This window comes from Oceanobacillus locisalsi, assembly GCF_042675985.1.
Taxonomy (GTDB): domain Bacteria; phylum Bacillota; class Bacilli; order Bacillales; family Amphibacillaceae; genus Oceanobacillus; species Oceanobacillus locisalsi.
This window is the reverse complement of the sequence record NZ_JBHTKK010000004.1, coordinates 57,672-115,342: the sequence shown is the minus strand read 5'-3', so window position 1 is coordinate 115,342 and position 57,671 is coordinate 57,672. Positions and strand designations below refer to the sequence as shown.

Genomic DNA, 57,671 nt, shown 5'->3' with positions numbered 1-57,671 from the left:
TTTTTTAATGGATAAAGACGCAGGAAAGGAGAAGGAACATGATGTCTTTGAAAGAGGAAGAAATATACGAAGATAAGGTCATGGAATGGATTGATGACCATTTTGTGCTGAATGAGGTTGAGATTGAAGAGTATCCGTTTTTTCTTCATGGAAAATTAGTGCGTGATAAAAAAGGGGAATCCATGATTGTTTTTTGGTGTGTAATATACGGACGTGTTGATTATCGTTTTTAATTATAAAAGGAGAATGATTATGAATATCACAACTTTTATTTGTGTACTTGATGATAATGTAAAGGCAGAAATAGAAAAGGATTTAAGAGCAGCAGGTCATTCAGAAGAAGATGTACAAAGAGGATTGGATAGCCGTCTTTGCGATTTAGAAGACACAATAGATATTCAAAAATATAAAGAAATGCTTCAAGATAGTTAATTTATGTAGCTTAAAGATTCTTTTATAGAATTCTTTCTGTATAAAAAGAATACAGAGAACAAGTATTTGGTTAAGAAAATGAAGTGACAGGAGGTCATTTGATATGATTATTTATTATTCACGTTCTCCTCCGCTTTTATCGTTTTTGTTATGTATTTAAGAAATAAAATAATAAAGAAAAGAGGTCATTATTATGGAACTAAAATATGTCATCCCAAATATGGAGAAAACATTTGGAAACTTAGAATATGCAGGAGAAGGAAAAGTAGAACAACGACGGATTAATGGACGTATGACAACATTATCCCGCAGTTATAATCTGTATTCCGATATTCAACGGGCAGATGATATTGAGGTTGTTCTCCCGAATGAAGCTGGGGAAAAATTCTTTGAACATGAGGACAAAGTAAAACTGGTGAATGCACGTATTACCGCAGAAGGCTATAAAATCGGTGATCGTGGTTTTACAAATTATATACTACATGCTGACAACATCGTCAAAGCATAACATAGTCAACATATAAGGAGGAATATCACATGAGATTAGCACAAGGAATTGTGATTGATAAGGAAAAAACATTTGGGGTATTGAAATTTTCTGCTTTACGACGCGAAGTGTTCCTTCAAAATGAAGATGGTACTGTTTCTACAGAGGTAAAGGAACGCACGTATGATTTAAAGTCCAGGGAACAAGGACGCATGATACAAGTAAGTCTTCCTGCTTCTGTTCCATTAAAAGAGTTTGATTATAATGCAGAAGTAGAAATTATGAACCCTATTGCGGATACGGTCGCCAATGCTACCTTTCGTGGTGCGGATGTCGATTGGTATATAAAAGCCGATGACATCGTGTTAAAAGGAAAAGCAACTTCAACTATTGGAGAAAAACCATCAAAAACACCACCTAATAAGGATAAATAAGAATGAAACCTTTCAAAAAACGAGGGAAACGTATTAGAGAAAAAGACGCTTCTCTCGTTTTTCAATTTGTGTTTATATCGCTGGTTGGTATATGGCTTCTATTCTTCCTCCCTTTTCACTTATCTTTTTTATTGTCTACAACATGGGAACTTGAAGAACTACAAGCACATTTTATTAGCAAGTATGGATTAGTGGCGTTGTGTATTAGTCTCGTTTTAACGGCAGCTTGTGCTTTTGTTTATTATCGTTATTGCTATAACCACTTCAAACAGCTTATTCATCGTCAAAAACTTGCTAAAATGGTTTTAGAAAACAGCTGGTACGAAACAAAACAAGTCACGCAAGAGAGCTTCTTTAAGGATATCCCATCTAATAAATCAAAGGAGAAAATCAGTCATTTTCCGAAAATCTATTATCGGTTTGAAAAGGGTTTGTTTTACATTCAAGTAGAGATTACACTTGGCAAGTTTCAAGAACCATTATTAAATTTAGAAACCAAACTGGAAAGCGGTTTGTATTGTGAATTGGTATCGAAGGAATTACGTGATTCCTACGTGGAGTACACGCTTTTCTATGATATGATTGCGAACCGCATTTCCATTGATGAGGTTATCGCACAGGATGGAAGTTTAAAATTAATGGAGTCTTTTTATTGGGAGTATGATAAGTTACCGCATATGTTGATCGCTGGCGGTACAGGTGGCGGAAAAAGCTATTTTATTCTGACACTGATTGAAGCTCTACTCAAAACAGACGCAAAACTATATATCCTAGATCCTAAAAATGCTGATTTGGCAGACTTAGCTACCGTTATGCCTGACGTGTACTACAAAAAGGAAGATATGACAGCTTGTATTGATCAGTTCTATGAAGACATGATGAAACGGAACGAAGAAATGAAGCAAATGCCAAATTATAAGACTGGTGAAAACTATGCCTATTTAGGCTTGCCAGCCCGTTTTTTAATCTTTGACGAGTACACCTCATTTATGGAAATGGTCGGGAAAGAAAGCGTCAAAGTCATGAGTAAACTGAAACAGATTGTTATGTTGGGTAGGCAGTCAGGCTTCTTCTTAATTCTTGCTTGTCAAAGACCAGACGCAAAATACCTTGGGGATGGGATTCGTGACCAATTTAATTTCAGGGTAGGTTTAGGGCGTATATCAGAACTGGGGTACGGAATGCTTTTTGGGTCAGATGTGCAAAAGCAATTTTTTCTTAAACAAATCAAAGGACGCGGCTATGTAGATAAAGGAGATAATGTGATCTCTGAATTTTACACACCATTTGTCCCTAAAGGACATGACTTCCTAAAAGAAATAGGTAAACTCACAAACTAAAGGCTGCCCAGTGCGGCGCCGTGCGAAGCGAAAGGCGCTGTGCTGGGTTAAGCCTGCGTGGCGACAGCCACGCTTTAACCCCCCTTATCTAACAGGGGGGTAGAAAAACAATTGAAAACTGTTCCAAAAGCCAATAAAGCCTGATGGCACAACGGTTAGGGATATATCACAAAGATGTCAGCTTTTAAGTCAAAGTTGACATCTTTTTTTTAGTTAGGAGGAATGCAAGTGTATCAAATGCCTTGGTATCACGTATTAAGAGAAAAGAGATTGGAATATGGCGTATCCCAAAATAAATTGGCGATACACGTTGGGATTTCAAGACAATATCTAAGTGAAATTGAGACAGGAAAAGTGACACCTTCAGAAGCTATTCAAACTACTTTGTTTGATATTTTAGAACAGTTTAACCCAGAAGCACCTTTGGAGATATTATTTGACTATGTGCGAATTCGATTTTTAACAACGAATCCTACACCAGTGATTGAAGATATTTTGCAGTTAAAAAAGAGTTATATGCTTCATGAAGATTTTGCTTTTTACTCGTACTTTGAGCAATATGTCTATGGAGATATTGTGGTAATGGTATCTCCTGACGAGGACAAAGGATGTCTGCTTGAACTAAAAGGGAAAGGTTGTCGTCAATTTGAAAATTTCCTTTTAGCCCAACAACGCACATGGTTTGATTTTTTTATGGAAGTGTTTCGTGTGGGTGGTGTCTTTAAGCGAATTGACCTTGCCATTAATGATAAGACAGGAATTTTGGATATCCCCTTTCTCACTCAAAAATGCAGAAATGAAGAATGTGTCACGGTATTTCGCAATTTTAAAAGCTATCGTTCGGGTGAACTAGTTCATGCAGAAGATAAACCTGACATGGGTCATACCTTATATATCGGTTCGTTAAAAAGCGACGTATATTTTAGTATCTATGAAAAAGATTATGAGCAGTATGTGAAATTTGGTACGTCTATCGAGGACACCGAGGTGAAAAATCGTTTTGAAATTCGACTTAAAAATGATCGAGCCTACCATGCGATTGTTGACTTAATGACTTATGAGGACGCAGGAAAAACCGCCTTCTCCATCATTAACCGTTACATTCGTTTTGTAGATAAGGATGAGAAAAAACGGCGGAGCAGTTGGAAAATGAATGCAGATTGGCAACGCTTTTTGGATTTAGGTGTGAATCGAAAAATTTCTTTAACGACAAAACCAGAACCGTACACATTTGATAAAACGTTGAGATGGTTAGCTCATCAGGTTGCTCCTACTTGGAAGTTAGCAACAGAAGTGGATGAAATCAATCAAACCACTGTCATCAAAGATATGTTAGCACAAGCAGAGTTATCGGACCGTCATCAAAAGATACTTTTGCAACAAACTGTTCCTGTAGAGAAAGCGATTCGCCTTCCGTCCACTAAAAATGATGAAAAATAGAAAGGAGACAGTCAAATGAATTTCGGGCAGAATATTTATAACTGGTTTTTGGACAACGCACAATCCTTAGTGTTAATGGCTATTGTTGTGATTGGCATTTATTTAGGATTTAAGCGTGAGTTTTCCAAATTGATAGGTTTTCTGATTATTGCTCTCGTTGCTGTTGGACTAGTCTTTAACGCTTCAGGTGTAAAAGATGTGTTATTAAACCTATTTAACAGGATAATAGGGGCTTAAATTGTACCGTTTGTCTGTGGAAGATAAGTGCTTTCCTTATGTTCTGCAGACAAATGGTGATCCAAGCGGTAGCGCGGAAGGGATAAATAAGTTTATGTGATGTACCAGTAAACACCTTGCTGGTGCTTTTTTTATGATTCTTTTTTAGAAAAGAGGTGAATTTCCATGAGAATGCAAGTTTTTATTGTGAATCTTGATAGATATAAGGAGGATCAAATCAGAGGATCTTGGTTTGAACCACCTATTGATTTGGAGGAAATGAAAGAACGTATAGGTTTGGACGGGGAATACAAAGAATATGCCATTTTTGATTATGATTTACCCTTTGAAATAGACGAATCCACACCTGTTTCTGAAATCAATCGTTTATGCGGAATGGTGCAAGAAATGGAAGGTTCCCCCTTATACGACGCTCTTCCCGAAGTACAAAAACATTGGTTTAATAGCTTAGAAGAATTACTTGAAAATCAGTATAAAATCCTTTATTACCCTGATTGTACCGATTTAATAGATATAGCGAAATTTTGGATGGAAGAATCAGGTATAACCCGTCTATTTGCAGAAGTCCCTTTTAATCTTGAAGACTATATTGATTATCAAGCTATTGGGCGAGATTTTGAGATTCATGGCAATTTTCTTGTGACTGCCAATGGTATATTTGAATATCTAAAATAAATGGAAAAGCAGCTTGTACTAACAGGCTGTTTTTCTTTTGTTAGGAGGCTTTAAAACATGGAAATGCAAGTGTATATAGCAAACCTCGGAAAATATAATGAAGGAGAAACGGTTGGTGCTTGGTTTACGCCACCTATTGATGTAGAGGAAGTAAAAGAACGAATTGGGTTAAACGGTGAATATGAAGAATACGCCATACACGACTTTGAATTGCCGTTTGAAATCCATGAGTACACGCCGATTTCCGAAATCAATCGTTTATGTGAAATGGTACAGGAAATTGAAGGCACTCCCTTGTATGACGCTCTCTCCGAAATACAGAGTTATTGGTTTAATAGCGTCGAAGAATTATTGGAACATCAAGATGCTATTGAATGTTACTCTGATTGTGAAAGTATGGAAGATGTAGCTCGGTATTATATAGAGGAAACTGGAATGCTTAGTGGTGTAGATCCCAGTTTACAATACTATTTTGATTACAGTTCATACGGACGTGATCTTGAAATCAATGGTGATTTTCTTGTTACCTCCCATGGAATCTTTGAATATAAGCAATAAATAGAAAGGCAGCTTGTTTAGACACAGGCTGCTTTTTTCTTTGGAAAGGATGTTAAGACGTGAAAAAATTAAAGAGCTACACACGAATTTGGTCGGTGGAAAAAGTCATTTATGCGATCAACGATTTTCGTTTGCCCTTTCCTGTCACTTTTTCGCAGATGACTTGGTTTGTGCTTTCTCTTTTGGCCGTTATGTTACTTGGAAACCTTCCTCCCCTCTCTTTGATTGATGGAGTACTATTAAAATATGTTGGTGTTCCAGTAGCGTTGACATGGTTTATGAGTAAAAAGAGCTTTGACGGCAAAAAACCTTATGGTTTCCTAAAGTCTGTTATCACGTATTGGTTTCGCCCTAAAGTGACCTATGCAAACAAGCCAGTCAAATTTAAAAAACAATCGGTCAATGAAACCATTACAGCGGTAAGGGGGAAAATCGTATGAGTTATCCAATTAAATATATCGAAAATAACCTTGTTTTTAATCATGATGGAGAAGCATTTGCTTATTACGAATTATTGCCATACAACTATTCCTTCTTATCTGAAGATGAAAAAATGCAAGTACACGAACACTTTCGTCAACTCATTGCCCAAAATCAAGATGGAAAAATCCATGCCTTACAGATAAGCACCGAGAGCAGTATTCGTTCGGTACAAGAACGAAGTAAAGAACTTGTAACAGGAAGGCTGCAAGAAGCAGCTTACAATCGAATTGACGATCAAACAGAAGCCCTTGTTTCCATGATTGGAGAACATCAAGTCGATTATCGTTTCTTTATTGGATTTAAGCTTTTGTTGAATGAAGAAGAAGTCAGTATGAAATCGATGGGAGAATCAGTAACGGCGTCTCTCTCAACCTTTGTTCGAGACGTGAATCATCATTTAATGGGTGATTTTGTTTCTATGCCACATAGTGAAGTTGCTCGTTTTCTAAAAATGGAACAATTATTACAAAATAAAATCACTAAGCGTTTTAAGGTTCGGCCTTTAACGAAAAATGACATGGGGTATTTAATCGAACACTTACACGGACAAACGGGTATTGCCTTTGAAGATTACAGTTATAACCTCTCTTATGAGAAAGGTGAAAAAGAAACTTACGTCAAACGTTATGACCTCATTAAACCCACACGCTGTCTGATTACAGAAAAACAGCGTTACATCAAGTTGGAACAGGAAGATACAACAACTTATGTTGCTTACTTTACCATTAATTCCATTGTTGGTGATTTGGAATTTCCCAGTGATGAAATCTTTTACTATCAGCAACAACAATTCACGTTTCCAATCGACACCTCTATGCATGTCGAGATAGTCACCAATAAAAAAGCATTATCAACCGTACGCAATAAGAAAAAGGAATTAAAGGATTTAGATAACCATGCGATGGATTCAGATAATGAAACGGGAAATAACGTGTTGGAAGCTTTGGAACAAGTCAATGAATTAGAGGATGTCCTCGATCAGACGAAAGAATCCATGTATAAGTTAAGCTATGTCATTCGGGTATCTGCTTCTAGTTTGGATGAACTCAAACAACGCTGTAATGAAGTCAAAGATTTTTATGATGACTTAAATGTAAAACTTGTTCGCCCATTTGGCGATATGTTGGGTTTACATGGTGAATTTATTCCTGCCAGTAAACGCTATATCTCCGACTATGTACAGTATGTCACTTCGGATTTTTTAGCTGGCCTTGGATTTGGTGCAACGCAAATGTTAGGAGAAAATGAAGGCATTTATTTTGGGTACAACTTAGATACGGGAAGAAATGTCTATCTCAATCCTAGTCTCGCTAGTCAAGGTGTAAAAGGCTCTGTCACGAACGCTTTGGCCTCTGCTTTTTTAGGTTCACTTGGTGGTGGAAAATCGTTCTCCAATAACTTACTGGTATACTATGCCGTTCTTTTTGGTGGTCAAGCATTGGTTGTCGACCCTAAGGGCGAACGTGGCGGCTGGAAAGAAGCTTTACCTGATATTGCTGATGAAATTAATATCGTTAATTTAACCAGTGAAGAAAGCAATCAAGGGCTGCTTGACCCGTTTGTCATTATGAAAAATAAGAAGGATTCGGAAAGTTTAGCGATTGATATTCTTACCTTCTTAACGGGTATTTCCAGTCGGGATGGTGATAAGTTTCCTGTCTTACGACGAGCTATTCGAGCAATCGGTCAACAAGAGGAACGCGGCTTAATGCTGGTGATTCATGAACTAAGGAGTGATCCAAATCCGCTTGCTTCCACTATTGCAGATCATATCGAAAGTTTTACCGATTATGACTTTGCCCACCTTCTCTTTTCAGACGGAACGGTTCAAAATTCTATCAGCTTAGAAAAACAGCTCAATATTATACAGGTGGCAGATTTAGTATTGCCTGACGCGGAAACCAACTTTGAAGAATACACGACAATGGAATTGTTGAGTGTCGCCATGTTAATTATTATTTCTACATTTGCCTTAGACTTCATTCACTCTGATCGCAGTATTTTTAAAATTGTAGATGTTGATGAGGCCTGGAGCTTTTTACAAGTGGCACAAGGGAAAACACTTTCTAATAAACTGGTACGTGCTGGCCGCTCCATGAATGCAGGTGTGTACTTTGTTACCCAGAACGCTGACGATCTAACAGACGAAAAATTGAAGAATAATATTGGTGTGAAATTTGCGTTTCGTTCCAGGGATAGTACAGAAATTAAAAAAACGCTGCAATTTTTTGGCGTGGACGCGGAAGATGAAGCCAATCAACGTCGATTAAGAGAATTGGAAAATGGACAATGCCTTATGCAAGATTTATATGGACGAGTTGGGATTATTCAGGTTCATCCTGTGTTTGAAGATTTATTTGACGCTTTCGACACTCGACCACCTGTCCTAGAAAGGCAGTGATAAGATGAACAAACCAAAACTGAAAAAGATTGTATGGATGACGGTACTCATTGGTGCGGTCATTTTTTTATTGTTTCTTTCCCTGTTTACTGTAACACAGGCTGCTGGATTAGTTGATGATACGGTATCAGAGGACAATCTTTATTCCTTGTATCCACTCGACCATTATCAGTTAGATTTTTTTGTGGATTCGGGGTGGGATTGGCTGCCGTGGAATTGGGATGATGGAATCGGAAAACAAGTCATGTACGGACTGTACACGATCACCAATTTTATTTGGATTATCAATTTATATCTTTCCAATGCCACTGGTTATTTAGTACAACAAGCGTATTCTCTTGATTTTATTTCTGAAACAGCAACCGCCATCGGACAGAATATGCAAACATTGGCTGGAGTTACTGCACAAGGTTTTGGAACAGAAGGTTTTTATGTTGGTTTCCTTCTTCTCTTTGTATTGATTGTTGGAATTTATGTTACCTATACAGGTCTCATGAAACGAGAAACAACAAAGGCTTTTCGTGCTATTTTGAATTTCCTAGTGGTGTTTATCGTATCAGCGGCTTTTATTGCGTTTGCCCCAACCTATATTACAAAAATTAATGATTTTTCCGCAGATGTAAGTGAAGCAGCACTTGACTTAGGTACAAACATTCTTATGCCTAACTCCAACAGTCAAGGAAGTGATAGTGTCGATATGATTCGAAATAACCTTTTTTCCATTCAAGTGGAGCAACCATGGTTATTATTGCAGTTTGATAACTCGGACAAAGAAGCGATTGGAGAAGAACGAGTGGACGCTTTAGTTTCCATCAGTCCTGATACAAACAATGGAGAAGATCGAGAAGCAGCCGTGCAAGCAGAAATTGAGGATCACGATAATAAAAATTTGACCATTACCAAAACGACTACTCGCTTAGGGATGGTTTTTTTCTTGTTTATATTTAATATCGGGATTTCCATATTTGTATTTCTTTTATCGGGGATGATGATTTTCTCCCAACTTCTATTTATTGTGTTTGCGACATTTCTACCTATTAGTTTTCTGCTTTCCATGATACCGACTTTTGAAAACATGGGTAAACAGGCCATTTTAAAACTGTTTAACGTGATTATGCTGCGTGCTGGAATCACACTCGTGATAACGATAGCTTTTAGTATTTCGTCCATGCTGTATAGCTTAACCAGCTCCTATCCGTTTTTCTTAATTGCTTTTCTGCAAATTGTGACTTTTGCAGGGATTTATATGAAGCTTGGCGACATCATGAGTATGTTTCGTTTACAAAGCAGCGACACCCAACAAGTTGGACGGAGCGTTATGCGTCGCCCGAAACAGATGGCCTATCGCAGTGGTCGAAGGTTACAACGTTCCATTAGTCGTACGTTAACAGGTGTAACGGCTGGAGCAACCGTTGGCAAAATGATGAGTAAATCAGGAAAAACACAACATTCTTTCTCTCTCCGTCGACCTATACAAAGTCTGCACTCTATGCGGTCAAACAAAACAGAGAAACCTAATCAGGAGCGAAAATCATTTAGTCAAAAGATCGGACAAACCACTGGAAAAGTGTTAGACACGAAAAATCGTGTACGAGCGAATATCAACCACAGAAAACAGCAAGTCAAAGATTTACCAACCACAACGAAATACGCTTTGGCTCAAGGAAAAGAAAAAATTCAACGGCCAGGCAAGGATTTTAAACAAGGAGTGTCACAAGCCAAAGAGCAGCGACAACGTGAAAACACCGAACGCACAAGTAAACATCGAAAGACGATTGCGGAAAGACGACAAGCTTTGGATAAAAAGAAGAAAAATATCACTGCTTACTCCAATAAGCCTACGGTACAAAAGAATTCTCCTTCCTCATTCACAAAAGAGAAACAGAAAATGAAGCCGAAAGAAAGTCTGAATCCTGAAAGTCATAAAAGAAAACAAGTGCCTGTGCAAAAAGAAAAAATTCAAAGATTACAGAATCAAAATAGAAAAGTGAATCAGCCTTATCAAGTATCCACAAAAAGAAAGAAGCAAAGTCAAAGAACACACCCTACCCGACTGCCGAAACAAACATCGAAAGGAAAAGAACAACAGGTGATTAAGCGACCTGTCCTTCCTAGAAAACGAACACGTCAAAAAGTGAAACCTCCACGCCAGAGACAAACCGTTAGGAGGAAAAAATCATGACATTCTTAAAGCTTAAAATCATGCTGATTATCGGTGGGATAGGTTTCTTGGCATTCTTAGGATTACTTGCCTTTGTTGCTATCTTTATTTCCGATGAAGCAGGAGATTTTGATTCTTCCATGGATTTAGGTTCACCAAATGATTGGCAAAATGTATCTCTATCCAAAGATGTGCTGGCTCATCAACCAATGGTGGAAAAATACGCAAATGAATATGGAATCAGCGACTATGTGCCGATTTTACTTGCGATTATTGCTGTTGAAAGTGGTGGTAATGCCGAGGATGTTATGCAATCAAGTGAATCATTAGGATTACCACCGAACACGTTAGATACGGAAGCTTCTATTAAACAGGGAACGAAATACCTTGCGAACTTATTGCAGTCAGCAGATACAAAAGGTGTCGATGATTCGACCGTACTTCAAGCTTATAACTATGGCGGGGCTTTTATTGATTATGTGGCAGGACGAGGAAACTCTTACACTTTTGATCTAGCTGAAAGCTTTGCGAAAGAGCGATCAGGAGGAAAGAAAGTCAGCTACTCTAACCCCATTGCGATAGAGAAAAACGGTGGTTGGAGGTACGGCTATGGCAATATGTTTTATTTAGATTTACTTCAACCTTATCTTCGTGAAACGCCGTCCTTTGATGATGATACCTTTCGACTGGTGATGGAAGAAGCCTTAAAATATGAGGGTTTCCCATATGTTTTTGGTGGGGCTCATCCTGATACTTCATTTGATTGTAGTGGACTTATACAATGGATTTTCCGTGAAGCAGGAATTAATTTACCTCGTACCGCTCAAGAACAGTATGAAGCTACAGAACACATCCCTCTATCAGAAGCAAAGCCAGGAGATTTAGTATTTTTCCATTCGACTTACAACACCGCCAACTACATTACGCATAATGGAATTTATGTTGGAAACAATCAAATGTTCCATGCGGGGAATCCGATCGGTTATGCGGATTTAACATCTTCTTACTGGCAAGAACATCTAGTAGGTGCTGGACGTATCAAAAACTAAGGAAAGGTTGGGATAACATGAAGCTGCCTTTTAGTATAAAAGAAAAGCAAAAAAACCCGAAGAAAACGAAAAAGATAAAAGTAAGAACGATTGGGAAACGAAAAAAATCCGTGTTGTTTTTATGGATATTGCTTCTTAGTAGTCTTGCGTTTGGGATCTACAAAAACTTTACAGCGATTGACCAGCATACGATCCATGAAAGAGAAATTATAGAAAGCCGTATTCAAGATACAACTGCCATTGAAAGTTTTACAAGAAACTTTGTAACAGACTACTATTCTTGGGAAAATGAAACTGAAGCATTGGAAGAACGAACCGAAAAATTGAAAGATTATTTAACCGAAGAATTGCAAGCTTTAAATAGTGATATGATTCGAGAGGATATTCCTACTAGTTCTACTGTAAAAGATATAAATATTTGGTCAATAACGGAAGAAACAGAAAATACGTTTTCCGTCATTTATTCCGTACAGCAAGAAATCATGGAAGATAAAGACAGCTCATTAACAAGTTCAACTTATCGTATTGTACTCTATCAAGATGAACAAAAGAATCTGGTCATTACGCAAAACCCTACTCTGTGGAATAAGCCCGAAAAATCTAATTTTACACCAGAACAAGTGGAAAGTGATGGAACGGTAGAATCAGAAACGGCAGAAGAAGTCATGGAGTTTTTAGTGACGTTCTTTTCCTCTTACCCAACAGCAACGAATCAAGAACTTGCTTATTATGTGAAGAACAATGCCTTACCAGCCATTGAAAAAGATTATACGTTTTCTGAGCTTGTAAATCCAGTATTTCAAGAACAAGATAATCAAATTAAAGTATGGGTTACTGTAAAGTATTTGGATAATACCACAAAAGCAACACAACTTTCACAATATGACCTCACATTAGAGAAAGATTCTAACTGGATGGTTGTTGAATAAGAAGATTTTTAGCCGGAAAGTATAAAGAATCACTACCTGTTCAATCTACAATAAATAGGTGATGATTGCCATTTGTTATTATCAGATTTAAATGCTCACCATGAAGTTTAGTGAATGGATAGTTTTTTAACACTAAATTGTTGTCTATAGATTATAGAGTGTGGTTATATCAAAATCTCCTTAAGTGCTGACTTTATACTAGAGGGCACAGTATAATTGATTAAACATTTTTTCACAATGTATGATTAAAAAATAGTAAGGATTTGATGTTATTTAAAAAAACAGAAAGGAATCTACTTGCTCATCAGTTAAATCGAAAGTTATATTTTGCAGAAATAGAAGAAAAATTAATTAAAGTCACCTATTGCCTAATGGCAGATGATCTATATACGGTAGATCATGCTATTCCTGAATTAATTAAGATAATTGACCAATTAGAACTAGAAAAACGGGCAATAATGAATGAAATTGGACGATTAGAGGATTCTGATGGTCGAGCATAGTAATATAGAAATAAAAGAAATTTTGTATAAAGAGTATGAAAAAATGTATAAGCGATCATCACTTGCTCTGTTTGGTACTAGACAAGTGGTGATCGCTTTATACAACCAAATTTCATATATTTTCTTAACATCTTAATTACTTAAAATCAATGATTTATTCTAATGTAAATAAATATGCCATTTGTGAGGAGTCATAAAGCAAATTATCAATACTTATTTTGGTTGGGTAGGAAACTCATATTCCAAGATTTAATAATTGAAAGAAATTTATCCTTCATGATATTCAAATAAATACTTGAATGATTAGAAGAAAAGGACTATACTATAATCAAATAAACATTTGAATGTAATGGAGTGAAGAAAATGAGTAATAAAGATATGTGTGAAATTTTTTGTTATGACGAAGAAAAAGTCAATCGAATACAAGAAGATTTGCTACAACATGATATTTATAGTATTTCTCGATTATTTAAAATACTTGCAGATGAAAATAGAGCAAAGATTTCCTATGCTCTATGTCAAGAGGACGAGTTATGTGTATGTGACATCGCCAACATTATTGGTTCTTCGATAGCTACAGCTTCTCATCATTTACGAACTCTTCATAAACAAGAAATTGTGACATATCGCAAGGAAGGAAAATTAGCATTTTATTCATTGGAGAATGAACAAATTAAACAATTAATGGCCATTACGCTGGTTCAGAAGAAGGAAGTGGAAGCAAATGTCTGAATCATTACCGAAAGAAACAATGAGCACTTATCGTGTGCAAGGGTTTAGTTGTGCAAGCTGTGCCCAAACCTTTGAAGATAACGTAAAAGCATTAGAAGGTGTACAAGAGGCCAAAGTAAACTTTGGAGCCTCTAAAATTTCCGTTTACGGGGAAGCAACAACAGAGGATCTAGAAAAAGCAGGAGCTTTTGAAAATCTTAAGGTGACTGCTGAATATGGAGGGAAAGACCCAAAAAGTGAAGAGCTTGATAAGGAGGAAAAAATTCCATTTTATAAAAAACATAGTACATTACTGTACTCGACCTTATTTATGGCTTTCGGTTTCCTTTCTATGTTTGTAAACGGAAATGAAAATATCGTTACAGCATTGTTATTTATCACATCTATGTTAGTAGGCGGATTATCGCTGTTTAGAGTGGGTTTGCAAAACTTAATTCGATTCCAGTTTGACATGAGAACCCTCATGACAGTTGCTGTAATCGGTGGTGTCATTATTGGGGAATGGGCGGAGGTTGCCATTGTCGTTATACTCTTTGCTATTAGTGAAGCGCTGGAACGGTTTTCCATGGATAGAGCAAGGCAATCCATCCATTCATTAATGGATATTGCACCAAAGGAAGCTATTGTCAGACGGAATGGACAAGAAATAACTATTCATGTAAATGATATTGCAATTGGGGATATTATGCTTGTTAAACCAGGGCAAAAAATTGCTATGGATGGTGTCATTGTAAATGGATATTCGTCTATTAACCAAGCAGCGATAACAGGCGAATCGGTTCCTGTTGAAAAAGCCGTTGACGATGAAGTATTTGCAGGAACGCTTAATGAAGAAGGGCTGCTTGAGGTCAAAATTACAAAGCTTGTTGAAGACACAACGATATCAAAAATTATCCATTTAGTGGAGGAAGCGCAAGGAGAACGTGCGCCGTCTCAAGCTTTTGTGGATAAATTTGCTAAATATTATACGCCAAGCATTATGGTTATTGCAGCATTAGTAGCTATCGTGCCGCCTTTATTCTTTGATGGAAGTTGGGGGAACTGGGTGTACCTAGGTCTAGCCACGCTGGTTGTTGGATGTCCTTGTGCGTTGGTTATTTCGACTCCCATTTCGATTGTTTCAGCAATCGGCAATGCTGCAAAAAAAGGTGTTCTGGTCAAAGGCGGTGTCTACTTAGAAGAAATAGGCGGATTAAAAGCCATTGCATTTGATAAAACAGGAACACTCACGAAAGGCGTTCCCGTTGTAACAGATTTTAACTTATTAAATAAACAGGTAGAAGAGAAAGAGCTGCTTTCCATCATTACAGCGCTTGAATACCGTTCGCAACACCCTCTTGCTTCAGCAATTATGAAAAAAGCAGAGCAAGAAAATATCCCGTACTCAGATATAAGTGTAACAGACTTTTCTTCTATTACAGGCCGGGGTATAAAAGGAATTGTAAAAGGAACAACCTATTATATAGGAAGCCCAAAACTCTTCAAGGAATTATTTGTTCCTGATTTTAGCCAAGATTTTGAAGATAAGGTTAAAAATCTTCAAAATCAAGGGAAAACGGCCATGATTATTGGAACGGAAGAAAATATACTTGCCGTTATTGCAGTTGCTGATGAAGTACGTGAAACCAGCAAACATGTGATTCAAAAGTTACATCAGTTAGGTCTCAAAAAGACAATTATGTTGACTGGTGATAATAAAGGTACTGCTGATGCAATCGGTACACACGTAGGCGTATCTGATATTCAAGCAGAATTAATGCCGCAGGATAAATTGGACTATATTAAACAATTGAGAGCGGAGTATGGTAATGTAGCCATGGTTGGTGATGGTGTCAATGATGCCCCAGCATTAGCAGCTTCTTCAGTTGGAATAGCAATGGGCGGTGCTGGTACAGATACAGCACTTGAAACGGCAGATGTTGCTCTTATGGGTGATGATTTAAGAAAGCTTCCGTTTACTGTTAAACTCAGTCGTAAAACACTAAATATCATCAAAGCGAACATTACCTTTGCTATTGCTATTAAAATAGTGGCCTTACTGTTGGTTATTCCGGGTTGGTTAACTCTGTGGATTGCCATTCTATCTGATATGGGAGCAACCCTTTTAGTTGCTTTAAATGGATTGAGGCTTATGAGGGTAAAAGAATAAAATGAACAGAGCTCTCTATACATCGGGAGCCCTTCAAGATTATATTTAAAATTAAGCGGGTGCATGCTAATGGGTACAACAGTCTTATCTGCTATTGTAGTTTATATAGCGACAGGAATTGATTATTTAATTATTTTAATGCTTTTGTTTACGCAGTCAGTTAAACAAAAGCAAACAAAGCATATCATTGTAGGGCAATATTTAGGTACAGCAATCATTATATTGATAAGTTTGTTGGCAGCTTTCGGTGCAAACTTTATTCCACAACAGTGGGTTATAGGCTTGCTTGGACTATTACCAATATATTTAGGTATAAAAGTATGGCTTAAGGGTGAGGAAGATTCAGATGAGAGCAACATTTTATCTCTTTTATCATCTGAACGATTTAATCAACTATTTCTAACTGTCACCTTTATTGTATTAGCTTCTAGTGCTGATGACTTTTCCATTTATATTCCGTATTTTACAACATTAAATATAGTTGAAATTGCAGTTGTCAGTCTCGTCTTTTTCATCATGGTGGGGGTCTTATGTTATGTCAGCTATCAAATGGCATCTATGAAATATATCTCAGAGAAAATTGAGAAATATGAACGCTGGATTGTCCCGATTGTTTTCATAGGTTTAGGGATTTATATTATGATGGAGAATGGCACCTTCAGCGCATTATTTTCGATTTTCTCAAATTAGAAGATAAAAATATTTCTTATAGGGAGATATTCAATGGAATATGAAGTTATTGTAATTGGTGGAGGGCAAGCAGGGTTAGCTATGGGATATTCGCTAAAACAGAAAAATGTAAGTTTTATAATTATTGATGAGAATGAGCAAACGGGCATTTCTTGGCGAAAACGTTATGATTCATTACGCTTATTTACTCCTAGGAATTACAGCCAATTACATGGGTTTCATGTTCGAGGAGATCCAAAAGGCTTTCCAGATAAAAATGAAATGGCAGATTACTTAAACGTATTTAGAATAAAGAATGACTTGCCGATAGTTCATAATGAAAAAGTCATAAAACTATCAAAAAATGGGGAGAAAAAGTTCTCAGTAATCACTCAAAGTAAAACGTATAAAGCTAAACAAATAGTTGTTGCCACTGGAGCTTTTTACAATCCTTTTGTTCCAAACATTCATGATGGTACAGCAAGTTTTGATATCCATGCTTCTAAATATCGTAACCCTTCCCAAATACCTAAAGGTAATGTTTTAATCATAGGTGCAGGTAATACAGGCGTTCAAATTGCGGCGGAATTAAATAAAACACATCAGGTTACATTGTCCCAAAGTAAACCAATGAAAAGTGTTCCTCAGGTTATTGCTGGAAGAAGTCTCTTTTGGTGGTTAGAAAAATTCCGAATTGGTCGGGCAAAGCCAAATTCTTTTATAGGAAAAATATTAAGGGAAAGAGAGCCGTTAATAGGAAATGACTATAAAACGGTTAAAAAAAATGTAGAAATCGTAGGCAGGCTAATAGAAATTAAAGAAGGTAAGGCATGCTTTAATAATGGTATATCTAAACAGGTTCAAAATGTGATATGGGCAACTGGTTATCGCAATGATTATTCATGGATACAAATCGAAGGAGCTTTAAGTAGTCACGGGAGACCGTTACACTGTTTTGGTGTTACTAATGTAGTTGGATTGTATTTCATAGGGCTAAGCTGGCAGAGTAAAAGAAGCTCAGCCCTTCTATATGGTGTTAGTGATGATGCAAAATATATAGCTGAAAAAATTCAGCAGCAAGAAATGTAAAAGCAAAAACTATCGAGATATTATTATGAGCAAATTAAGGAAACTTTCATTATAGTTAAATTTGCTATTAATTATAACATGTATATATAGGCAGTAACTTAAGGTCAGTAAAAGCTATAGATTTGAATAGATGTAAAGAAAATTACATATATCTATAATCACACCTAAAACGTCATCTGTCGGTAAATACCGTTCAAATGACGTTTTAAGTGTGATTATCTAATGAGAAATCAAGTGATTTAATGTGAACTTTCTTTGCTATCGGTTCTCTCTTTTTATGCAATTTAATAAATAGAAAGATGAGATAAGAAAATATAGAACCTCGAAAGGAGATTATTCTTACATTAAACTAAAGAACATTTACTTTACTAGTTTTCTAATTCTCAATAAACTTTGAGATACTATCGCCAATACTGGTAATTCTATTAAGGGACCAATTATAAGTGCAAGAGCAATTAGTGGTTGGTCTGGGAAAGCTGTTACTACTATTGCTAAAGCAACAGGTGAATTTCTTGCAATAGTTGTCATATTTAAACTTACTGTATCTTCATAGCTAAACTTAAATACTTTTCCTACCGTTTGAGCAACAAAAAAGTTTATTATGAAAAATAGTAAAAGTGGAATAAGGATTAAAAAGATCACTTCCAAATTATTTATTAAATAATAGCCTTGCGAGGCAAACATTGCTACAATAGCTAAACACAAAAATACAATTTGTGATAAGGAAAAAAATGGAATTAATTTCTTTTCTAAGAATGCCTTCTTCTTATTAAATAAATAACGTGTTATATTGGCTAGTAAAAATGGGACAAATAAGACAAAGATGATACTTTCTATTATAGTGGATAACCCAACTGTCTCCATTGTGCCTGCAAAAATGAATAAATAAGCCGGCAGCAACATAACTTGCAAAATTAAGTTAACTGGTAATACCGATGTGGAAAGAGACATATTCCCTCTCGCAATGGATGTAAAGATTAAATACCAATCTGTACATGGAGTAACAAGAAATAAAATAAAACCGAGCCATAAAGCTGGATGATCAGATAAAAAAATTGCTCCTAATCCCCATGCTAACATTGGTGTCCATACAAAATTAAGTACAGTACTTGTACCTAAGAATTTTACGTTTTTTAAAGCAGCTTTAAGGTTTTGTAATGGAATAGTTAAAAATAACCCATACAGCATGAATAATAAAAATGGAAGAATAAAAGTTTCTGCATTCTTTTCAAAGATACTATACTGTCCTAAAAATAGTCCTACTCCTACAGCTATCAAAATCACTACGGATTGAAATTTTTCAATAAAATTCATATAATAATCTCCTTCACATAATGGAGGTAGATGTGCACAACCGACCTTTTGTTTTAACTGTACATGAACTTTTAAAATATAGCATTATAGATATTGACTCCGAATTTAGAAGGAGAGATTGAATTGAACAAGGAACAATGGAAAGCAATCAAAAATAACGATGAAAAATATGATGGTATGTTTTATTATGCCTTATCGACAACCAAAACAGTGTGTCGTCCTTCTTGTACAGCTAGAACTCCTAACCCAAAACATGTCATTATCTATAAAGATTTAAATTCAGCTATTAACGAAGGATTCAGACCTTGTACTAGATGTAAGTCAAATCAAATGGATTGGCTAGGATATAAAGAGGAAATCACAAAAGATGTACTGAAATATATACAAGAACACTATAAAGAAAAGATAACTTTAAAATTGCTAGGTAATATTTTGAATAAAAATCCCTACTATATACAACGTAGTTTTAAAGAAATAAAGGGAAAAACTCCCTTAAATTATATACACGAACTAAGAATGGAAGAAGCCAAAAGGTTATTTTTCTTTAAAGAATTATCAATAACAGATATTGCCTTAGAAGTTGGGTATAGTGACAGTACTCAATTCTCTGTAAAGTTTAAAAGACATCAGGGAGTCTCGCCAACTAATTATAGAAATTCATTATTGGAAAAACAATAGTAATCAAAACAGACTACATGTTTTTATAGAATTATAAACCTTTATTACAAAACCAATAAATACACTTAAAACGTCATTTGATCGGTATTAACCGACAGATGGCTTTTTTGATGTTAGCTAAAAAATAATAGGAGTGATTTACAATGAACGTTTCTCATTCTCGTCCTCTCCTTGTTCTAGTTTTTTTGTAGCTCTATTAAATGAAAAATAAAATTATGAAGAAAAGAGGTAATCTAGATGTAATTAAAATATGTGATTCCGAACATGGAAAAAAACTTTGGAACTATGGAATTGCAGGAGAAGGTCAGATGAACAAAGTTGCATTAACTTACATATGAAAACATTTTTTCGACGCTATAACCTTTATTGGGATATTTAGCGAGCGGATGATATTGAAGTAAGAAGTTGAAGAACAATTTTTAAAAGCCGAACGAGAAATAAAATTAGTCAATGCACATATTACCGCAGAAGGTTATACAATCGAAGATCATGGTTTTACAAATTACATTTTACATGCTATGGCAACTTGATTATGTTAAACTTTAACCTATTAAAGTTCAATTAATAAAATTTACTTGCATTTTGCAAATAAATATTGTATAACAAATAAAAGAGGTGATTTAAATATGGAAAATACTCGTGACCTTTTTCAAATGATAACACGTCGATTTGGTCTTTTGAATAAAAATTGTTGTTCAGCAGATGGACTTGATATCTCATTAATTCAAAGCCATATTCTTTATGAAATCAATCGTCAACTCGCTCCGTCTGTCCAAGAAGTTGCAGAAGCCTTAGGGACGGATATTACTACTTTTAGTCGTCAGGTTCAATCTTTAATAAAAATGAATTTAGTTAATAAGACACCAAGTCTAAATGATCGCCGTATTCATACGCTTGAGTTAACGGCGGAAGGAACGAATATAGCTGAAATCATTGACGAACAGATAAATACTTATTTAGAAGAAATATTTGCCCATATGACTGATTTTGAAAAAGAAACGGTGCTTCGCTCTATTCAGCTACTTAATAATACAATGGGTAAAATTGGTTCTTGCTGTGCTCCTGCTCCAAGATAGATAAATTTATAAAAAAATAATGCTTGCATTTTGCAAATAAAAGGAGGAACAAAATGATTTATGACTCTATCATCATTGGTGGAGGACAGGCTGGCCTTGCGTCGGGGTATTACTTAACAAAATACGGATTGAATTATTTAATACTTGAGGCAAATACGCAAGCAACTGGTTCATGGTCTTATTATTATGATAGTTTAAAGCTCTTTTCTCCTGCACGTTTATCTTCTTTACCAGGCATGAGAATGAAAAATGACAAGCGAGGTTATCCAACCAAAAAAGATGTTATAAGTTACTTGAACACCTACACCAAACGTTTTAAATTGCCCATCTTAACTAATCAACGGGTTTATGAGGTCAGTCGTAACCAAAAAGGATTTTCTATTGAAACTTCTGACGGAAAATCCTATAAAGCAAAAACGATTATTAATGCTACCGGTTCTTTTCATAATCCTTATTTACCACAAATGAATGGCATGAATACTTTTCGTGGCAATTATCTTCATTCTTCTTCCTATCAAAAGCCTGATCAGTATATTGGTCAAAGAGTAATCGTTGTTGGAAGTGGAAACTCAGCTGTTCAGATTGCTATGGAATTATCAGAAGTGAGTAACACTACACTTGCAGTTCGTAAGTCTGTGCAGTTAGTAAAACAAAAAATATTAGGAATAGATTTACACTATTGGGTGAAGGCAATCGGCTTTGATAAGTTTCCTTTCTGGAGGTTCGGAAAAGCAGTTCCAATTCCTAGCTCAACAGTTGATTTGGCTGGATACAAAGAAAAGTTAGAAGTTGGTAACCCTAATCAAAAAAAGATGTTCGAACGTTTCTATTCTGATGGTGTTGTCTGGTCAGAAGGCAACCAAGAGCCTGTAGACACTGTGATTTTCGCTACAGGATATCGTTCTGATTTTGGATATCTAAAGACAATAGAAAAATTTGATGTGGAGGGAAGACCACTACAGAAAGCTGGTATCAGTCAAAATACTCCCGGACTTTATTATGTTGGACTTGAAGGGCAACGATCTTTTTCTTCTGCGACATTAAGAGGGGGAGGCTCTGATAGTAAGTTCGTAATAAAGCATATAAAACAGAATTTATAAAGAAGATAGGATAACAATGGAGAAATAATTAGTGAAAATTTAGGAGGATGATGAACGTGAAACCTATAGAAATTAAAACAAATTGTTGTCAACCGCAAGAAGAACTACAACAAGTAAGCAATCATCAATATAACAAACATTTACCTATTGCAGTCATTGGTGCTGGACCAGTAGGTCTTGCCGCGACAGCCCATTTAGTTAGTTACGACCAACCTTTTATTTTATTAGAATCCGGCTCTAAAGTGGGAGAGAATATTTTAACATGGGGGCATGTCCAAGTCTTTTCACCTTGGAAATATAATATTGATAAGACGGCATTGAAGCTTCTTAAAAAACAAGATTGGAATGTACCGAATCAAAATGAATTACCTACTGGTAAAGAGTTAGTTGACCAATACTTAAAACCGTTATCGAATACACCAGAAATCAAAAATTCTTTGTTTATGAATACTAAGGTTATTTCCATTAGCCGCAAAAATACAGATAAAATGAAAACAGCTAATCGAGATCAACAACCTTTTGTGATTTATGCAGAACAAGGTAACGAACTGGTACAATTTGAAGCAAGAGCAGTCATAGATGCGACCGGAACTTGGGGAAACCCTAATCCTGCAAATTCAAATGGAATATGGTTAAAAGAAGAGAAAGATATAAAAAATCAAATTTTCTATGGCATTCCAGATATTCTTGGTAAAGATAAGGACCGTTATCTAAACAAACGTGTTGCTGTTGTCGGAAGTGGTCATTCTGCTATTAATTCGTTATTGGAATTAGCAAAATTAAAAGAAGAACATCCTGCAACGGAAATTATATGGATTTTAAGGAAAAACAGCGTAAAAGATGCATTTGGAGGAGAAGAACTGGATGCACTTGAGGCAAGAGGAGCATTAGGAAGTCATATACACAATTTAGTAGATGCAAATACATTTGAAGTAATTACTCCTTTTAGAATTCAACGTATACATGAAAAAGAAGGCAAAATAGAGCTTATAGGAGAATCGAAAGGAGAGTTAACAACGATTTCAGATATAGATGAGATGGTTGTTAATACTGGCAATCGTCCAGACTTCTCCAATTCAAGTGAGCTGAGAACCCGTATTGATACAGCAACAGAAAGTGTTAAAGACCTTGCACCTTTAATTGATCCAAATATACACAGTTGCGGAACAGTACGCCCGCATGGAGAAAAAGAATTGCGACAACCTGAAAAGGATTTTTATATCGTGGGAGCAAAAAGTTATGGTCGGGCACCAACATTCCTAATGGCAACTGGACATGAACAGGTTCGATCCATTGTAGCTTATTTATCGGGGGATTATGAAGCCTCTGAGAAAGTCGAACTGGAATTACCTGAAACTGGTGTATGTAGTACGAATTTAAATGCTGCCAATTCGTGTTGCTGAAATAAAAAACAAAGGGAAAGTATCATTTACTTTCCCTCCCTTTTTGGAGGTGGTCTGAATGATTATTAATAAAGGCGGAGATTTAAGCAAAGAATACTTTATGGCATATTTTTCTTTGCTTATGAACAGCAGACAATGTACTTTAGAGAAGGCAAAGGAAATCACGTTTGATCGTCTATTTCGCAATGATGAAAATACGTTTGGAAACATTTCTTTTCAACATTTTATGGAAGCCTATGAGGAATTAAAAGAATAGGAAATAAGATTGCACTAAATTTTTTTATTTGAATATATAAGTGTATAGTTATATACTTATATTATTATTTCATAAAAAGGGGGATTTAAATGCTGCAAACTACAATTGAATTGGAGAAAGCTGCTGGTATTTTAAAATTACTTGGCGATAAAACAAGGCTGACTATGCTGAAATTAATTAATGAACAAACTTGTTGTGTTTGTGAGTTCGTTGAAATATTTCAGTCCAGTCAACCATCCATTAGCCAACATTTACGCAAACTGAAAGATTTGGGGTTAGTGAAGGAAGAAAGAAAAGGACAATGGATATTTTATACGGTTAATAGTAAGAGTGAGTATTATTCATTTATCAAACCGATTTTGAATCAATTACCCGATCAAGATGATAAATTAAAAGAACTGGAAGAGAAAGGCACACGAATTTCTTGTTGTTAGGTTTGGAGGTCTTATTTTGTCAGCAACACTTATACTCGCCATTATAATATTTGTTTTAACCCTAGTCCTAGTCATTTGGCAGCCAAAGAATTTAAATATTGGATGGTCTGCCATGGGAGGAGCTATTATTGCTTTACTCGTAGGAGTAGTGGGATTTAGTGATGTACTTGAAGTTATTGGCATCACTTGGAATGCAACATTATCATTTGTCGCCATTATTCTTATTTCATTAGTATTAGATGAAATTGGATTATTTGAATGGGCAGCATTACATATGGCACGGATAGCAAAAGGGCATGGAATAAAGATGTTTGTATATATTAGCATTTTGGGTGCAATTGTCGCAGCTTTATTTGCGAATGATGGTGCAGCACTCATTCTAACACCGATTGTACTTGCGATGGTACGTCATTTGAATTTCAAAGAAAAAATGATTTTTCCATTTATCATGGCAAGTGGGTTTATCGCTGATACGACATCTTTACCGTTTATTGTTAGTAATTTAGTTAACATCGTTTCAGCCGATTTCTTTGGTATCGGTTTTGTCGAATATGCTTCAAGAATGATTATTCCAAATTTATTCTCTTTAATCGCAACGATTTCGGTATTATTAATTTATTTTAGAAAAAACATACCTAGAGATTATGATGTATCAAAATTAAGAACACCAAATGAGGCGATCAGGGACTTAAAAATGTTTCGCCTATCATGGCTTATACTTGGTATATTAGTAATTGGGTACTTTACGAGTGAATTTGTTAATGTACCTGTTTCTATTATTGCTGGGGTCATTGCGATTTTCTTTATTTTGATGGCAAGACGCAGTACCGCTGTTAATACAAAAGAAGTAATTAAAGGGGCACCATGGAATATTGTATTCTTCTCCATTGGAATGTACGTGGTGGTCTATGGATTAGGGAATGCAGGGCTTACATCGGCACTTGCAAGTATGATTCAAACCGTAGCTGACCAAGGTTTATTTGTTGGAACGGTTGCCATGGGATTTATTGCAGCATTCCTATCCTCCATTATGAATAACATGCCTACCGTAATGATTAATGCATTAGCCATTGCGGAAACAAATACATCTGGTGTGTTACGTGAAGCACTTATTTATGCGAATGTAGTTGGATCAGATTTAGGTCCCAAAATCACACCGATTGGTTCTCTGGCAACATTAGTATGGCTGTATGTATTATCACAAAAAGGCGTTAAGATTTCATGGGGAACTTATTTTAAAACAGGTATTATTTTAACCCTTCCTATCTTATTGATTACATTAGTAGGACTATATTTAACACTGATTCTATTTTAACAAGGAGAATGATTATGTCTAAAAAAACAATTTATTTCTTATGCACTGGAAACTCTTGCAGAAGCCAAATGGCTGAAGGCTGGGCGAAAAAATATCTTGGAGATGCTTGGGAAGTGAAAAGTGCAGGTATTGAGGCACATGGTTTAAATCCCAATGCAGTAAAGGCAATGCAAGAGGTCAATATTGATATTTCGAACCAAACATCTGATATTATCGACCCGGAAATCTTAAACAATGCGGACTTTGTAGTCACTTTATGCGGAGACGCTGCGGATAAATGTCCAATGACACCGCCACAAGTGAAACGTGACCATTGGGGTTTTGATGATCCAGCCAAAGCTCAAGGGAATGAAGAAGAAAAATGGATTGTATTTCAACGGGTTCGTGATGAAATAGGGAAAAGAATCAAACGTTTTGCTGAAACAGGAGAATAGTATATGTATATGTTTATTTCATATTGAAAGGTGAAAACTAGATGATTGTAGAATAAAGAGGAATCGTTTCATAAAAAATATATGTTATCTAGTGAACTTGCCTATTATGTAAAAGATAATGCTTTGCCCTTAATTGATCAAGAATATGCTTTTTCTGAGTTAATCAACCCTGTATAAAGAGAACCAAATAAAGGCCTGGGTAACAGTGAGATATTTAGATTAGACAATAAAGGCAGTGCAATTTTCACAGTATGAATTGACCTTGGAGAAAGATAGGAACTGGTTGATTATAGAGTGAAAATAATCATTTTTTATTATTCTTCGTTATAACTAGATAAAAAAGATGATTCTAATAATAGGAAACCCACATGGATTCATTGTTTTTTATTTATAGGTCTGCCTTATGCAGTTAAACGAATACTTGTTTTAAATTCCTTTTTTATGCTGACTTTCCGTTTTAAGGCACGATATAATTAAATAAAATTATGTGTATGTGCTAGGAAATAGGTTAATTGAAGGAGGAATTAGATGGTTAAAGATAATGAAAAAGGCCGCTTATTAACACATGAATTGAATCGGAAATTGTATTTTGCGGAAATGGAAGAAAAATTGGTTAAGGTCACTTACTGTTTGATGGCAGATGACCTGTATACGGTAGATCATGCTATTCCTGAATTAATAAAAATAATTAACTTATTAGAACAAGAGCAGAGAGCTATCATGAATAGTATTATTTGTATAGAGAAGCAAATAAAAATAGAAAATTGACAAAAGTGTGAGAGTATTATAAAAGCCATCAAATTATGATGGCTCATTTTTTGTTTCAATCGTTTTTTATTATCTATAAGATTTTGCACCAATATAGTGACTTTGCCAGTAATCAATGCTAATATCTGCTACGACAACCCCATTATCTCCGGAATGAATCATTTGATTGTTTCCAATATAGATACCGCTATGGGACGCACCTTGTACGTCATAAGTACCTTCAAAGAATACAACATCCCCCACACTAGGAGAGTTAACACGTACACCAGTATTTACCCAATTATCACGGTGTGTACGAGCAACATCAATGCCTACTTGATTAAATACATATTGAATAAAACCGCTACTATCTAATCCGGAAGCAGTAGTTCCACCCCATACATAAGGTGTTCCGAGAACACTCTCTGCTGCAGCAACAATATTATCATGACTAGGGGAAATAGCTGCCGATTCGCTTGATTCACTAGATACATTTGTGTTAGTTAATTCATTGGAATTTCCAGTCTCTTCAAGGGCAAGTTCCTCATCATTAGTCTCAGATATGGTGTCTTGAGGTAAAGAAGGTGTATCAGCAGGTAATGCTAATGCATTCTTTGTATTTGACCCAATAATACCATCTACTTGCAAACCTTGATCCGCTTGGAAATCTCTCACTGCTTGTGCAGTAATATCACCAAAAACCCCATCTACTTGATAAGAATAGTAACCAAGTGATTGTAGAGTATTTTGTACATGTTCTACCTCAGATCCTACACTGCCTTGTTGGAGTATAGATGTGTTTACAATTTCAGTTGTAGTTGGTGGTTGCTGCTCTACTTGAAAATTGGATAAGTTGCTTTCTTCAATAGAAATATCGCCTTTAGAAGAGCCTTCGCCAGCGCTTGCAAACACACTATCTCCTAAAAATGGAGTTAATGCTATAGAAGTAGCAAGTGCACTTGAAAGTACATATTTTTTCACTCTAAGATTGGGTGTTGCCATAAGTGTTCCTCCTTTTAATGTTAGAAATTCTAGTTATTTTGTAGTTAAGTTTGAAATTCTATGTAATAGATTTTTCGCTCTTAAATAGATTTTAGCATGTGCATATCACAATAGAAATCATAAAAAAATTACATAAAGATTACAAAATGTGATCATATGTTACAGTATTGTATAAAGATTATAACAATAATCGACAGTATTTTATTTTTATGAAGCCTCTTTCGTGTACCTCGTAAAGTTCTAAAAAATTGATAGAAGAAGGAAACGTTTTGAAAACAACTGTCTTTAGCTTGACGATTGAATTGCCTATCTCATGATTGTTTTCTCAACAAAACGATTTGCTTCTCTCTATTAAGGTATAGGCTAAAAATGTCGCCTATTTCCAAATTGAGAAATTTAATAAATTCTTTTGGTACTCTAAATGAGCCTCTTTCATTTAATATCATTATATTTTCTATTGAATTTCCACTAAATTTTTGCACTATTAATTCATTAGATTTATGTTTTGAACTAATTATCACCTCATCTCCAGGGCTTAAGTTTAAAATATCTCTAATGGGTTTTGGAATAGTAACAGAATAACTACTGGTTATCATACAATGTAATCCAGTTGGATTTATTTGGGGATTTTTTTCATTTATAGGACATGAATCGTACATAAATTTAACACTCCATTTGAATATATTTTTTTAATAGTAATGGGAAGTTATGCAGATTCTTTGCAGAATAAAAAATTATAGAAATAATTTTCTTGTCAAATATCAAATCCTTTTATCGTATTCAATAAAAGAAGACAAAAAATTACAGAAGATATCTTTTATAGAAGATTTCTTCTGTAATTTGCTTATAACCCTTCAAAAGGAGGGGACATCTTCCTCCTCTTGAATATATTTTTAAATGGGATTGTATTGTTTACAAAAAGGTGAGTTAGAAATTATATGCTAGTTAATTCTAATTTCATTCTACTGAGGATAATTCACTTTCTGTTACCCATTTGTGGTTTGTGACTTCTTCTCCATTTGTAGTTAAAACAAAATCTACCATATATACCGTGGTTTCTTCTGCTGAATCAATTTCAGCTGTTGCCCCATTCATGCCTTCCATATGATCAGCATTTATAATAGCTTCATCACCAGATTCTAACGGTGTTTCACTAGGGTCTTCTAATTCTTCATGAATGACCCACTTATGATTGGTTATTTTCTCACCACCTGTTGTGGGTATATAAGAAACTGTATAAACTGTGGTATCGTAGGCTCCTACTATTGTTGCCTCAGCACCTTTCATACCTTCCATGTGATCCGATTCAATTATAGCTTGACTGCCAACTTCATAAGTTGGATTGTTTGCTTCCTTTAAACCTTCGGGTACATCTCCAGAGCCAGACATATGCATTTCGGAATGGTCCATGCCTTCCATATCGTCCTGTGTACTTTCCTCGGAGTTTTGTTCCGTGTTATTTTCATTATTTGTATCTTCCGTTTCCGTTTCTCCCGCACATGCGGATAGTACGGAGATTGTAAATAAAGATACTAACCCTATTATAATTTTTTTAATTGCCATTTAATGTTGCTCCTTTCATTATTTTGAATTCATTGTTACAGTACCCTATTATTTTGCAGTTTATGTGCAGATTGTCTAAAGTTCTAAAGATTATTTAATATTTATCTGATATAAAGTAAAGATTCAGCTTTGTAAAACAGGGGAATTCATTTTTCTTGGCAGGCCTGCATATTTTCTTGATAAATAAAAGCTATAATAAATGATAATAGACCAAATGAGAAGGTGATGTAAATTGCATATGATGAATGGGTATGGATCATTTTGGACAGTGATTCTAATGATTATTTTCTGGATAGGATTAATTAGTTTTGGTATTTTTTTAATAGCAAGTTTTATTAAAGGAGATAAAAAGAGAACACCATTACAAATAATTAAAGAACGCTTAGCTAAAGGTGAAATTAACGAGTTGGAATATGAACGACTAAAATCAATAATAAAGGAAAAAAAGAGTAATGATTTGAAAGTGAACAGTAGTATAAGTGAAGGTGATGTAGATAGTTAGCTTTACCATCCTAACAAATATACTTTTTCTTAAACATGTCTTTGCAACGGTATATTATCAAGATAGCCTCATTCTCATTTTTTCGGAGCGACACATATATCAAGAAGTTAAAGAAAAAATCATTTAATTATTACCAAGGTCAAGTGATAAAATTATTATATAGTGAGTTGAATATATATGTTTGAACTATTTAACCAGATAAGTAACACATTAATGGAACCAATAATAGATCTCGCTAATGGTTTAGAACATTTACCATTATTATTTGCCTTTTTTCTTGGGGTGATTGGAGCTCTTGCACCTTGTCAGCTTACAAGTAACCTCAGTGCAATTACGATTTATGGTAATAAATCATTAGTTGATAAAGTTCCATGGTTGCATGTATTGTTATTTGTCTTAGGGAAGGTCGTAGTTTATTCTATACTAGGGATTATTGTTTGGTTGTTAGGTAGAGAGGTATATAGCACGCTTTCACAAATTCTACCCATTATACGTAAAGCAATAGGTCCAATGCTAATTATAGTAGGGTTATTTATGATTGGGATATTTCAATGGAAGAAAACATGGCGTATTTTTCATTTTCCCACAAAGGTACTTAAAGATAGTTATTTAGGCAGCTTTTTAATGGGAGTAAGTTTTACATTAGCTTTTTGCCCAACCATGTTTGTGCTCTTTCTTTTAACATTAATGCCAATTGTATTGATAACTTCGTATGGTGCAGTCCTTCCAGCTGTGTTTGGAATTGGCACTTCTCTTCCGCTATTGATTGTTATATTTTTAATTTGGTATTTTGGTGCAAGTGGTGCCATATTAAAAAGAAGTAGAAAAATAGGAGCTGTCACCCAAAAGATTGCTGGTTTGTTACTTTTAATTCTTGGTGTGTTGGATACACTTACTTATTGGTTATAGAGGTGTAGTATGTTTAATAAATTATCTTTTAAAATTGGATTACTGTTTTTTGTATTTATTCTGGTTATTGAATCTTTTTTGTTTTTTATTTTATATACGAACCTAGTAAATGATCGTATTGATGAAGTTATGAATAGTCTGCTGGCACGCGGGAACACACATCGTGACGTTTTAGAAGATCATTTCGATCAACCTACATTAGAACATGTCGGTATTATGGAATCAGCGTCTGAATTTATCGTTATCATTACAAATGAGAAAGGTGAGATTATTATTTCATCTGACCCTGTAAAACAAGAAATGATTAATGTGGTAGAACATACTAATGATGAAGAAATACCTACAGAAGGTAAAATAGTTGAAGATAGGTGGAGTGAAGGAAATTATATCGTGACAGATAGTCCGATTACAATAAGCGGGGAACATAAGGGGCATGTGTTTATGTTTGCCGATACAAGTTATGTAAAAAGAACAGTTGATCAGCTTAGCAATCAGTTTTTGATAATTAGCTTTATCACTGTGTTGTTAACAATTATGACTATATTTATTTTGTCTCGATTTATTACACAACCGTTAATTAAAATGAAAGAAGAGACAGAACAATTAAGTAAGGGAAGACACAATATAGCACTACATACAAAAAGGAAAGATGAATTAGGTGAATTAGCTAATTCCATCACCAAGCTATCACAGGAGTTGAAAGAACTAAAACAGGCTAGAAATGAGTTCCTGGCCAGTGTGTCACATGAGCTGCGGACGCCATTAACATATATCAAAGGATATGCAGATATCATTAATCGTCAAGGTACGTCTGAAGAACAAGTTAAAGAATATGTTGAAATAATTCGAGAAGAAACAGAGCAATTAACGGTATTAATTAAGAACTTATTTGAATTAGCTAAAATAGATCAAAATAATTTTCGGATTAGACGCGAACGAGTGAATTTATGTGAGCTTATTCAAAGAATAATTGAACGTATTCGACCAGCGTTAGCTGAGAAAAAAATATTACTTCATGTGAATTGCCTTGATGAAATAAAAGCTTATATTGATCCAGAACGTTTTCAACAAGTGTTAATAAATATCCTAGATAATGCGAAAAAGCATTCTAAGGAAGGTTCAAAAATCTTAATAGAGGTAAAGCAGACTGATCAGTATATCATTATTACAACTACAGATGATGGAGAAGGAATTCCTGCACAAGATCTTCCATATATATTTGACCGGTTATACCGTGTGGAAAAATCACGTTCAAGACAAAGTGGAGGAACTGGGCTAGGTCTAGCTATTTCAAAAGAAATTATTGAATCCCATGGTGGTAGTATTGAAGCAAAAAGCGAAATAGGACTGGGCACAAGTATCATTATCAAGTTGGCAAGGGGGAAAAGAAATGAATAAAGTTCTTATCGTTGATGATGAGAAGCGAATGTTAGATTTAATTGCGTTGTATTTACAACCTCATAAATATGTTTGTAAAGAAGCATTAGGTGCTACTGAAGCATTGTCCTATATAAATCAAGAAACATTTGACATTGTTTTACTAGATATTATGATGCCTGAGATGGATGGATGGGAATTATGCCAAGAAATTAGAGGCATTTCTGATGTACCAATTATAATGTTAACTGCCCGTGACCAACATGAGGATATTGTAAAAGGATTGCGGTTAGGTGCAGACGATTATATCACAAAGCCATTTAACGAAGAAGAATTATTGGCTAGGATGTCAGCTATATTACGTAGAAGAGAACCAAAGAGTTATATTGAGGTGAATGGTTTAATTTGGAATAGGGATCAGTTTGAATTATCCTATAAAACTAACCCAATCAAGGTAACGCCTAAAGAATTTATTATGATTGGACACTTTATGAAGAATCCGAATCAAGTATTTGCTAGGGAACATTTGATTGATTTGATTTGGGGGTTTGATTCTGAAACAGGGGGAAGAACAGTTGATTCACACGTGCGGAATATGAGAGAGAAAATCCGTCAAACAGGATTTCCAATAGATGACTATTTTAAAACTGTGTGGGGTGTAGGATATAAGTGGGTTAATAACCCTTGACAGGGGAATTTGTATGATGTCTTAGTAATAAGAAAATTACCTATTGCACACTATATAGAAAATGATCTTAACATAATTATTCACTAGGAGGATTGATAGCATGGCAAATCACGATAGTAAGAAGAATAACCAAAGCCATAGTGAACACGATGGGCACAAGCACCATAATCACGAACATCATAACCACGAGCATCATGATCATGAACACCATAGCCATGATCACCGTGAGCATCATAATCATAATGGTCATGACCATTCGGGACACGGACATGGAGGAGGACATGCCGGTCATCATGAGCATATGATAGATGATTTTAAAAAGCGTTTCTGGGTATCTTTAGTGTTAGCGATACCGATTACTTATCTGTCACCGATGATCCAAATGTTATTCAACTATGAAGTAAACTTTACGGGTAACACGATAGTACTTTTCTTACTTTCTACCATAGTGTTTTTCTATGGTGGAAAACCGTTTTTACTTGGTGCATGGGATGAAATAAAAACAAAAACACCAGGGATGATGTTGTTAATTTCACTTGCCATTGTAACAGCCTATATTTATAGCACCTTAACAGCCTTCTTGATTGATGGCAGTGACTTTTATTTTGAGGTAGCTACGTTAATTGTCATTATGTTGTTAGGTCACTGGGTAGAAATGAGGTCCATAATGGGTGCTTCAAAAGCACTCGAAGAATTAATTAAACTAATGCCAAAAGAGGCACATAAAATTGACGCGTCCGGAAATATTGTAGAAGTGTCTGTTGAAGAATTACACCCTGGAGATGAGATTCTAGTTAAATCAGGAGAAAAAATACCCATTGATGGGGAAATTTTTGAAGGAGAATCTACCGTCGACGAATCTATGTTAACAGGTGAATCCGTTCCTGTGGAAAAAGGACCTGGAATGAAAGCAATAGGTGGGGCCGTTAATGGTGAAGGTGTATTAAAAATTAAGGTAAATAAAATTGGAAATGACACGTATTTATCTCAAGTTATTCAATTAGTAAGCGAGGCGGAAAATACCAAATCAAAAGCACAGGGGTTTGCTAATATTGCAGCAAAATGGCTATTTTATGTGGCGGTGGTTGCTGGAATCATCACGATTGCTTACTGGAGTACGACAGGGGATTTTGAATTTGCGCTAGAAAGAATGGTTACCGTTCTGATTATAGCTTGCCCGCATGCACTTGGTCTGGCTATGCCTTTAGTTACTTCAAGATCAACGTCTATTGCTGCTAAGAATGGTTTGTTGATTCGTAATCGTACCCCATTTGAAAATGCTCGAAAGCTAGATCGGGTTGTATTCGATAAGACAGGCACCCTTACTGAGGGAAACTTCGGGGTTACTGATATTCATCCAAGTAACAATGTAAGTAAAGATGAATTAGTGAAGTTAGCTTATTCAGTTGAGACCCAATCCGATCATCCAATTGCAAAAGGAATTGTGAAGGAAGGAAAAAATCGTAATTTAGAGCTATATGAGGTAACGAATTATAGAAATTTAACTGGTAAAGGATTAACTGCTGATGTGAAAGGAACTGAAATCGCAGTCATTAGCCCTGGAGCGATGAAAGCGAATAATATAGATTTCGATGAAGAAACGTATGAAAAGCTAGCCCAACAAGGGAAAACAGTTGTTTTTGTATTAAGAGACAATGTATTGCAAGGAATGATTGCTTTAGCGGATATCATTCGTGAATCCTCTTATGAAGTTATCAAGCAATTAAAAGATAGTGGCATTGAAACAGTTATGATGACAGGTGATAATAATCGTGTTGCAAATTATGTAGGTGAAAAACTTGGACTATCAAAAGTTATTTCAGAGGTTCTACCACATGATAAATCGGATAATGTGAAAAAACTGAAGGAAGGTGGCAAAAAGGTTGCCATGATTGGTGACGGAATCAATGATGCGCCTGCCTTAGCTGAAGCTGATTTGGGTATTGCGATTGGTGCTGGTACAGACGTTGCAATTGAGACAGCGGATGTTGTTTTAGTAAATAGTGATCCTGTTGATATCTTAAATATTTTGAAGTTATCGAAAGCTAGTTATAGAAAAATGATACAAAACTTAGGATGGGCAGCAGGTTACAACGTGATAGCCATCCCACTAGCAGCAGGTGTATTATATAATGTCGGTATCGTTATTACACCAGCTATTGGTGCTGCTGTCATGTCATTAAGTACAATTATTTGTGCAATTAATGCCCAATTGTTGAAGATTGATTAAAATTTAGTATGAAAATGAAATATAGGTTAAGTGTTAATAGTATAATGCTATTATTATACTCGGAAAAAAGCTCAATCTGTAAAGAAAAACTTTAGATGTAAAGGTTCAAAAGTTTCATTGTAAAATTTGAAAGAAGTTGTTTAAGATTAAGGTTATGAATTTAGTGTCTAAATATAAAAATGAAAAAGCTGGTTTTCCGTTAGGTGAAAATCAGTTTTTTCTAGTTGAAAGATTAAAGTAATGTGAGAAAAAGCTGACTTGGGTAAAGGTGACCGCTGCAATAGCTGATTTCGTTTTAATGGATAATGTAAATGAGTAAAATACAATCGACGAATCACTTCTGATCCACAAAGTATATTAACGCCTTTATGGAAAAAGGTTGATTGTTAATAACTTTTAACGTTCTAGTTGATTTCCGGAATAGATAAAGAAATGTACATCTATGTTTTGCATAATATTTGTAGTCCCCATATATGATTAAAGATTTATCATTAAGGTGAAGGGTTTAAAACTGTAAATGATTCTCCATTTAGATATTTTATGATTATATTTAATTATGTAATTCATCAAACATTAACTTTTTCTTGATAAATTCTCGATAGTTTTAAAATATAGTTACGTCATAAGGATAATGAATCATTAACATAAATTGGTATCAAGTATCTAATGAAAGGAGAAAAGTTAACATCTATAATCGTAATTTAAGTGATGAAACAATAATCAAATATAATTCTTGAATCAAGTAAATTGGCTAATAGTCAAGTGTTATTGAATGTTAGCCTTTAAAGATGGATTAATATGTAAAATTTTCTTAATGGGAGTTATGGTATATGAAAAGAAAATCATTATTAATAAGTTTAATTTTTTTATTGACAATACTTGTCTTATCGGCTTGTGCAGGGAATGTTGAATCACCACCTGAAGAAAACTCAGATATGGAACAAGAGTCTGATTCCATGGAAGAAGGAATGGATCATTCATCTATGGATGATGATGCAATTGAGAATGGTCATATGAGTCATGATGAGGTGGTAAGTTTAAATGGTTCAACAGGGGAAAATGAATTGAAAATACCTCCTTTGCTTGAAAGCGATAATGAAGAAGAAGTTGTATACACTGTTCGAGCACAAGAAGGAGAGACTGAAATATTCGATGGTACTAATACGAAAACATATGGATACAATGGGTCATTTTTAGGACCAGTGCTTCAATTTGAAGAAGGCGATACGGTGAAAATTAGAACGATAAATGAGTTAGATGAGGAGACAACTTTTCATTGGCACGGGCTGGAAGTATCAGGTGAAGAAGACGGTGGGCCACATAATTCATTAAAGCCAGGAGAAGAAGAGCTGATCGAATTTGAAGTGACACAAGAAGCCTCGACGTTATGGTTCCATCCCCATCCAGAAGGGAAAACCTCTGAACAGGTTTACAATGGACTTGCAGGATTGATTTATATAGAAGATGACAACTCTAAGAGTCTTGGATTGCCAAATGAGTATGGAAAGAATGATATTCCCTTGATTTTCCAAGATAAAACATTTGATGATCAGAAACAATTGAATTACAGTGCTGCTATGAATGATGATGGAACAATCGGTGATACGTCATTGGTAAACGGGACGTTAAATCCGAAGTTGACCGTAGGGAAAGAAAAGGTTCGTCTTCGTCTCTTAAATGGGTCCAATGCGAGGAATTACACTTTTAAATTGAATACAGGGGATTCCTTTGTGCAAGTTGCAACGGATGGAGGTTTCCTGAATAAACCAGTGACACTAGATGAAATTACACTGACCCCATCAGAACGGGCGGAAATAATTATTGATTTTTCGCAGCTTAACTCTGAAGATGGGTTGGCGTTAATAAATGAGGAGGATGGTTCGATCCTTTTACCATTTGAAGTTTCTGGTCAAAGTGGAGAGGATAGCAGTATTCCAGAAGAGATGAATGATATTTCAATTACAGAAGAAGAGATGAACTTACCAGTAACAAAAAACGTGGAACTCTTTGGAATGATGGATATGGTAACGATAAATGGAAAGAAATTTGATCCGGAAAGAATTGATTTCACACAAGATCAAGGGGTCACTGAAGTGTGGGAAATTTACAATAAACCTGACATGATGGGCGGAATGATTCATCCATTTCACATTCACGGAGCTCAATTTAAAATACTTTCTCGAAATGGAGAAGAACCACCAGAAAATGAGCGGGGATGGAAAGACAGTATTTCTATTGAACCAGATGAAACAGTTAAAATAGCTATACAATTCAAGCAAAAAGGCGTGTATATGTTCCATTGTCATATTCTTGAACATGAAGACAACGGCATGATGGGACAGGTGAAGGTAGAATAGAGTATGGTCCATAATATAGCGTTAGACATGTAAAAAAGAATTATTAAGCTGCCAGTGTGATTAGTTCATACTGGCAATTTTAAAATTCATTAATCGATGAAAAAGGGGTATTTTACTTTTTTCCATGTTACATGATATCTATCAAGTCTGATGTTCAATTTATGCCCAACTTTTTACTCGCTCCATTGTAAAAAAGACGTGATATTTATAAAATATTTGAGTAATTTTCCCCATTTGGATTTTGATTTAAACGGATGTTCCTTATAAAGGACTTACTTAATCAAACAGTTAATTGTATACTGAATTTATCAAAAATTACATATATTATTTTTATAAATGTACTTAAACTAATTGGTAGGATACTTTAAAAAAAATTTAATAATATACTTGACTGTGTATCTAGATACACGGTTTATTATTTTTATAGGAGGTGAAATATGTGAGTTATCGTATTAGTGCATTTGCAGAAAAATGTGGAGTGAATAAAGAGACAATTAGATATTACGAACAAAAATCATTATTAAAGGAACCTTCTCGAACAAATGCTGGTTATCGGGTATACTCAGATAATGATGTTAGGCGAGTAGGTTTTATTAAACATATTCAAGAGCTTGGTTTCTCTTTAAATGAAATTTATAAATTACTTGGGATTGTAGATAAAGATGAAGTTCGCTGTGAAAATATGTTTGAATTTGTTTCCAAAAAAGAAAAGGAAGTACAAAAAAAAATAGAAGATTTAAAGCGAATTGAAGTCATGCTAAAAGATTTAAAACAACGGTGCCCAGATGAAAAACAACTACATGAATGTCCAATAATTGAAACACTGATTGGGGAACAATAAAAGGAATAAGAAAAAATATAGAACAGGATGATGAGTAAATGAATAAATTTAAGATAAACATTCACGGAATGACTTGTACAGGTTGTGAAGAGCATGTAGCATTAGCACTTCAAAATATAGGAGCTAATAATGTTGAAGCTAGTTTTCGTCGTGGTGAAGCAGTATTTGAGTTACCTGAGAATATTGGAGTTAAAACTGCAAACAAGGCGATTAAAGAAGCAAAATATCAACCTGGAGAAATAGAAGAAGTACCATCACAAGAAAATATGGTGCTAGGTAATGAAGGGGATTATGACTTACTTATCATTGGTTCTGGTGGTGCAGCTTTTTCGGCTGCGATTAAAGCAATTGAATATGGGGCGAAAGTAGTCATGATTGAACGTGAAACCATTGGAGGAACATGCGTGAATACAGGTTGTGTTCCATCAAAGACACTTCTTAGAGCTGGGAAAATCAATCATTTGGCTAAGGTGAATCCATTTAAAGGATTGCAAATTTCCGCGGGAGATGTAGAATTAGCACCTTTAATCAGGCAAAAAAATGAATTGGTTAATAGGCTTAGGCACCAAAAATACATTGATTTAATTAATGAATATGGCTTTGATTTAATTAAGGGTGAAGCTAAATTTATTGATAAAAATACAATTGAAGTCAACGGAGAGAAACTTTCTGCAAAGCACTTTTTAATTGCAACAGGTGCTTCTCCTTCTTTACCGGAAATTTCAGGACTTAAAGAAGTGGATTATCTAACAAGTACAACACTACTTGAATTAAAAAAGGTGCCTGAACGCTTAACGGTTATTGGTTCAGGATATATCGGAATGGAGCTTGGGCAACTATTTCATAATTTAGGTTCAGAAGTAACGCTTATGCAAAGAAGTGAACGTCTTTTAAAAGAATATGACCCAGAGATTTCAGAAGCTGTAGAAAAGGCTTTAGTTGAACAGGGTATAAATCTTGTGAAAGGGGCAACCTTTGAGTGGGTAGAACAAGTTGGAGGAAACAAAAAGATTTACGTAACGGTAAATGGTAAGAAAAAAGTTGTGGAATCAGAGCAGTTACTTGTGGCAACAGGGAGAAAACCAAATACGGATTCTTTAAATTTAAGTGCAGCAGGTATTGAAGTTGGAAAACGAAAAGAAATCGTGATAAATGATTATGCTAGGACAAGTAATGAGAAGGTTTATGCAGCAGGAGATGTAACATTGGGACCTCAATTTGTTTATGTAGCAGCCTATGAAGGTGGAATTGTTGCTGACAATGCGATTCGTGGGTTAAATAAAAAATTAAATTTGTCTGTTGTTCCTGGCATAACGTTTATAAATCCGGCAATTGCAACAGTTGGTTTAACAGAAAAACAAGCAAAAGAAAAGGGATATGAAGTCAAAACATCTGTGTTGCCTTTAGACACCATTCCAAGAGCGTTAGTAAATCATGAAACAACAGGGGTTTTTAAGCTTGTTGCTGATTCAAAAACATTGAAAGTGCTTGGAGTTCATATTGTATCTGAAAATGCAGGAGATGTGATTTATGCAGCTACATTAGTCGTTAAGTTTGGATTAACCGTAGAGGATTTAAAAGAAAGTCTTGCACCGTATTTAACAATGGCAGAGGGTTTAAAATTAGCTGCTCTTACATTTGATAAAGATGTATCAAAATTATCATGCTGTGCCGGGTAAAAACTCCTTATTGATAATAGCTTCAATTAATTGAATAAGTATAACTTCACTATTTTATGCTTTACTCGAACTATAGAATCCATTTTGATTAATCTTTTTCCAAAATGGATTCTTTTATTTAACGTAAAACACGAGTTTACATGGTATTTTTAATCAAACCTTATTTAAAAGCCACATATTGCCCAATCTAAAGTTTTTCTAATGATATTCTTATTATTAAAAGAAAACCCTAGCTCTAGGGTTTTTCAAACTCACAAATGCTTTCTATCAAATTTAAATAAGTTGCATTGTCGTAATACAAGTTGGGTCATCCTCGAATGTAGATATGGTTGATTCTACCTGTTTGTCATCTAAAGTAATAATGACTTTAAACTCCTGATCTCTTGGTAGCCATAAATCAATAAAGCCGTTGTCAAAGGATTCAATCGATTCATCAATAAGTACATTTCCATTGGCATTTTCGATATAAACTTCAAATGGAGTATTCACTAGCTCACCTTGACATCCTGTAAGACTATGGAATGTACATGGGTGTGTTTCATTGATAAAGGGAGCAATCGATACATAAAACTCATCATCAGGTAAATCATAATTGACTTCTTTATTATCTTTTTCAACTACTAATTGGCTAGTATCTACTGAAGCAGAGGTAGCACTTATTTGATCTGTGCTGTAATCGTGTATTAATGATTTAACATCTACTTCAGATGATTGATTAGTATTACTGTTACAAGCTGCTAAAATAACCAAAAGAAACAAACAAACAAACACTATTTGATTTTTCAAATAGACAACTCCTTACCATATAAAATATATAGCATTATTATAACACCTAAATAAAATAAAAAGTTCATGTTCATAGAATTGTTAAAATTATTAAAAATTCAACGCTGAGGACAATGAGAAATGAAAGTAATGCAAAATTATTTTCTGTAAATTTTTTCTTGTTGAATACTATACGGGGGTATGATATTATGTTTTTAAGGAAACTTTAAATATATTAATGAAAAGCTCCTGTAATTAGATTGAATGGAGGGCTGTTTGATGAATGTTGCAGATCAAACATTAAAGAAAGGGCTAAGTACCAATGATAAGATAAAAATAATTATTATATTAGCGGTTCCGGCTGTAATAGAAAACTTTTTTCAGACGATGCTAGGATTTGCAGATACATTTTTTGTTGCTCAAATTGGTTTGGATGAAGTATCTGCAGTTGGGGTAACGAACGCTATACTAGCAATTTATTTTGCAATTTTTATGGCAATAGGTGTTGGTGTCAATGTGTTAATGGCTAATGCAACTGGTGCAGGCGACTATGAACGTGCCTCAAAAGTTGCACAGCAAGGAGTAATTTTGACCACTATTGTAGGTGGCCTAACAGGTATGTTAACACTGATTTTTGCAGAACCTCTTTTAAGCCTTCTTGGTGTAGAACAACAAGTGTTAGAGATTGGTGTAGTATACTTTAGAATTGTTGCTGTTCCTTCTATACTCATGGCTTATATGTTTGTGATGAGTAGTATTTTAAGGGGAGTTGGAGATACAAAATCACCAATGAAAGCAGTTATTATTGCAAATATTGTCAATATTATTTTGGATTATATCTTTATCTTTGGCTTCTTGTTTATACCTGCACTAGGTATCGTAGGGGCTGGATTAGCCGGAGTAATTGCACGTCTGGTTGGTACATTTGTGCTTATTTTATATATTAAGAAAAATAATCAGATTATGTTTCAAAAGAACTGGTGGAGGTTTGATAAGGTTTATCAAAAAGAGCTTTTAGGTTTAGGTGCTCCAGCAGCAGGTGAGCGCCTGGCAATGAGAATAGGGCAGGTCGTTTATTTTGGCTTCATTGTTGCATTAGGTACAAGTACATTTGCAGCACATCAAATAGCAGGGAATATCGAGACATTTTCTTATATGATTGCTTATGGTTTTGCTGCTGCCGCAACTATTATTGTAGGCAAACAAGTAGGAGCAGGTAATTATGAAGAAGCTAAAAGTTATGCAAAATTAATCTCCATTCTATCAGCTGTATTTATGGTTTTCATGGGAGTATTATTATTTATTCTTGGAGAATGGATAGGCGGTTTTTTCAGTGAAGATCCAGTAGTTGTATCTGAAATAAGTATTGCACTAAAAATAGCAGCATTATTCCAGCCTTTTCTAGCGATATTGCTTATTCTTACAGGAGCATATCAAGGTGCTAGAAATACAAAATACCCTATGTATTTAACAACGATTGTGATGTGGTTGATTCGAACACTTTTTGTATATCTCTTAGCAATTCAAATGCAGTTAGGGATAGCAGGTGTCTGGGTAGCAATCGGTATTGATATCGTGATACGCGCCGTTGTTATGTGGTACAGAATGGAAAAAGACAAATGGATTAAATCCAAAAAGAAGATGTCATTTAAAGATAAAGTAGAATGTCAATGTCATCCAAAGACAAAACAACCAAACATGAATGAATGTGTTAATAATTATTAAAATGTCATTTTTAATCAAAAAAAGATGTTACTTTATAACTGGTTATGGACGGATTAAGGTCCAGATTTCAATAAATGACTTGGGAGGGAAATATCATGACAAAAAAAGTTGTTATCATAGGTGGTGTAGCAGGTGGGGCAACAGCCGCCGCAAGGTTAAGAAGAATAAGTGAAGAAATAGAAATTGTGCTTTTCGAAAGAGGAGAACATATTTCATTTGCGAATTGTGGATTACCTTACTACATCGGAGAAACAATTAAGGATCGCAATAAATTATTAGTACAAACTGTGGAAGGTATGTCGGAACGATTTAATCTCGACATACGTAATTTGAGTGAAGTAGTGAACATCGACACAGATAAAAAACAGGTGACAGTTAATAACCTAAAAAGCGGAGAAACGTACAAAGAATCCTATGATAAATTATTGTTATCACCGGGAGCCAAACCAATTGTACCTGCGATACCAGGGTTAAAGGAAAATAATTCGTTATTTACATTAAGAAATATTCCCGACACAGATGCTATCAAACGTTATGTGGATAATCACCTGCCACAAAGAACTGTCATTGTTGGTGGTGGATTTATTGGTGTTGAGATGGCGGAGAATCTTGCTAACAGAGGGATAAAGGTTACCATAGTTGAAATGGCCAATCAAATCATGGCACCGATTGATATGGAAATGGCAGCTATTCTGCACACGCATTTAAGAGAAAAAGGGGTTCAATTGATTCTGGACAATGGAGTTCAATCATTTGCAGAGGAAGGAAAGAAGATTATACTTTCTGATGGGACGGAACTTCAAACAGATATGACGATTCTTTCTATCGGTGTTATGCCGGAAAATGAACTGGCGAAATCAGCAGGACTTTCATTAGGGCAACGTGGAGGAATCATCGTGAATGACTATCTGCAAACATCCAATGATCATATCTATGCGGTTGGGGATGCGGTCGAAGTAGCAGATTATATCACAGGCACAAAGACAATGATTCCACTTGCTGGACCAGCGAATCGACAAGGTCGTATTGCGGCTAACAATTTAATGGGTAAAAAAGAGAAATATCAAGGGACAGTAGGCACATCCATTGCAAAGGTGTTTGATTTGACCGTTGCATCCACAGGAAATAATGAAAAAACACTTAAACGGCTAAGGATTCCCTACGAAGTGGTCCATGTTCATCCAAGCTCTCACGCTAATTATTATCCAGAAGCTGTACCAATTTCCCTAAAGTTACTTTTTGATAAAGAAACAGGAAAAATCTTCGGTGCTCAGGCTGTTGGAGAAGAAGGCGTGGATAAACGCATGGACGTTATCACTACAGCCATAAAAGGCGGGTTAACTGTAGAAGATTTAACAAATTTAGAGTTATCCTATGCACCGCCTTATTCATCAGCAAAAGATCCAGTGAATATGGCAGGGTATGTAGCTGCGAACATCATAGACGGGGAATTAGAACATATCCAGTGGCATGAAGTAGACCAGATTGTTGCTGATGGGAGGTTATTAATTGATGTTCGTAACTCAGGGGAACGTGAATCTGGTTATATCAAAGGATCTGTTAATATTCCGCTACATGAGTTAAGAAATTCTCTTGATACTATACCAAAAGATCAGACCATTTATGTAAGTTGTCAAGTTGGTTTAAGAGGGTATCTAGCTAGTCGTATTCTAAAAAATAATGGATTTGAAGTGAAAAATGTAGATGGCGGATGGAAGACGTATTCCTCTGTTTTTGGGAATCAACAAGCATTGTAAAAAAGGGGAGAGAAATAATGTATTACTGGCTGATGGGGTATAAGTAAGCATGAAAGAAAATCGAACTAAAAAGCTAAAGTGTGATTCATTTTTTACCCGCCACTTTTTATGAGCAATGTGTACTCAGGTTTTCGTTACTATGAATTATTTAAAAAGAGAGTAATGATACCTAAATGCGAGATAATATATAAATATAAATTAAAGGAGCGATTATAATGATGAAATCAGAAGGAATAATACAAAATGCAACAGAAGGAAAAAAGGCAGTGGAGCCACGGACAGATAAAGAAAAGGAACGTGTAATTAATCGTTTAAAACGTGTAGAAGGCCAAGTTCGTGGACTTCAAAATATGGTTGAAAATGATCGTTACTGTATGGATATTCTTATTCAATTATCTGCCGTGCAGTCAGCTTTAAAGAAAGTTGGCTTTTCTGTCATGGAACGACATGCAAAAACATGTATGACTCATTCTATTAAGGATGGAAATGAAGAAGAAGTTATTGATGAATTGTTAGCAGTTATTAATCAGTACTCTAAATAATATAAGAGAACAATCCTTCATAAAAAGTTTATAGAGAAAATGAAATAACTTTCTCTATAAGCTTTTTATTTATTTTAAATAAAATACTTGAATACCTTCTGGGGGTATGGTATATTGGCAGTAAGGAAATATAAAGTAATTATTTGATTTTAGAAGGGAGCGTTTACATGAAGGAGATTGCTCAACTAGTCCCCCATATGGATCAAAAGGAAAACTGTTGTAAAGACGGAGAGGTAATTATGTCAGATGATATTCAAAAGCAGCTGATGAATCGAATGAGTCGCATTGAAGGACAGGTAAAGGGAGTAAAACGAATGATTGACCGAAATGTATATTGTGATGATATATTAAATCAAATGGCTGCCGTACAATCGGCATTACATGCTGTTTCTCGATTACTATTGGAAAGTCATATTCATACTTGTGTCATTGAAAAATTGGAAAAAAAAGATCCAGAAGTTATATCTGAATTCATGACGACGATTTCTAAAATAATGAAATAAATTTTTCACTTGACAATACCTAACTAGGGTATGGTAATATATAAATGTAATCAGAAAGGAGGGATGATTCATGACAAACAAAACACTTAACGTACAAGGCATGTCTTGCGGGCATTGCGTCAGCTCCATTGAAGGCAGTGTTGGTGAATTAAACGGTGTTGAATCCGTCAAAGTTCATTTACAAGATGGAAAGGTCGATATCACTTTTGATGGAGATAAAGTGGACTTGAAAGACATCACAGAAGCGATTGAAGACCAAGGATATGATGTTGCATAAGGAATGTGCAGCAAAACATGCTTCATTTTTTTCGTTAAATAAAAAGGATAATCGTGCAAAACCTGCACGATTTCCTTTTCAATTATATTATACCCTGTCCTGGTATGAGGAAGGAGGAAAATAAAAAAATGGAAACACAAAAAGAAGTTAGTTTACAGATTCAAGGTATGACTTGTGCAGCATGCGCCACCAAGATTGAAAAAGGTTTAAATAAAATGGATGGTGTGGCAGAAGCCAATGTCAACTTTGCAATAGAGAAGACAAAAGTTACTTATAATCCATCTGTCACAAGTGTACAGGATTTTGAAGAGAAAATTGAAAAATTGGGTTACCATGTAGCACATGATAAACAAACCTTTGATATTTCCGGTATGACTTGTGCGGCATGTGCTACTAAAATTGAAAAGCGATTAAATAAAATGGAAGGTGTAGCAAGTGCCTCCGTGAATTTTGCATTAGAAAACGTGGCAGTGGATTATGATCAAGGTCAAGTGACGGTAAACGATATGATTGAAACGGTCAAAAAGCTTGGTTATAGCTTAAAAACACAAACTTCTAAAGAAGATACTGCCAATAGTAAGGATGAAGAAATTCGTCATCAGACAGGGAAATTTATTTTCTCAGCCATTTTAACTTTACCGTTATTGTGGACGATGGTGACACATTTTGAATTTACGTCCTTTATTTATTCGCCAGATATGTTAATGAACCCATGGGTACAGTTAGCTTTAGCAGCACCAGTACAATTTATTGTAGGGGCTCAGTTCTATAAATCTGCGTATAAAGCCTTGAAGAATGGCAGTGCCAACATGGACGTTCTTGTTGCATTAGGTACATCCGTTGCCTTCTTCTATAGTATTTTCTTGGGTTACGAGTGGCAAGTACAGGGGCAAGTCGGTATGCCAGAACTCTATTTTGAAGCTGCGGCAGTGATTATCACTTTGATCATTCTTGGAAAACTATTCGAAGTTCGCGCCAAAGGACGTACTGGTCAGGCTATTCAAAAATTACTTGGTATGCAGGCAAAAACAGCTAGGGTAATCAGAAATGGGGAGGAACAAGAGATTGCGATTGAAGAAGTTATCGTTGGTGATACCATCATGGTACGACCAGGTGAAAAGATTCCAGTTGATGGGCAAATTGTCAAAGGGGAATCCGCAGTCGATGAATCAATGATAACGGGTGAAAGTATTCCGGTTGATAAGAAAACAGGGGATGTAGCTATTGGGTCAACGATTAATAAAAATGGTCTGCTGACAATTGAAGCGACCAAAGTTGGTAAAGATACAGCTCTTTCTCAAATTGTTAAAGTGGTTGAAGAGGCACAAGGAAGTAAAGCTGATATTCAAAGGGTAGCTGACCGTGTATCGGGTATCTTTGTTCCCATTGTTGTGTTAATTGCTATTGCGGCGTCTCTAGTATGGTATTTTATCGTTGCACCTGGTGATCTCCGTTCCGCATTAGTTCCTGCTATCACTATACTTGTGATTGCTTGCCCATGTGCACTTGGTTTGGCAACTCCAACCTCTGTGATGGCTGGATCAGGAAGAGCAGCAGAACTCGGTGTTCTATTTAAAGGTGGAGAGTATTTGGAAAATACCCGTTCCCTAACGACGATTGTGTTAGATAAAACAGGAACTGTCACCAAAGGAGAACCAGAATTGACTGATGTTCTTCCGAATCAACATTTCACGGAAGAAGAAGTTCTTTATTACGTTGCCTCGGCTGAAAACAATTCAGAACATCCACTTGCAGAGGCGATTGTTAAAGGTGCAAAAGCAATGGGGGTTCAAGTAAAAGAATCAGATTCCTTTGAAGCAATCCCGGGATACGGTATTCAAGCTTCCATAAATGGAAAAATGATTTATGTTGGAACCAGAAAACTAATGAAACAGCAAAATATAACGGTTGATTCTGTGGAAAACCAAATGACAAAGTTAGAATCAGAAGGTAAGACAGCGATGTTAATTGGAATAGACAACCAATTAGCTGGTGTCATTGCGGTTGCTGATACAGTGAAAGAAACGTCTAAGGCTGCTATTCACCGTATGCATCAACTAGGTTTAGAGGTCATTATGCTTACAGGGGATAATGAACGGACTGCAGAAGCTATTGGAAAACAAGTTGGTATTGATCATGTGATTGCGGAAGTAGTGCCGGAACAAAAGGCAGAGCAAATTAAAATGCTACAAGATATGGATAAAAAAGTAGCGATGGTCGGTGATGGTGTCAATGACGCACCTGCCTTAGCTGTAGCCGATATCGGGATGGCAATTGGTACGGGAACAGATGTAGCGATTGAAGCAGCAGATATAACATTAATGCGTGGAGATTTGAACAGCGTGGCAGACAGTGTGGAAATCAGTGCAAAGACCATGCGTAATATCAAGCAAAATTTATTCTTTGCCTTCTTCTATAATTCGGCTTCCATTCCAGTTGCTGCAATTGGTCTATTAGCTCCTTGGGTTGCTGGAGCAGCAATGGCATTCAGTTCTGTATCTGTAGTGCTTAACGCTTTACGATTACAGCGATTAAAGCTAAAAGGAGGCCAATAATTATGTCCGTAAAAAAGTGGGTATCTCTAGGGATTGTCTATGTAGTCATTGTTTTTGCAGGATATAGTGTGATTACAGGAAACAATCCTTTGGCCAGTGGTGAAATGGAGCACGATGGACATAGTGACGAAGAGGCTGGGCATGAGGAGCATAATAATGATGAAGCTTCACAAGAAGATGGGACCGATCATGAAGACCATAATACAGAAAGTAATTCAGAGGAGGAAGAAGACATGGACCATAAACATGAGCACGAGCATGGACATGAAACGGATTCAGAAGTAAAAACGGATGTGTCCTATGATAATGAAGAACTTGTCATCTCATTGGAAGATGATACAGGAGCAGCACCAGAACTCGCTATCGAGCATGAAAAAGAAATGCATTTTATTCTGATCTCTAACGATTTGGAAGAGTATTATCATCTCCATCCTGAAAAAGAAGAGGAAGGAAGATTTCGAGTTAATCAAGCCTTAGAAGATGGAACGTATCAAGCATTTGTTGATATTGTGCCGGAAAACAAAGCTTATACACCTGCTCCAAACCTATTACAGGTTGGAACAGAAGAAACAGCCAAAGCACATTTACATGCGGATAATGAATGGACAAAAGAAGTAGATGGAAAAACAGTGACCTTAGAAGAAGTGGAAGCAATAGCTGGAGAAGAGGTTCCTTTGAATTTTGATATGCAAGGGGAACAACCGGAAACACACCTTGGTGCTTTAGGTCATGTGGTGATTGTAGATGAAGAGGTAGAAGAATATATCCATGTTCACCCTGCGTCAGATGATTCCACGACGTTTAATGCTCATTTCACAAATCCAGGGATGTATAAAGTCTGGGCAGAATTCAAATTTGATGGGGAAATTCATGTATATCCATTTATTTTAGAAGTAAAAGAGTAACTCATTTTAATATAAATCAAATGGAAGGAGTGAGATAAATGGCTAATTATCAATTAGAAATTTATACAAGACCAACTTGTTCTGATTGCCAAGACTTGAAAAAATTCTTGGAAAAACATCGGATACCACACAAACAATATGATTTAACCAAGCAGCCAGAAAAAGAAAAAGAGCTTAAAAGTCGAACAGGGGCTAGAGTGGTTCCCGGAATTGTCTTTTCTCAATCCTCCATTTTAGGTCTAAGAAAAACAAGAAAAAGTATGACAGGGTTTGAAATGAATAAAGAGGAGATTAAACGGCTCTTAGAAGTTGGATAAGGAGTGGTTTATCATATGACACCTTATTTTTAAGGAGGTGATATAAATGGCTAAACCAACGTGCTCTTGCTGCTCACCAAAAGAATCAGCAAAGACTGAGAATGCAAAAACAGATCAGCCAAAAAGTTCATCGAAGAAATAACGTATAAGGCAATCCTAGTATTGTAAGTTTCTCTTTCTGATATTAAATCGTCAGCTGAAACGGTTTAGAGGAAAGTTTAGGTTGATAGCCTAACATTCAGTGAAGGAAAATTTTACCCTTCACTGAATGTCCTTTTAAAATATATAAGTATTTTTTTAATGAAGAGGTGGATTATGTATAAAACAGTCATTTTAGGAACAGGTCCTGCTGGTTTAACATCTGCCATTTATTTAGCCAGAGCAAATATGGAACCATTAATCTTAGAAGGTCCAGAACCAGGTGGACAGTTAACATTGACAACAGCGGTCGAAAATTACCCGGGCTTTTCTGATCCAGTGATGGGACCAGAATTGATAGATACCATGCGGGCACAAGCGAAACGATTTGGAGCACAATTTAAAACGGCTTTAGTAAAAGAAGTAGATTTTTCAAGTCGTCCCTTTCGTTTAGAAGCAGATGGTCTCGGTGAAATTCAAGCGGAATCTGTGATTGTTTCTACTGGTGCCCGGGCGAAAATGTTGGAGATTCCAGGAGAGGCAGAAAACCTTGGTCGCGGAGTAAGTACCTGTGCAACATGCGATGGTTTCTTTTTCCGTGATAAAAAAGTGGTTGTTGTTGGCGGTGGAGATTCTGCTATGGAAGAAGCTTTATTTTTAACAAAGTTTGCGAAAGAAGTACAGGTTATTCATCGAAGGAACGAATTGCGAGCTTCTAAGATTATGCAAGATCGAGCAATGAATAACGAGAAAATATCTTGGATTTTTAACAGTATACCGATGGAAATTCTTTCTCAAAATAATCAGCTCACAGGAATTCGTGTTAAGAATAAAGAAACCCAGGAAGAACAACTTATTGAAACAGATGGTGTCTTTCTAGCGATTGGTCATATACCTAACACCGATTTTTTGAAAGAAGCCATCAATATTTACCCGAATGGATATGTTAAGGTTGAACCTGGTACGACAAATACGAATATACCAGGTGTGTTTGCAGCAGGTGATGTGCAAGATCAAAGATACAAGCAGGCTGTCACAGCAGCTGGAACAGGTTGCATGGCTGCCATGGATGTAGAGACATTTATAGAGACGAATCCTTTAAAGTAACTTTTTTAAACAAGGAAAAGGAAAGGAGGGATTTGTAATGGTCAAAGAATTGAGAGCTAATGAGTTTGACACATTGGTAAAAGCAGAAGAAAAACCTGTTGTGTTGAAATTTACCGCAGACTGGTGCCCAGGCTGTAAGCAGCTAGCTCCTATCGTTGAATCAGTTGCAGAAGAGTTGGAAGAAGAGATTGCATTCTATCATGTTGATGTAGATGAAGAGTTAGAGTTTGCCCAGCAATATCAGGTGATGAGTATTCCAACTTTAATTCTTTTCAAAAACGGGGAAGAGGCAGACAGAGTAACTGCACCGGAAGCAAGTGAGGAAGTCGTTCGAGACTTTTCATCACAATAATAGAGGTTAAAGTTAAGGTACTATCTTTCATGGTGAAGGAGATATCTCTATGCTAAAGGAATTGAAAACAGATGACTTTTGTACTTTAGTCAAAATGGAAGAAAAACCTGTTGTACTCAACTTTACGGCAGGATGGTGTCAAGGTTGTCAGCAGGTGACTCCCATTATTGAATCGGCAGCAGAAGAAATAAAAAATGTCATGTTTTATGATGTTGACGTAGATAAAGACCTAGAATTTGCTGTTCAGAGGTATAACGTGATAGGTATTCCAACTTTAATTCTTTTTAAAAATGGAATAGAAGTCGATCGGCTAACTACCTTAAAATTAAATGAAAAAACAATCAGAGATTTTTCTACACAATAATAGAAAATGAAATCAAATATCTTTCATAATGAAGGAGGAATTCCAAATGTTGAAAGATTTAAAAAATAACAATTGGGTGAGTATCATATCAAATATAGGAGGTGTGCAACATGGCTAATTCTAATAATCCTGAAGTACCTCGTGCAAATGCTCGACAATGGTGGGGGCTTGTCGTGTTAGTTTTACCTTCAACATTACTGTTCATGATGTTAACTATTTTGTTCTTAGCTGCCCCCAGTATGGCAGCTGACTTAGGGCCTTCCAGTACGCAATTGTTGTGGATTCTTGATATATACGGTTTTGTGATGGCAGGATTCTTAGTCGCAATGGGAGTTCTTGGAGATAGAGTAGGGAAACGATTATTAATGGTAATAGGTGCTATCTTGTTTGGAGTTGTTTCTATATTGGCAGCATTAACAAGTGATCCATCCATGATGATTGCTTGGCGTGCTGTTTTAGGTTTAGCAGCAGCAATGATGGTACCTGCTACACTTGGACTGATTTTCGTTCTGTTTCAAAATGCTGAACAACGCGGGGTTGCGATTGGTATTTGGGCAGGTGGAATTTCAGCCGGTGTAGCCCTTGGACCATTATTAAGCGGTCTGCTTTTAGAAGTATTTGGCTGGCAAGCGACATTTTTAGTAGCAGTACCAGTTATGTTAGTTGTTGCACTAGGTGCACCTATTCTAGTACCTGAACACCGTGATCAAAATAGTGGAAAGCTTGATTTATTCAGTGCTCTATTATTAGTTGCTACATTGCTAGCGATAATTTACAGCATTAAACAATTTGCAGCACAAGCTGCTGTAGGTCCAACAATTACTTTGTTAGTTGCAGGTATACTAGTGGGAATTTGGTTTGTAGTTCGACAACTACGAGCAAAACAACCTTTATTAGATGTTCGGTTGTTTAAAAATCGTACGGTTAGTGGTGCGCTTAGTGTATTCTTACTTTCGGCAGCAGCACTTGGTGGAGTATATTCTCTTTTCACTCAATACTTGCAGCAGGTACAAGGACTTTCGCCGATGACGGCAGGATTTGCTATTCTTCCAGCTGCCGCAGTATTGATTGTAGTCTCTACGCTTTCACCGATGATGGCACGCCGTTTTCGTCCAGGTAATGTTATTGCAATAGGTCTAGCAATTCAAGTGATTGGTTATATACTCTTTACACAACTTGACGCTGGTACGGGGCTTGCACTTGTTATTGCAAGTTTTGTGGTCACCTATCCTGGTGTAGCTCCATCGATGGCCTTAACTACCGATTTAGTAGTTAGCTCTGTTCCGCCAGAAAAAGCAGGAGGAGCTTCTGGTCTTGCGACAACAGCTAATGATTTAGGTATTTCGCTTGGGGTCGCAGTAATTGGAAGTATTAGAGTAGCAGCTTATCGCAGTGAAATTGTCGATACACTACCTCAAGATTTGCCTCCAAATGTTGCAGCAGCAGCTTCAGACAGTATTGATGGTGCTATTGTCTCAGCTTCTAATGTTTCGGAAACGCTTGGGGAGTCTTTGATTATGGCGGCTCAAAATGCGTTCACCAGTGGATTAAATACTGCCGCTATCGTTTCAGCTATAATTGCAGGAGTAGCAGCAATTATTTCCGCAACACGATTACGTCATATTCCACCTTCTGGTAAAGCACAGCAGAATGGAGAGGAATAATAAGCGGGTATATAAGTATCATTCATTCTTAAGAGTGATAAAAAAGCACAAAATGAAATAAGTTTTGTGTATATATTTTAATTAAATAAATACCTAACCTAGGTATAGTAGAAAAGAAGATTTAATTTAAATATCATTTGAAATAACACAATAAAGCAACCTGTATCTTCGTTATAAGAGAGGGTTGCTTTATTGCTCTCTACTAGATATTAGACGCTAATAACAAATTAATAATAGATATGGATTAAATAGTCAATACTTTATTACAGCCCGATAACTTATTTGTTATTCGGGTTTTTTCTTGTCTTTATAAGGATCTTCTCTCATTTTTGGCAAAATATGTACTACTATTTGTAGTAATGACAAAGGAAGAGGAGGAATTAATGCTATCACTGCTTTTACGAAAATGGAAGGAGCTGAAAATTATGAAGTTAACTTCCTATGAAGAGCATAAAAAGCATACTTTTGATAGTTATTGTAAGAAAACTTTAAAAAATGAAGTGATTAACATCCAAAGACAATTACAACGCCAGCGTGAAGTAGAGGTATCTTTTACAACTTTATCAAATTTTGAACCTCAAGAACTTGCAGTTATTGATGATTATGTCCTGGAAGGGTATTATTTTCAAGTTTTAGGATATGAAGTCATTTTAAAAAATGAAGAACTAATTCGTTCACTTTGTCACTTATCTGATAAAAAACGAGAAGTTATTCTTTTATCCTACTTCTTGAATATGACAGATAAGGAAGTCGGAAAAATATTGGGTCGTGCTCGAAGCACAGTACAATATCAAAGAAAGAAGGCACTAGAAGAATTAAAACAGAGATTGGAGGGGAATGATGATGGATCAAAATCAATTGATTTCTCTTAATTCAGTAAATGAATTGTTACCTTTCTCTATTATTGCAGAAGCTTCAAAGGGTGAGGTAGAAGCTATAAACGCAGTGCTTAAACATTATGAACCTTATATAAATAAACTATCGTTACGGTTAGTACAAGATGATTTTGGTGCTTCTCAAATGGTAGTAGATGATTATACACGTAGACGCTTAGAAACAAAATTAATTACAGCTATATTAAGATTTGAATTGACTTAGGGTTTTTATTCTTAAGCATTTTAATCCTCGTTCTTCCTAGTTGATATTTGATAAAGAAAGCTTTGAGAAAATTCAATGTTGTATTAGGAACAAATCAGAAATGTTTTAAATAAGAAAAGAGACAATTTGGAGGATTACAAGACAAATGATTATTATTAGCTAAAACTATCACCACTTTGTAAAGGTGATTAAAGGAAGTGGTGATAGTTTTGCAGCCCATGATGATTATAAGTTAATATTTAGCTTTTTCATTGTAACAAGTTTGCTAGGTTTATTGAGATCGTGGGCTCCTTTGCTGACTCTCTAAACATAAGTAAGATTTCATTTTTAGAATTAATTTGTTCTTCTAAACTATTTAGAAGATGATCATTTGTCATTAGTTGATTATACCTTTCTTTATTCACATTTATTGCTAAAAAGATTCCTTTTTTGTAGTTGTATCTATTAATGAATTGATCAATTTTCTTAATATCATTTAGCATATCTGTTGTAGAAAGTTTAGGATTAGCTTTGACTTCAATAATTAAGTCTTGATTTTCATATGTACCCGGTTCATGTATTAAAAAGTCAGGGTAATATACTCCGTCTGTACTATTTACTCCAAATAATTGTGTGATTTCATCACTTACTTGAGCCTTGCGAAGTTCAGCTTGTAAAATCACTTTTTCATTCAACCTATTTTCTTCCATAATTTTACGCAATTGATGATAAAGCTCATAACAGAAAACTCGCTCATTATGCATACTCAAATATGGCATTAGCTTTTCACGCTTTTTATCCTGAGATTTAATATTATGAACATTTAACATAGAATCAATCCAATTTTGGTTTCCAAAATACACTTCTTCCACATTATTGATTGCTCTGCGAAGAAATTTAATGTATTCATGAATGTTCAAGTTTTATTCCTCCAATCCTACCTATTCTTTCCTTTAAATACATAATATCATAAACACGTTATAGCCAATTAGTATTAAATTCTTAATCGTAACAGCTTAACAAATGTAGAACATTTACCAAACACATGCAAGTTCAATTTATGATTTCTTTTTTTGGTTTTTACTCGTTTTTGGCAAAATGGTTCTTTCTATTTGTAGTAATAGCAAAGGAAGGAGAGAAAGGAAAGTCAGCATTTCTTATTTAAAAAAATAGATGTGTGGCATATGGAACTTTCCTTTTTCTTTTAGCAGTCACTTAAAGTGGGAGAATGATTTTTAACGTTCTTTGATAAAGAAAGCATGATTAATCTCATGCATTATAAATTGGAAAATCAGATACGTTCTGCTGATGAAGAGCTACTTGATTCTTGCGCCATGACTTTCTGCTGAAACGAGCGATAAACAAAGAATCTAATGTAATCGTGGTGGATTACTGGCGATGACTCATTAGCAGTATAATGATACTCCCCTACCGTCATGGTTCGAGCGTTTGGAGCGTCGCAAGCTATGAGTAGGGCTGGAAGAAATACTTGCAGGGGTGAAATTCCCGTGGAGCTGTACCAACAGCCGTCTGATTTTTTATTTTGAAATTCTTTGAGGAGGTAGGTTTTTATGAAAAAGAATTTGATTAAATACAGTATGCAAATTTCTATGTTAAAACAATTACTGACTTATAAGTTAATTTCAGAGGAAGAATATAAAATGGCAAAAAGTAAATTAATGAAAGATTATCATATTATCTCTGATATTACAGGCTGACTTTTATTTTAAATCGCCGTAGAATATTGGTAATAAAATCCAAGGAGGGATTTGTAATGTCAGAGGTTGAAATTATAAAAGGAAACAATTCCCGTTTTAGCCATCGGCGAGGCAAAGCTATTGAACAGCGTCGAGTAGCTGCATATTGTCGGGTTAGTACAGATGATGAGGATCAATTAAGTAGTTATAAGTCACAAGTTACCTATTATAAGGATTTAATTAATAACAATCCGGAATGGGTATTTGCTGGTATTTATGCTGATGAAGCGATTACAGGAACACAAACGGTTAAGCGGGAAGATTTTCAAAGAATGATAAATGATTGTATGAATGGAGATATTGATATGGTTATTACCAAATCAATATCTCGTTTTGCAAGAAATACTTTAGACACGCTTAAATACGTTCGAATGTTTAAAGAAAAAGATATTGCAGTCTTCTTTGAAGATGAAAAAATTAATACGCTTACGATGGATGGAGAATTGTTACTTGTAGTATTGAGTTCGGTTGCTCAACAGGAAGTTGAAAATATCTCTGCTAATGTAAAAAAAGGCTTAAAAATGAAAATGAGCAGAGGGGAGCTGATAGGTTTTCAAGGTTGCATTGGTTATGATTATAACCCGGAAGATAAAACGCTTACTATAAATGAAAAAGAAGCAGAAATAGTACGATATATATTTGAAAGATATGTGCAGGGTGCAGGAGGAAAGATGATAGCAAAAGAGTTGGAAGCTTTAGGCCATAAAACAAAAAAAGGCAATACAAAATGGCAAGACGCAACTATACTTCGTATTATTAAGAATGAGAAATATAAAGGTGATCTTTTAATGGGGAAAACCTTTACAGTTGATCCTATTACAAAACGTAGATTAAGTAATTTTGGAGAAGAAGATCAATACTATATAAAAAATAACCATGAACCAATTGTCAGTGCTGAAATTTTTGAAAAAGCAGAAGAGATTAGAACACGCAGGAATCGGAACAAACTTAGAGTAGACAGAAATGGTGGCAAGAGGGAAAAGTATAGTCGTAAGTACGCTTTTAGCAGCTTGCTTGAATGTCCTTATTGTGGAAGCATATTGTCGAGACGAAGTTGGCATGGTGGCAGTTCATATCATAAAATAATATGGCATTGTATGACTAGTACAAAAAAAGGAAAACAATATTGCCCAGAGAGTAAAGGGATACAGGAAGAAATAATTGAAAAAGCATTTTTAGAAAGTTATCGTCTTATGTGTAATAATAATCAAGATGTCTTAGAAGAATTTTTGGAAAGAATGGAAGAGAGTTTAAGTGTAAATACAGCATATGAGAAGGTTTCTAAAATTGAGATAGAAATTGAAGCTTTAGAGAAAAAGAAAAATAAGTTGATTGATATGCATATAGAGGGTAGGCTAGATAAAGAAACATATGAAGATAAATATAATAAGACAATCAAAAAACTCGATGACAAGAAACGAAGAAAAGCCTATTTACAATCAAGTCTTGATGATGAAAAAGATATTAAAGAACGATTGTTAGAATTTAGAAAATTACTAGAAAAAGAAAATGGTCTAAATACTTTTGATCGATATGTTTTTGAAAGTATAATAGAGAAAGTAATAGTTGGTGGTGTGGATAATGAAGGAAATGACAATCCATATAAGTTAACATTTATTTACAAAATTGGAACAGTCGATTCATTAGATGGAAATAGTTTTAAACCTCCGAGAAAAAATAAAAAAAAGGAATCTTTTAATGAATTGTATTCCAATACTGAAAACGAGGAAAACGAATTGCGTTCCAATAGCAATTACCACACACGTGGAATGTGTGACACACTTACAATTCGTTCTAAATAATGACTGAGAGAGATCATAAACTAAATTGCGTAAATGAGGGCGTGCGGCTTTTATTTCGTAGTTTAGTTTTTTATATATAAATGGAAATAAAAGATGAAGAGGGATAAAAGATGTTATCAATCTGTAGAAAATATTGATATGAAAAGCTTTGAACTATTGGTATCACAAGAGTTTTGAATGTTGAAATTTATTCAAGAGGATTCTATTTTGAAATCCTTTCGCCACATCGACTCTTTTTCTCTGAAAAGTCATGTTTTTAACGAAAACATCATATCTTGAGTAAAGAAGCTTGATCAGATTAGAGAGGAGGAATGCCGGTGAGTAACGATAAAAACCAAAGAGGCAAAGACGATGATAATCTGATTAAAAAGACCTCTCAGGAAGCGAACAA

Annotated in this window: 60 protein-coding genes (1 of these 60 only partly in view); 54 read left to right on the top strand and 6 right to left on the bottom strand. The window is 35.4% G+C overall.

The features are described from left to right. Positions 1–38 precede the first annotated feature (38 nt). The 19 genes from ACFQ19_RS05825 (at position 39) to ACFQ19_RS05735 (ending at position 17,768) form a co-directional block, all read left to right on the top strand. Entirely contained in the window at positions 39–233 is a 195-nt protein-coding gene (locus tag ACFQ19_RS05825; protein WP_066186238.1) for a hypothetical protein, read from the top strand. A gap of 19 nt (positions 234–252) precedes the next feature. After that, the gene (locus tag ACFQ19_RS05820; protein WP_066186235.1) at positions 253–432 is read left to right on the top strand and encodes a hypothetical protein; all 180 of its coding nucleotides are present in this window, start codon (positions 253–255) and stop codon (positions 430–432) included. 193 nt (positions 433–625) lie between these two features. Beyond that, positions 626–940, top strand: a complete 315-nt coding sequence (locus tag ACFQ19_RS05815; protein WP_066186233.1) for a YdcP family protein — start codon at positions 626–628, stop codon at positions 938–940. A 29-nt stretch (positions 941–969) separates the two neighbouring features. Next, the gene (locus ACFQ19_RS05810; protein ID WP_066186230.1) at positions 970–1,353 is read left to right on the top strand and encodes a YdcP family protein; all 384 of its coding nucleotides are present in this window, start codon (positions 970–972) and stop codon (positions 1,351–1,353) included. 2 nt (positions 1,354–1,355) lie between these two features. Beyond that, complete coding sequence (locus tag ACFQ19_RS05805; protein WP_130860294.1) at positions 1,356–2,693, top strand: FtsK/SpoIIIE domain-containing protein; 1,338 nt, start codon at positions 1,356–1,358, stop codon at positions 2,691–2,693. Positions 2,694–2,915: 222 nt separating this feature from the next. Then, positions 2,916–4,133: a MobT family relaxase gene (gene mobT / locus ACFQ19_RS05800; RefSeq protein WP_042533091.1), complete on the top strand. Its 1,218-nt coding sequence runs from the start codon at positions 2,916–2,918 to the stop codon at positions 4,131–4,133. A gap of 15 nt (positions 4,134–4,148) precedes the next feature. Beyond that, positions 4,149–4,370, top strand: a complete 222-nt coding sequence (locus tag ACFQ19_RS05795; protein ID WP_042533092.1) for a hypothetical protein — start codon at positions 4,149–4,151, stop codon at positions 4,368–4,370. 165 nt (positions 4,371–4,535) lie between these two features. Then, positions 4,536–5,045, top strand: a complete 510-nt coding sequence (locus tag ACFQ19_RS05790) for an antirestriction protein ArdA (RefSeq protein WP_042533093.1) — start codon at positions 4,536–4,538, stop codon at positions 5,043–5,045. A gap of 57 nt (positions 5,046–5,102) precedes the next feature. Beyond that, entirely contained in the window at positions 5,103–5,603 is a 501-nt protein-coding gene (locus ACFQ19_RS05785) for an antirestriction protein ArdA (protein WP_042533094.1), read from the top strand. 59 nt (positions 5,604–5,662) lie between these two features. Beyond that, entirely contained in the window at positions 5,663–6,043 is a 381-nt protein-coding gene (locus ACFQ19_RS05780; protein ID WP_042533096.1) for a conjugal transfer protein, read from the top strand. Further along, positions 6,040–8,487 carry a conjugal transfer ATPase TcpF gene (tcpF, locus tag ACFQ19_RS05775; RefSeq protein ID WP_042533098.1) on the top strand — a complete coding sequence of 816 codons (2,448 nt, stop codon included), beginning with the start codon at positions 6,040–6,042 and terminating at the stop codon, positions 8,485–8,487. The genes ACFQ19_RS05780 and tcpF overlap by 4 nt, the downstream gene beginning before the upstream one ends. A gap of 4 nt (positions 8,488–8,491) precedes the next feature. Next, complete coding sequence (locus ACFQ19_RS05770) at positions 8,492–10,669, top strand: CD3337/EF1877 family mobilome membrane protein (RefSeq protein ID WP_042533101.1); 2,178 nt, start codon at positions 8,492–8,494, stop codon at positions 10,667–10,669. After that, on the top strand, positions 10,666–11,697 hold the full coding sequence (locus ACFQ19_RS05765; RefSeq protein ID WP_042533103.1) for a bifunctional lytic transglycosylase/C40 family peptidase: 1,032 nt from the start codon (positions 10,666–10,668) through the stop codon (positions 11,695–11,697). The genes ACFQ19_RS05770 and ACFQ19_RS05765 overlap by 4 nt, the downstream gene beginning before the upstream one ends. Positions 11,698–11,714: 17 nt before the next feature. Continuing rightward, positions 11,715–12,626, top strand: a complete 912-nt coding sequence (locus ACFQ19_RS05760; protein WP_042533105.1) for a conjugal transfer protein — start codon at positions 11,715–11,717, stop codon at positions 12,624–12,626. A 266-nt stretch (positions 12,627–12,892) separates the two neighbouring features. After that, positions 12,893–13,129 carry a hypothetical protein gene (locus ACFQ19_RS05755; protein ID WP_042533107.1) on the top strand — a complete coding sequence of 79 codons (237 nt, stop codon included), beginning with the start codon at positions 12,893–12,895 and terminating at the stop codon, positions 13,127–13,129. 363 nt (positions 13,130–13,492) lie between these two features. Further along, entirely contained in the window at positions 13,493–13,861 is a 369-nt protein-coding gene (locus tag ACFQ19_RS05750) for an ArsR/SmtB family transcription factor (protein ID WP_042533109.1), read from the top strand. Beyond that, complete coding sequence (locus ACFQ19_RS05745; RefSeq protein ID WP_042533111.1) at positions 13,854–16,010, top strand: heavy metal translocating P-type ATPase; 2,157 nt, start codon at positions 13,854–13,856, stop codon at positions 16,008–16,010. The genes ACFQ19_RS05750 and ACFQ19_RS05745 overlap by 8 nt, the downstream gene beginning before the upstream one ends. A 69-nt stretch (positions 16,011–16,079) precedes the next feature. Then, positions 16,080–16,700, top strand: coding sequence for a CadD family cadmium resistance transporter (locus ACFQ19_RS05740; RefSeq protein ID WP_042533113.1), 621 nt, complete (start codon positions 16,080–16,082; stop codon positions 16,698–16,700). Between the two features lie 33 nt (positions 16,701–16,733). After that, positions 16,734–17,768 (top strand): flavin-containing monooxygenase, encoded by a 1,035-nt coding sequence (locus ACFQ19_RS05735; protein ID WP_042533115.1) that lies wholly within the window; start codon positions 16,734–16,736, stop codon positions 17,766–17,768. A gap of 360 nt (positions 17,769–18,128) precedes the next feature. Here ACFQ19_RS05735 and ACFQ19_RS05730 read toward each other — a convergent pair whose 3' ends face one another. Then, a complete protein-coding gene (locus tag ACFQ19_RS05730) occupies positions 18,129–19,082 on the bottom strand; it encodes an arsenic resistance protein (protein ID WP_042533117.1) in 954 nt (317 codons plus the stop codon). A gap of 123 nt (positions 19,083–19,205) precedes the next feature. Here ACFQ19_RS05730 and ACFQ19_RS05725 point away from each other — a divergent pair, with 123 nt between their 5' ends. The 10 genes from ACFQ19_RS05725 to ACFQ19_RS05680 all read left to right on the top strand — a co-directional run bounded on the left by ACFQ19_RS05725 (position 19,206) and on the right by ACFQ19_RS05680 (position 26,546). Further along, positions 19,206–19,760 carry an Ada metal-binding domain-containing protein gene (locus ACFQ19_RS05725; protein ID WP_078059879.1) on the top strand — a complete coding sequence of 185 codons (555 nt, stop codon included), beginning with the start codon at positions 19,206–19,208 and terminating at the stop codon, positions 19,758–19,760. 437 nt (positions 19,761–20,197) lie between these two features. After that, entirely contained in the window at positions 20,198–20,290 is a 93-nt protein-coding gene (locus tag ACFQ19_RS20320) for a hypothetical protein (RefSeq protein ID WP_434059225.1), read from the top strand. Positions 20,291–20,386: 96 nt separating this feature from the next. Further along, positions 20,387–20,836: a MarR family winged helix-turn-helix transcriptional regulator gene (locus tag ACFQ19_RS05715; protein WP_042533119.1), complete on the top strand. Its 450-nt coding sequence runs from the start codon at positions 20,387–20,389 to the stop codon at positions 20,834–20,836. A gap of 53 nt (positions 20,837–20,889) precedes the next feature. Next, positions 20,890–21,936: a flavin-containing monooxygenase gene (locus tag ACFQ19_RS05710; protein WP_042533120.1), complete on the top strand. Its 1,047-nt coding sequence runs from the start codon at positions 20,890–20,892 to the stop codon at positions 21,934–21,936. A gap of 56 nt (positions 21,937–21,992) precedes the next feature. Next, complete coding sequence (locus ACFQ19_RS05705) at positions 21,993–23,339, top strand: NAD(P)-binding domain-containing protein (RefSeq protein WP_235817428.1); 1,347 nt, start codon at positions 21,993–21,995, stop codon at positions 23,337–23,339. A 58-nt stretch (positions 23,340–23,397) separates the two neighbouring features. After that, entirely contained in the window at positions 23,398–23,595 is a 198-nt protein-coding gene (locus ACFQ19_RS05700; RefSeq protein ID WP_042533122.1) for a hypothetical protein, read from the top strand. 89 nt (positions 23,596–23,684) lie between these two features. After that, positions 23,685–24,029: an ArsR/SmtB family transcription factor gene (locus ACFQ19_RS05695; protein WP_042533123.1), complete on the top strand. Its 345-nt coding sequence runs from the start codon at positions 23,685–23,687 to the stop codon at positions 24,027–24,029. A 16-nt stretch (positions 24,030–24,045) separates the two neighbouring features. Further along, complete coding sequence (locus tag ACFQ19_RS05690) at positions 24,046–25,344, top strand: arsenic transporter (RefSeq protein WP_042533125.1); 1,299 nt, start codon at positions 24,046–24,048, stop codon at positions 25,342–25,344. 14 nt (positions 25,345–25,358) lie between these two features. Beyond that, positions 25,359–25,778, top strand: coding sequence for an arsenate reductase (thioredoxin) (arsC, locus tag ACFQ19_RS05685; RefSeq protein ID WP_066186216.1), 420 nt, complete (start codon positions 25,359–25,361; stop codon positions 25,776–25,778). Positions 25,779–26,306: 528 nt separating this feature from the next. Beyond that, positions 26,307–26,546, top strand: coding sequence for a hypothetical protein (locus tag ACFQ19_RS05680; protein ID WP_042533132.1), 240 nt, complete (start codon positions 26,307–26,309; stop codon positions 26,544–26,546). A gap of 69 nt (positions 26,547–26,615) precedes the next feature. Here the strand turns inward: ACFQ19_RS05680 and ACFQ19_RS05675 are convergent, their stop codons facing one another. The 3 genes from ACFQ19_RS05675 to ACFQ19_RS05665 form a co-directional block, all read right to left on the bottom strand. Next, on the bottom strand, positions 26,616–27,527 hold the full coding sequence (locus ACFQ19_RS05675; protein ID WP_042533134.1) for a C40 family peptidase: 912 nt from the start codon (positions 27,525–27,527) through the stop codon (positions 26,616–26,618). 311 nt (positions 27,528–27,838) lie between these two features. Next, positions 27,839–28,186: an AbrB/MazE/SpoVT family DNA-binding domain-containing protein gene (locus tag ACFQ19_RS05670; protein ID WP_042533136.1), complete on the bottom strand. Its 348-nt coding sequence runs from the start codon at positions 28,184–28,186 to the stop codon at positions 27,839–27,841. A gap of 298 nt (positions 28,187–28,484) precedes the next feature. Then, positions 28,485–29,090 carry a YdhK family protein gene (locus ACFQ19_RS05665; protein ID WP_042533140.1) on the bottom strand — a complete coding sequence of 202 codons (606 nt, stop codon included), beginning with the start codon at positions 29,088–29,090 and terminating at the stop codon, positions 28,485–28,487. A 238-nt stretch (positions 29,091–29,328) separates the two neighbouring features. On the opposite strand from ACFQ19_RS05665, the gene ACFQ19_RS05660 reads away from it, so the two are divergent. From ACFQ19_RS05660 to merA, 8 genes are all read left to right on the top strand, one after another. Continuing rightward, positions 29,329–29,592, top strand: a complete 264-nt coding sequence (locus tag ACFQ19_RS05660; RefSeq protein ID WP_042536130.1) for an SHOCT domain-containing protein — start codon at positions 29,329–29,331, stop codon at positions 29,590–29,592. Between the two features lie 177 nt (positions 29,593–29,769). Beyond that, positions 29,770–30,501, top strand: a complete 732-nt coding sequence (locus tag ACFQ19_RS05655) for a cytochrome c biogenesis CcdA family protein (RefSeq protein ID WP_042533142.1) — start codon at positions 29,770–29,772, stop codon at positions 30,499–30,501. A 9-nt stretch (positions 30,502–30,510) separates the two neighbouring features. After that, positions 30,511–31,899, top strand: coding sequence for a sensor histidine kinase (locus ACFQ19_RS05650; protein WP_042533144.1), 1,389 nt, complete (start codon positions 30,511–30,513; stop codon positions 31,897–31,899). Then, positions 31,892–32,566 carry a response regulator transcription factor gene (locus ACFQ19_RS05645; protein ID WP_042533146.1) on the top strand — a complete coding sequence of 225 codons (675 nt, stop codon included), beginning with the start codon at positions 31,892–31,894 and terminating at the stop codon, positions 32,564–32,566. Before ACFQ19_RS05650 ends, ACFQ19_RS05645 begins: the two co-directional genes overlap by 8 nt. A gap of 100 nt (positions 32,567–32,666) precedes the next feature. Next, on the top strand, positions 32,667–34,796 hold the full coding sequence (locus ACFQ19_RS05640; RefSeq protein WP_042533148.1) for a copper-translocating P-type ATPase: 2,130 nt from the start codon (positions 32,667–32,669) through the stop codon (positions 34,794–34,796). Between the two features lie 830 nt (positions 34,797–35,626). Beyond that, positions 35,627–37,153 carry a multicopper oxidase family protein gene (locus ACFQ19_RS05635; RefSeq protein ID WP_042533150.1) on the top strand — a complete coding sequence of 509 codons (1,527 nt, stop codon included), beginning with the start codon at positions 35,627–35,629 and terminating at the stop codon, positions 37,151–37,153. Positions 37,154–37,592: 439 nt separating this feature from the next. Continuing rightward, positions 37,593–37,994, top strand: a complete 402-nt coding sequence (gene merR, locus ACFQ19_RS05630; RefSeq protein ID WP_042533153.1) for an Hg(II)-responsive transcriptional regulator — start codon at positions 37,593–37,595, stop codon at positions 37,992–37,994. Between the two features lie 38 nt (positions 37,995–38,032). Then, positions 38,033–39,673 carry a mercury(II) reductase gene (gene merA / locus ACFQ19_RS05625; RefSeq protein WP_042533157.1) on the top strand — a complete coding sequence of 547 codons (1,641 nt, stop codon included), beginning with the start codon at positions 38,033–38,035 and terminating at the stop codon, positions 39,671–39,673. 273 nt (positions 39,674–39,946) lie between these two features. On the opposite strand, the gene ACFQ19_RS05620 is transcribed toward merA, so the two are convergent. Further along, positions 39,947–40,459, bottom strand: a complete 513-nt coding sequence (locus ACFQ19_RS05620) for a CueP family metal-binding protein (RefSeq protein ID WP_042533159.1) — start codon at positions 40,457–40,459, stop codon at positions 39,947–39,949. Between the two features lie 258 nt (positions 40,460–40,717). Between ACFQ19_RS05620 and ACFQ19_RS05615 the strand changes: the two genes are divergently transcribed. The 14 genes from ACFQ19_RS05615 (at position 40,718) to ACFQ19_RS05550 (ending at position 53,742) form a co-directional block, all read left to right on the top strand. Beyond that, positions 40,718–42,163, top strand: a complete 1,446-nt coding sequence (locus ACFQ19_RS05615) for an MATE family efflux transporter (RefSeq protein ID WP_042533161.1) — start codon at positions 40,718–40,720, stop codon at positions 42,161–42,163. A 95-nt stretch (positions 42,164–42,258) separates the two neighbouring features. Next, entirely contained in the window at positions 42,259–43,920 is a 1,662-nt protein-coding gene (locus ACFQ19_RS05610; protein WP_042533163.1) for a CoA-disulfide reductase, read from the top strand. 215 nt (positions 43,921–44,135) lie between these two features. Continuing rightward, positions 44,136–44,462: a metal-sensitive transcriptional regulator gene (locus ACFQ19_RS05605; RefSeq protein WP_374705724.1), complete on the top strand. Its 327-nt coding sequence runs from the start codon at positions 44,136–44,138 to the stop codon at positions 44,460–44,462. Between the two features lie 167 nt (positions 44,463–44,629). After that, complete coding sequence (locus ACFQ19_RS05600; protein WP_052485021.1) at positions 44,630–44,965, top strand: metal-sensing transcriptional repressor; 336 nt, start codon at positions 44,630–44,632, stop codon at positions 44,963–44,965. A gap of 70 nt (positions 44,966–45,035) precedes the next feature. Continuing rightward, positions 45,036–45,242, top strand: a complete 207-nt coding sequence (gene copZ / locus ACFQ19_RS05595) for a copper chaperone CopZ (RefSeq protein WP_042533165.1) — start codon at positions 45,036–45,038, stop codon at positions 45,240–45,242. Positions 45,243–45,370: 128 nt separating this feature from the next. Then, positions 45,371–47,797, top strand: a complete 2,427-nt coding sequence (locus ACFQ19_RS05590; RefSeq protein ID WP_042533167.1) for a heavy metal translocating P-type ATPase — start codon at positions 45,371–45,373, stop codon at positions 47,795–47,797. A 2-nt stretch (positions 47,798–47,799) separates the two neighbouring features. Beyond that, entirely contained in the window at positions 47,800–48,702 is a 903-nt protein-coding gene (locus ACFQ19_RS05585; protein WP_244882382.1) for a hypothetical protein, read from the top strand. A gap of 38 nt (positions 48,703–48,740) precedes the next feature. Next, positions 48,741–49,019 carry a glutaredoxin family protein gene (locus ACFQ19_RS05580; protein ID WP_042533169.1) on the top strand — a complete coding sequence of 93 codons (279 nt, stop codon included), beginning with the start codon at positions 48,741–48,743 and terminating at the stop codon, positions 49,017–49,019. Between the two features lie 315 nt (positions 49,020–49,334). Then, on the top strand, positions 49,335–50,264 hold the full coding sequence (gene trxB / locus ACFQ19_RS05575; protein WP_042533171.1) for a thioredoxin-disulfide reductase: 930 nt from the start codon (positions 49,335–49,337) through the stop codon (positions 50,262–50,264). Positions 50,265–50,301: 37 nt separating this feature from the next. Continuing rightward, positions 50,302–50,616, top strand: a complete 315-nt coding sequence (locus ACFQ19_RS05570; RefSeq protein WP_042533173.1) for a thioredoxin family protein — start codon at positions 50,302–50,304, stop codon at positions 50,614–50,616. 49 nt (positions 50,617–50,665) lie between these two features. Next, positions 50,666–50,980 carry a thioredoxin family protein gene (locus ACFQ19_RS05565; protein ID WP_042533175.1) on the top strand — a complete coding sequence of 105 codons (315 nt, stop codon included), beginning with the start codon at positions 50,666–50,668 and terminating at the stop codon, positions 50,978–50,980. A gap of 110 nt (positions 50,981–51,090) precedes the next feature. Next, positions 51,091–52,644 (top strand): MFS transporter, encoded by a 1,554-nt coding sequence (locus ACFQ19_RS05560; RefSeq protein ID WP_379591128.1) that lies wholly within the window; start codon positions 51,091–51,093, stop codon positions 52,642–52,644. Positions 52,645–53,003: 359 nt separating this feature from the next. After that, positions 53,004–53,516 (top strand): RNA polymerase sigma factor, encoded by a 513-nt coding sequence (locus tag ACFQ19_RS05555; RefSeq protein WP_379591192.1) that lies wholly within the window; start codon positions 53,004–53,006, stop codon positions 53,514–53,516. Further along, positions 53,488–53,742, top strand: coding sequence for a helix-turn-helix domain-containing protein (locus ACFQ19_RS05550; protein WP_042533179.1), 255 nt, complete (start codon positions 53,488–53,490; stop codon positions 53,740–53,742). Before ACFQ19_RS05555 ends, ACFQ19_RS05550 begins: the two co-directional genes overlap by 29 nt. Before the next feature lie 248 nt (positions 53,743–53,990). Here the strand turns inward: ACFQ19_RS05550 and ACFQ19_RS05545 are convergent, their stop codons facing one another. Next, complete coding sequence (locus ACFQ19_RS05545) at positions 53,991–54,641, bottom strand: hypothetical protein (RefSeq protein WP_042533181.1); 651 nt, start codon at positions 54,639–54,641, stop codon at positions 53,991–53,993. A 651-nt stretch (positions 54,642–55,292) separates the two neighbouring features. Here ACFQ19_RS05545 and ACFQ19_RS05540 point away from each other — a divergent pair. The 3 genes from ACFQ19_RS05540 to ACFQ19_RS05530 all read left to right on the top strand — a co-directional run. After that, positions 55,293–55,439 (top strand): SHOCT domain-containing protein, encoded by a 147-nt coding sequence (locus ACFQ19_RS05540; protein WP_042533183.1) that lies wholly within the window; start codon positions 55,293–55,295, stop codon positions 55,437–55,439. A 56-nt stretch (positions 55,440–55,495) separates the two neighbouring features. Further along, the gene (locus ACFQ19_RS05535; RefSeq protein WP_379591127.1) at positions 55,496–57,280 is read left to right on the top strand and encodes a recombinase family protein; all 1,785 of its coding nucleotides are present in this window, start codon (positions 55,496–55,498) and stop codon (positions 57,278–57,280) included. Positions 57,281–57,597: 317 nt separating this feature from the next. Beyond that, a protein-coding gene (locus ACFQ19_RS05530) for a hypothetical protein (protein WP_379591126.1) crosses the window boundary here: on the top strand, positions 57,598–57,671 show its 5' portion. It continues 232 nt past the right edge of the window; 74 of the gene's 306 nt are visible here — the first part of the coding sequence; the start codon lies at positions 57,598–57,600; its stop codon lies beyond the right edge, outside the window.

Coding starts and splice junctions, on each gene's coding strand:
- ACFQ19_RS05745 (WP_042533111.1), top strand. CDS start 13,854: ATGTCTGAATCATTACCGAAAGAAACAATGAGCACTTATCGTGTGCAA.
- ACFQ19_RS05670 (WP_042533136.1), bottom strand. CDS start 28,186: ATGTACGATTCATGTCCTATAAATGAAAAAAATCCCCAAATAAATCCA.
- ACFQ19_RS05795 (WP_042533092.1), top strand. CDS start 4,149: ATGAATTTCGGGCAGAATATTTATAACTGGTTTTTGGACAACGCACAA.
- ACFQ19_RS05590 (WP_042533167.1), top strand. CDS start 45,371: ATGGAAACACAAAAAGAAGTTAGTTTACAGATTCAAGGTATGACTTGT.
- ACFQ19_RS05785 (WP_042533094.1), top strand. CDS start 5,103: ATGGAAATGCAAGTGTATATAGCAAACCTCGGAAAATATAATGAAGGA.
- ACFQ19_RS05815 (WP_066186233.1), top strand. CDS start 626: ATGGAACTAAAATATGTCATCCCAAATATGGAGAAAACATTTGGAAAC.
- ACFQ19_RS05820 (WP_066186235.1), top strand. CDS start 253: ATGAATATCACAACTTTTATTTGTGTACTTGATGATAATGTAAAGGCA.
- ACFQ19_RS05585 (WP_244882382.1), top strand. CDS start 47,800: ATGTCCGTAAAAAAGTGGGTATCTCTAGGGATTGTCTATGTAGTCATT.
- ACFQ19_RS05570 (WP_042533173.1), top strand. CDS start 50,302: ATGGTCAAAGAATTGAGAGCTAATGAGTTTGACACATTGGTAAAAGCA.
- ACFQ19_RS05645 (WP_042533146.1), top strand. CDS start 31,892: ATGAATAAAGTTCTTATCGTTGATGATGAGAAGCGAATGTTAGATTTA.
- ACFQ19_RS05790 (WP_042533093.1), top strand. CDS start 4,536: ATGAGAATGCAAGTTTTTATTGTGAATCTTGATAGATATAAGGAGGAT.
- ACFQ19_RS05640 (WP_042533148.1), top strand. CDS start 32,667: ATGGCAAATCACGATAGTAAGAAGAATAACCAAAGCCATAGTGAACAC.
- mobT (WP_042533091.1), top strand. CDS start 2,916: ATGCAAGTGTATCAAATGCCTTGGTATCACGTATTAAGAGAAAAGAGA.
- ACFQ19_RS05600 (WP_052485021.1), top strand. CDS start 44,630: ATGAAGGAGATTGCTCAACTAGTCCCCCATATGGATCAAAAGGAAAAC.
- copZ (WP_042533165.1), top strand. CDS start 45,036: ATGACAAACAAAACACTTAACGTACAAGGCATGTCTTGCGGGCATTGC.
- ACFQ19_RS05660 (WP_042536130.1), top strand. CDS start 29,329: ATGATGAATGGGTATGGATCATTTTGGACAGTGATTCTAATGATTATT.
- ACFQ19_RS05710 (WP_042533120.1), top strand. CDS start 20,890: ATGATTTATGACTCTATCATCATTGGTGGAGGACAGGCTGGCCTTGCG.
- ACFQ19_RS05805 (WP_130860294.1), top strand. CDS start 1,356: ATGAAACCTTTCAAAAAACGAGGGAAACGTATTAGAGAAAAAGACGCT.
- ACFQ19_RS05740 (WP_042533113.1), top strand. CDS start 16,080: ATGGGTACAACAGTCTTATCTGCTATTGTAGTTTATATAGCGACAGGA.
- ACFQ19_RS05750 (WP_042533109.1), top strand. CDS start 13,493: ATGAGTAATAAAGATATGTGTGAAATTTTTTGTTATGACGAAGAAAAA.
- ACFQ19_RS05610 (WP_042533163.1), top strand. CDS start 42,259: ATGACAAAAAAAGTTGTTATCATAGGTGGTGTAGCAGGTGGGGCAACA.
- merA (WP_042533157.1), top strand. CDS start 38,033: ATGAATAAATTTAAGATAAACATTCACGGAATGACTTGTACAGGTTGT.
- ACFQ19_RS05605 (WP_374705724.1), top strand. CDS start 44,136: ATGATGAAATCAGAAGGAATAATACAAAATGCAACAGAAGGAAAAAAG.
- ACFQ19_RS05665 (WP_042533140.1), bottom strand. CDS start 29,090: ATGGCAATTAAAAAAATTATAATAGGGTTAGTATCTTTATTTACAATC.
- ACFQ19_RS05735 (WP_042533115.1), top strand. CDS start 16,734: ATGGAATATGAAGTTATTGTAATTGGTGGAGGGCAAGCAGGGTTAGCT.
- ACFQ19_RS05580 (WP_042533169.1), top strand. CDS start 48,741: ATGGCTAATTATCAATTAGAAATTTATACAAGACCAACTTGTTCTGAT.
- ACFQ19_RS05540 (WP_042533183.1), top strand. CDS start 55,293: ATGAAAAAGAATTTGATTAAATACAGTATGCAAATTTCTATGTTAAAA.
- ACFQ19_RS05770 (WP_042533101.1), top strand. CDS start 8,492: ATGAACAAACCAAAACTGAAAAAGATTGTATGGATGACGGTACTCATT.
- ACFQ19_RS05675 (WP_042533134.1), bottom strand. CDS start 27,527: ATGGCAACACCCAATCTTAGAGTGAAAAAATATGTACTTTCAAGTGCA.
- ACFQ19_RS05810 (WP_066186230.1), top strand. CDS start 970: ATGAGATTAGCACAAGGAATTGTGATTGATAAGGAAAAAACATTTGGG.
- ACFQ19_RS05555 (WP_379591192.1), top strand. CDS start 53,004: ATGACAAAGGAAGAGGAGGAATTAATGCTATCACTGCTTTTACGAAAA.
- arsC (WP_066186216.1), top strand. CDS start 25,359: ATGTCTAAAAAAACAATTTATTTCTTATGCACTGGAAACTCTTGCAGA.
- ACFQ19_RS05695 (WP_042533123.1), top strand. CDS start 23,685: ATGCTGCAAACTACAATTGAATTGGAGAAAGCTGCTGGTATTTTAAAA.
- ACFQ19_RS05765 (WP_042533103.1), top strand. CDS start 10,666: ATGACATTCTTAAAGCTTAAAATCATGCTGATTATCGGTGGGATAGGT.
- ACFQ19_RS05650 (WP_042533144.1), top strand. CDS start 30,511: ATGTTTAATAAATTATCTTTTAAAATTGGATTACTGTTTTTTGTATTT.
- ACFQ19_RS05700 (WP_042533122.1), top strand. CDS start 23,398: ATGATTATTAATAAAGGCGGAGATTTAAGCAAAGAATACTTTATGGCA.
- ACFQ19_RS05760 (WP_042533105.1), top strand. CDS start 11,715: ATGAAGCTGCCTTTTAGTATAAAAGAAAAGCAAAAAAACCCGAAGAAA.
- ACFQ19_RS05635 (WP_042533150.1), top strand. CDS start 35,627: ATGAAAAGAAAATCATTATTAATAAGTTTAATTTTTTTATTGACAATA.
- tcpF (WP_042533098.1), top strand. CDS start 6,040: ATGAGTTATCCAATTAAATATATCGAAAATAACCTTGTTTTTAATCAT.
- ACFQ19_RS05550 (WP_042533179.1), top strand. CDS start 53,488: ATGGATCAAAATCAATTGATTTCTCTTAATTCAGTAAATGAATTGTTA.
- ACFQ19_RS05535 (WP_379591127.1), top strand. CDS start 55,496: ATGTCAGAGGTTGAAATTATAAAAGGAAACAATTCCCGTTTTAGCCAT.
- ACFQ19_RS05715 (WP_042533119.1), top strand. CDS start 20,387: ATGGAAAATACTCGTGACCTTTTTCAAATGATAACACGTCGATTTGGT.
- ACFQ19_RS05615 (WP_042533161.1), top strand. CDS start 40,718: ATGAATGTTGCAGATCAAACATTAAAGAAAGGGCTAAGTACCAATGAT.
- ACFQ19_RS05655 (WP_042533142.1), top strand. CDS start 29,770: ATGTTTGAACTATTTAACCAGATAAGTAACACATTAATGGAACCAATA.
- ACFQ19_RS05560 (WP_379591128.1), top strand. CDS start 51,091: ATGGCTAATTCTAATAATCCTGAAGTACCTCGTGCAAATGCTCGACAA.
- ACFQ19_RS05730 (WP_042533117.1), bottom strand. CDS start 19,082: ATGAATTTTATTGAAAAATTTCAATCCGTAGTGATTTTGATAGCTGTA.
- ACFQ19_RS05680 (WP_042533132.1), top strand. CDS start 26,307: ATGGTTAAAGATAATGAAAAAGGCCGCTTATTAACACATGAATTGAAT.
- ACFQ19_RS05825 (WP_066186238.1), top strand. CDS start 39: ATGATGTCTTTGAAAGAGGAAGAAATATACGAAGATAAGGTCATGGAA.
- ACFQ19_RS05565 (WP_042533175.1), top strand. CDS start 50,666: ATGCTAAAGGAATTGAAAACAGATGACTTTTGTACTTTAGTCAAAATG.
- ACFQ19_RS05755 (WP_042533107.1), top strand. CDS start 12,893: ATGTTATTTAAAAAAACAGAAAGGAATCTACTTGCTCATCAGTTAAAT.
- trxB (WP_042533171.1), top strand. CDS start 49,335: ATGTATAAAACAGTCATTTTAGGAACAGGTCCTGCTGGTTTAACATCT.